This window comes from Acinetobacter sp. TUM15071 (assembly GCF_008980925.1).
GTDB lineage: Bacteria > Pseudomonadota > Gammaproteobacteria > Pseudomonadales > Moraxellaceae > Acinetobacter > Acinetobacter dispersus.
In genome coordinates, this window is sequence record NZ_BKGB01000003.1 from 57,672 (window position 1) to 114,272 (window position 56,601).

At 39.1% G+C, this 56,601-nt stretch carries 65 protein-coding genes (1 of these 65 cut by a window edge); 18 read left to right on the forward strand and 47 right to left on the reverse strand.

The window, feature by feature from the left end:
- Positions 1–67 precede the first annotated feature (67 nt).
- Positions 68–397, reverse strand: coding sequence for a hypothetical protein (locus GBI66_RS03685; protein WP_151715205.1), 330 nt, complete (start codon positions 395–397; stop codon positions 68–70).
- Between the two features lie 111 nt (positions 398–508).
- Positions 509–868, reverse strand: a complete 360-nt coding sequence (locus GBI66_RS03690) for a hypothetical protein (RefSeq protein ID WP_004806721.1) — start codon at positions 866–868, stop codon at positions 509–511.
- A 226-nt stretch (positions 869–1,094) separates the two neighbouring features.
- Here GBI66_RS03690 and GBI66_RS03695 point away from each other — a divergent pair, with 226 nt between their 5' ends.
- The 3 genes from GBI66_RS03695 (at position 1,095) to GBI66_RS03705 (ending at position 2,682) form a co-directional block, all read left to right on the forward strand.
- A complete protein-coding gene (locus GBI66_RS03695; protein WP_004653777.1) occupies positions 1,095–1,328 on the forward strand; it encodes a hypothetical protein in 234 nt (77 codons plus the stop codon).
- Between the two features lie 406 nt (positions 1,329–1,734).
- Positions 1,735–2,112 (forward strand): DUF2750 domain-containing protein, encoded by a 378-nt coding sequence (locus GBI66_RS03700; RefSeq protein WP_004806719.1) that lies wholly within the window; start codon positions 1,735–1,737, stop codon positions 2,110–2,112.
- 138 nt (positions 2,113–2,250) lie between these two features.
- Positions 2,251–2,682 carry a CBS domain-containing protein gene (locus GBI66_RS03705; RefSeq protein ID WP_004806717.1) on the forward strand — a complete coding sequence of 144 codons (432 nt, stop codon included), beginning with the start codon at positions 2,251–2,253 and terminating at the stop codon, positions 2,680–2,682.
- A 64-nt stretch (positions 2,683–2,746) separates the two neighbouring features.
- Here GBI66_RS03705 and GBI66_RS03710 read toward each other — a convergent pair whose 3' ends face one another.
- Positions 2,747–3,961: an aspartate aminotransferase family protein gene (locus tag GBI66_RS03710; protein WP_151715206.1), complete on the reverse strand. Its 1,215-nt coding sequence runs from the start codon at positions 3,959–3,961 to the stop codon at positions 2,747–2,749.
- Between the two features lie 163 nt (positions 3,962–4,124).
- Here GBI66_RS03710 and grxD point away from each other — a divergent pair, with 163 nt between their 5' ends.
- A complete protein-coding gene (gene grxD, locus GBI66_RS03715; protein ID WP_004639270.1) occupies positions 4,125–4,466 on the forward strand; it encodes a Grx4 family monothiol glutaredoxin in 342 nt (113 codons plus the stop codon).
- Between the two features lie 51 nt (positions 4,467–4,517).
- Here grxD and GBI66_RS03720 read toward each other — a convergent pair whose 3' ends face one another.
- Positions 4,518–4,841: a hypothetical protein gene (locus tag GBI66_RS03720; protein WP_005204097.1), complete on the reverse strand. Its 324-nt coding sequence runs from the start codon at positions 4,839–4,841 to the stop codon at positions 4,518–4,520.
- A 79-nt stretch (positions 4,842–4,920) separates the two neighbouring features.
- Between GBI66_RS03720 and GBI66_RS03725 the strand changes: the two genes are divergently transcribed.
- Complete coding sequence (locus tag GBI66_RS03725) at positions 4,921–5,349, forward strand: HD domain-containing protein (RefSeq protein WP_151715207.1); 429 nt, start codon at positions 4,921–4,923, stop codon at positions 5,347–5,349.
- 55 nt (positions 5,350–5,404) lie between these two features.
- Positions 5,405–6,325, forward strand: a complete 921-nt coding sequence (locus tag GBI66_RS03730; RefSeq protein WP_004806707.1) for a LysR family transcriptional regulator — start codon at positions 5,405–5,407, stop codon at positions 6,323–6,325.
- Between the two features lie 26 nt (positions 6,326–6,351).
- Here the strand turns inward: GBI66_RS03730 and map are convergent, their stop codons facing one another.
- A complete protein-coding gene (map, locus tag GBI66_RS03735) occupies positions 6,352–7,146 on the reverse strand; it encodes a type I methionyl aminopeptidase (protein ID WP_005313487.1) in 795 nt (264 codons plus the stop codon).
- A 360-nt stretch (positions 7,147–7,506) separates the two neighbouring features.
- Between map and brnQ the strand changes: the two genes are divergently transcribed.
- A complete protein-coding gene (gene brnQ, locus GBI66_RS03740) occupies positions 7,507–8,808 on the forward strand; it encodes a branched-chain amino acid transport system II carrier protein (protein WP_005204102.1) in 1,302 nt (433 codons plus the stop codon).
- A 413-nt stretch (positions 8,809–9,221) separates the two neighbouring features.
- Positions 9,222–9,482 (forward strand): hypothetical protein, encoded by a 261-nt coding sequence (locus tag GBI66_RS03745; RefSeq protein WP_004806700.1) that lies wholly within the window; start codon positions 9,222–9,224, stop codon positions 9,480–9,482.
- Between the two features lie 12 nt (positions 9,483–9,494).
- Here the strand turns inward: GBI66_RS03745 and GBI66_RS03750 are convergent, their stop codons facing one another.
- Positions 9,495–9,950, reverse strand: a complete 456-nt coding sequence (locus GBI66_RS03750; RefSeq protein ID WP_151715208.1) for a hypothetical protein — start codon at positions 9,948–9,950, stop codon at positions 9,495–9,497.
- Positions 9,951–10,085: 135 nt separating this feature from the next.
- Between GBI66_RS03750 and GBI66_RS03755 the strand changes: the two genes are divergently transcribed.
- Both GBI66_RS03755 and GBI66_RS03760 read left to right on the forward strand, forming a co-directional pair.
- On the forward strand, positions 10,086–10,943 hold the full coding sequence (locus GBI66_RS03755; RefSeq protein WP_151715209.1) for an alpha/beta fold hydrolase: 858 nt from the start codon (positions 10,086–10,088) through the stop codon (positions 10,941–10,943).
- 702 nt (positions 10,944–11,645) lie between these two features.
- Positions 11,646–12,110, forward strand: a complete 465-nt coding sequence (locus GBI66_RS03760; protein WP_004653790.1) for a MarR family winged helix-turn-helix transcriptional regulator — start codon at positions 11,646–11,648, stop codon at positions 12,108–12,110.
- A 66-nt stretch (positions 12,111–12,176) separates the two neighbouring features.
- Here GBI66_RS03760 and GBI66_RS03765 read toward each other — a convergent pair whose 3' ends face one another.
- From GBI66_RS03765 to GBI66_RS03790, 6 genes are all read right to left on the reverse strand, one after another.
- Entirely contained in the window at positions 12,177–12,839 is a 663-nt protein-coding gene (locus GBI66_RS03765) for an SOS response-associated peptidase (RefSeq protein ID WP_151715210.1), read from the reverse strand.
- A gap of 76 nt (positions 12,840–12,915) precedes the next feature.
- Entirely contained in the window at positions 12,916–13,536 is a 621-nt protein-coding gene (locus GBI66_RS03770) for a 2OG-Fe(II) oxygenase (RefSeq protein ID WP_005313478.1), read from the reverse strand.
- 83 nt (positions 13,537–13,619) lie between these two features.
- Positions 13,620–14,111: a hypothetical protein gene (locus GBI66_RS03775; RefSeq protein ID WP_005188050.1), complete on the reverse strand. Its 492-nt coding sequence runs from the start codon at positions 14,109–14,111 to the stop codon at positions 13,620–13,622.
- A gap of 69 nt (positions 14,112–14,180) precedes the next feature.
- On the reverse strand, positions 14,181–16,343 hold the full coding sequence (locus GBI66_RS03780; RefSeq protein ID WP_151715211.1) for a malate synthase G: 2,163 nt from the start codon (positions 16,341–16,343) through the stop codon (positions 14,181–14,183).
- A 288-nt stretch (positions 16,344–16,631) separates the two neighbouring features.
- Complete coding sequence (gene zapE / locus GBI66_RS03785) at positions 16,632–17,777, reverse strand: cell division protein ZapE (RefSeq protein WP_005313475.1); 1,146 nt, start codon at positions 17,775–17,777, stop codon at positions 16,632–16,634.
- A gap of 118 nt (positions 17,778–17,895) precedes the next feature.
- Complete coding sequence (locus tag GBI66_RS03790; RefSeq protein ID WP_004806683.1) at positions 17,896–18,915, reverse strand: AraC family transcriptional regulator; 1,020 nt, start codon at positions 18,913–18,915, stop codon at positions 17,896–17,898.
- Positions 18,916–19,070: 155 nt separating this feature from the next.
- On the opposite strand from GBI66_RS03790, the gene GBI66_RS03795 reads away from it, so the two are divergent.
- Complete coding sequence (locus GBI66_RS03795; RefSeq protein ID WP_151715212.1) at positions 19,071–20,585, forward strand: NAD(P)/FAD-dependent oxidoreductase; 1,515 nt, start codon at positions 19,071–19,073, stop codon at positions 20,583–20,585.
- A 201-nt stretch (positions 20,586–20,786) separates the two neighbouring features.
- Positions 20,787–22,013: a multidrug effflux MFS transporter gene (locus tag GBI66_RS03800; protein WP_151715213.1), complete on the forward strand. Its 1,227-nt coding sequence runs from the start codon at positions 20,787–20,789 to the stop codon at positions 22,011–22,013.
- Positions 22,014–22,041: 28 nt separating this feature from the next.
- Here the strand turns inward: GBI66_RS03800 and GBI66_RS03805 are convergent, their stop codons facing one another.
- Complete coding sequence (locus tag GBI66_RS03805; RefSeq protein ID WP_151715214.1) at positions 22,042–22,611, reverse strand: TetR/AcrR family transcriptional regulator; 570 nt, start codon at positions 22,609–22,611, stop codon at positions 22,042–22,044.
- A 240-nt stretch (positions 22,612–22,851) separates the two neighbouring features.
- Here GBI66_RS03805 and GBI66_RS03810 point away from each other — a divergent pair, with 240 nt between their 5' ends.
- On the forward strand, positions 22,852–23,769 hold the full coding sequence (locus GBI66_RS03810; protein WP_151715215.1) for a lysine exporter LysO family protein: 918 nt from the start codon (positions 22,852–22,854) through the stop codon (positions 23,767–23,769).
- A gap of 12 nt (positions 23,770–23,781) precedes the next feature.
- Here the strand turns inward: GBI66_RS03810 and pyrF are convergent, their stop codons facing one another.
- Together pyrF and GBI66_RS03820 are read right to left on the reverse strand one after the other, a co-directional pair.
- Positions 23,782–24,462, reverse strand: a complete 681-nt coding sequence (gene pyrF / locus GBI66_RS03815) for an orotidine-5'-phosphate decarboxylase (protein ID WP_151715216.1) — start codon at positions 24,460–24,462, stop codon at positions 23,782–23,784.
- A 113-nt stretch (positions 24,463–24,575) separates the two neighbouring features.
- Positions 24,576–25,124: a helix-turn-helix domain-containing protein gene (locus tag GBI66_RS03820; protein ID WP_005188020.1), complete on the reverse strand. Its 549-nt coding sequence runs from the start codon at positions 25,122–25,124 to the stop codon at positions 24,576–24,578.
- 89 nt (positions 25,125–25,213) lie between these two features.
- Between GBI66_RS03820 and GBI66_RS03825 the strand changes: the two genes are divergently transcribed.
- Together GBI66_RS03825 and GBI66_RS03830 are read left to right on the forward strand one after the other, a co-directional pair.
- Positions 25,214–25,870, forward strand: coding sequence for an AzlC family ABC transporter permease (locus tag GBI66_RS03825; RefSeq protein WP_151715334.1), 657 nt, complete (start codon positions 25,214–25,216; stop codon positions 25,868–25,870).
- Positions 25,867–26,193, forward strand: a complete 327-nt coding sequence (locus GBI66_RS03830; RefSeq protein WP_005188015.1) for an AzlD domain-containing protein — start codon at positions 25,867–25,869, stop codon at positions 26,191–26,193. Before GBI66_RS03825 ends, GBI66_RS03830 begins: the two co-directional genes overlap by 4 nt.
- 83 nt (positions 26,194–26,276) lie before the next feature.
- On the opposite strand, the gene GBI66_RS03835 is transcribed toward GBI66_RS03830, so the two are convergent.
- From GBI66_RS03835 to GBI66_RS03975, 29 genes are all read right to left on the reverse strand, one after another.
- Entirely contained in the window at positions 26,277–26,642 is a 366-nt protein-coding gene (locus GBI66_RS03835) for a lipopolysaccharide assembly protein LapA domain-containing protein (RefSeq protein WP_004806665.1), read from the reverse strand.
- A gap of 14 nt (positions 26,643–26,656) precedes the next feature.
- Entirely contained in the window at positions 26,657–26,959 is a 303-nt protein-coding gene (locus tag GBI66_RS03840; RefSeq protein ID WP_005153429.1) for an integration host factor subunit beta, read from the reverse strand.
- Positions 26,960–27,115: 156 nt separating this feature from the next.
- Positions 27,116–28,798: a 30S ribosomal protein S1 gene (gene rpsA, locus GBI66_RS03845; RefSeq protein ID WP_005053831.1), complete on the reverse strand. Its 1,683-nt coding sequence runs from the start codon at positions 28,796–28,798 to the stop codon at positions 27,116–27,118.
- A gap of 115 nt (positions 28,799–28,913) precedes the next feature.
- Complete coding sequence (gene cmk / locus GBI66_RS03850) at positions 28,914–29,594, reverse strand: (d)CMP kinase (RefSeq protein WP_151715217.1); 681 nt, start codon at positions 29,592–29,594, stop codon at positions 28,914–28,916.
- Positions 29,595–29,603: 9 nt separating this feature from the next.
- Positions 29,604–30,044 (reverse strand): SRPBCC family protein, encoded by a 441-nt coding sequence (locus GBI66_RS03855; RefSeq protein ID WP_005188009.1) that lies wholly within the window; start codon positions 30,042–30,044, stop codon positions 29,604–29,606.
- A 66-nt stretch (positions 30,045–30,110) separates the two neighbouring features.
- The gene (tadA, locus tag GBI66_RS03860) at positions 30,111–30,620 is read right to left on the reverse strand and encodes a tRNA adenosine(34) deaminase TadA (RefSeq protein WP_151715218.1); all 510 of its coding nucleotides are present in this window, start codon (positions 30,618–30,620) and stop codon (positions 30,111–30,113) included.
- Between the two features lie 5 nt (positions 30,621–30,625).
- A complete protein-coding gene (locus tag GBI66_RS03865) occupies positions 30,626–31,750 on the reverse strand; it encodes an enoyl-CoA hydratase/isomerase family protein (protein ID WP_171067238.1) in 1,125 nt (374 codons plus the stop codon).
- Positions 31,747–32,460: a uracil-DNA glycosylase gene (ung, locus tag GBI66_RS03870; RefSeq protein WP_151715219.1), complete on the reverse strand. Its 714-nt coding sequence runs from the start codon at positions 32,458–32,460 to the stop codon at positions 31,747–31,749. Before ung ends, GBI66_RS03865 begins: the two co-directional genes overlap by 4 nt.
- Before the next feature lie 44 nt (positions 32,461–32,504).
- Positions 32,505–33,101, reverse strand: coding sequence for a 6-carboxytetrahydropterin synthase (locus tag GBI66_RS03875; RefSeq protein WP_151715220.1), 597 nt, complete (start codon positions 33,099–33,101; stop codon positions 32,505–32,507).
- A gap of 107 nt (positions 33,102–33,208) precedes the next feature.
- A complete protein-coding gene (gene gspK / locus GBI66_RS03880; protein ID WP_171494261.1) occupies positions 33,209–34,243 on the reverse strand; it encodes a type II secretion system minor pseudopilin GspK in 1,035 nt (344 codons plus the stop codon).
- Positions 34,200–34,910, reverse strand: a complete 711-nt coding sequence (gene gspJ, locus GBI66_RS03885; RefSeq protein WP_151715222.1) for a type II secretion system minor pseudopilin GspJ — start codon at positions 34,908–34,910, stop codon at positions 34,200–34,202. Before gspJ ends, gspK begins: the two co-directional genes overlap by 44 nt.
- Positions 34,907–35,581, reverse strand: a complete 675-nt coding sequence (gspI, locus tag GBI66_RS19855) for a type II secretion system minor pseudopilin GspI (RefSeq protein ID WP_171494262.1) — start codon at positions 35,579–35,581, stop codon at positions 34,907–34,909. Before gspI ends, gspJ begins: the two co-directional genes overlap by 4 nt.
- Positions 35,571–36,119, reverse strand: coding sequence for a Tfp pilus assembly protein FimT/FimU (locus tag GBI66_RS03895; RefSeq protein ID WP_151715223.1), 549 nt, complete (start codon positions 36,117–36,119; stop codon positions 35,571–35,573). The genes gspI and GBI66_RS03895 overlap by 11 nt, the downstream gene beginning before the upstream one ends.
- Positions 36,120–36,130: 11 nt before the next feature.
- Positions 36,131–36,739: a TetR/AcrR family transcriptional regulator gene (locus GBI66_RS03900; RefSeq protein WP_032857741.1), complete on the reverse strand. Its 609-nt coding sequence runs from the start codon at positions 36,737–36,739 to the stop codon at positions 36,131–36,133.
- Positions 36,740–36,779: 40 nt separating this feature from the next.
- Positions 36,780–37,553 carry a TatD family hydrolase gene (locus tag GBI66_RS03905; protein ID WP_005187980.1) on the reverse strand — a complete coding sequence of 258 codons (774 nt, stop codon included), beginning with the start codon at positions 37,551–37,553 and terminating at the stop codon, positions 36,780–36,782.
- A gap of 24 nt (positions 37,554–37,577) precedes the next feature.
- Positions 37,578–37,922 carry a PilZ domain-containing protein gene (locus GBI66_RS03910; protein ID WP_005187977.1) on the reverse strand — a complete coding sequence of 115 codons (345 nt, stop codon included), beginning with the start codon at positions 37,920–37,922 and terminating at the stop codon, positions 37,578–37,580.
- Positions 37,923–38,525: 603 nt separating this feature from the next.
- Positions 38,526–39,035 (reverse strand): hypothetical protein, encoded by a 510-nt coding sequence (locus GBI66_RS03915; RefSeq protein ID WP_151715224.1) that lies wholly within the window; start codon positions 39,033–39,035, stop codon positions 38,526–38,528.
- Between the two features lie 161 nt (positions 39,036–39,196).
- The gene (locus tag GBI66_RS03920) at positions 39,197–39,502 is read right to left on the reverse strand and encodes a hypothetical protein (protein WP_005187971.1); all 306 of its coding nucleotides are present in this window, start codon (positions 39,500–39,502) and stop codon (positions 39,197–39,199) included.
- 188 nt (positions 39,503–39,690) lie between these two features.
- Positions 39,691–40,674, reverse strand: a complete 984-nt coding sequence (locus GBI66_RS03925; protein WP_005187969.1) for a DNA polymerase III, delta' subunit — start codon at positions 40,672–40,674, stop codon at positions 39,691–39,693.
- 4 nt (positions 40,675–40,678) lie between these two features.
- Positions 40,679–41,440 (reverse strand): 3-deoxy-manno-octulosonate cytidylyltransferase, encoded by a 762-nt coding sequence (kdsB, locus tag GBI66_RS03930; protein ID WP_151715225.1) that lies wholly within the window; start codon positions 41,438–41,440, stop codon positions 40,679–40,681.
- Positions 41,441–41,449: 9 nt separating this feature from the next.
- Positions 41,450–42,457, reverse strand: coding sequence for a tetraacyldisaccharide 4'-kinase (gene lpxK / locus GBI66_RS03935; RefSeq protein WP_151715226.1), 1,008 nt, complete (start codon positions 42,455–42,457; stop codon positions 41,450–41,452).
- 2 nt (positions 42,458–42,459) lie between these two features.
- Positions 42,460–44,187, reverse strand: coding sequence for a lipid A export permease/ATP-binding protein MsbA (gene msbA, locus GBI66_RS03940; RefSeq protein WP_151715227.1), 1,728 nt, complete (start codon positions 44,185–44,187; stop codon positions 42,460–42,462).
- The gene (locus tag GBI66_RS03945) at positions 44,184–44,612 is read right to left on the reverse strand and encodes a biopolymer transporter ExbD (RefSeq protein ID WP_004806616.1); all 429 of its coding nucleotides are present in this window, start codon (positions 44,610–44,612) and stop codon (positions 44,184–44,186) included. The genes msbA and GBI66_RS03945 overlap by 4 nt, the downstream gene beginning before the upstream one ends.
- A gap of 14 nt (positions 44,613–44,626) precedes the next feature.
- Positions 44,627–45,256: a MotA/TolQ/ExbB proton channel family protein gene (locus tag GBI66_RS03950; protein ID WP_151715228.1), complete on the reverse strand. Its 630-nt coding sequence runs from the start codon at positions 45,254–45,256 to the stop codon at positions 44,627–44,629.
- Between the two features lie 47 nt (positions 45,257–45,303).
- A complete protein-coding gene (locus tag GBI66_RS03955) occupies positions 45,304–46,191 on the reverse strand; it encodes a ParB/RepB/Spo0J family partition protein (RefSeq protein WP_005187946.1) in 888 nt (295 codons plus the stop codon).
- Positions 46,188–46,970, reverse strand: coding sequence for a ParA family protein (locus GBI66_RS03960; protein ID WP_151715229.1), 783 nt, complete (start codon positions 46,968–46,970; stop codon positions 46,188–46,190). Before GBI66_RS03960 ends, GBI66_RS03955 begins: the two co-directional genes overlap by 4 nt.
- An 18-nt stretch (positions 46,971–46,988) precedes the next feature.
- On the reverse strand, positions 46,989–47,624 hold the full coding sequence (gene rsmG / locus GBI66_RS03965; protein WP_005212683.1) for a 16S rRNA (guanine(527)-N(7))-methyltransferase RsmG: 636 nt from the start codon (positions 47,622–47,624) through the stop codon (positions 46,989–46,991).
- 174 nt (positions 47,625–47,798) lie between these two features.
- Positions 47,799–48,488, reverse strand: coding sequence for an N-acetylmuramate alpha-1-phosphate uridylyltransferase MurU (murU, locus tag GBI66_RS03970; protein WP_151715230.1), 690 nt, complete (start codon positions 48,486–48,488; stop codon positions 47,799–47,801).
- Positions 48,488–49,501, reverse strand: coding sequence for an aminoglycoside phosphotransferase family protein (locus tag GBI66_RS03975; RefSeq protein ID WP_151715231.1), 1,014 nt, complete (start codon positions 49,499–49,501; stop codon positions 48,488–48,490). The genes murU and GBI66_RS03975 overlap by 1 nt, the downstream gene beginning before the upstream one ends.
- A 118-nt stretch (positions 49,502–49,619) precedes the next feature.
- On the opposite strand from GBI66_RS03975, the gene GBI66_RS03980 reads away from it, so the two are divergent.
- Both GBI66_RS03980 and GBI66_RS03985 read left to right on the forward strand, forming a co-directional pair.
- Positions 49,620–52,091, forward strand: a complete 2,472-nt coding sequence (locus tag GBI66_RS03980; RefSeq protein WP_151715232.1) for an LPS-assembly protein LptD — start codon at positions 49,620–49,622, stop codon at positions 52,089–52,091.
- On the forward strand, positions 52,091–53,404 hold the full coding sequence (locus tag GBI66_RS03985) for a peptidylprolyl isomerase (RefSeq protein WP_151715233.1): 1,314 nt from the start codon (positions 52,091–52,093) through the stop codon (positions 53,402–53,404). Before GBI66_RS03980 ends, GBI66_RS03985 begins: the two co-directional genes overlap by 1 nt.
- Positions 53,405–53,504: 100 nt before the next feature.
- On the opposite strand, the gene fba is transcribed toward GBI66_RS03985, so the two are convergent.
- The 3 genes from fba to GBI66_RS04000 form a co-directional block, all read right to left on the reverse strand.
- On the reverse strand, positions 53,505–54,542 hold the full coding sequence (gene fba, locus GBI66_RS03990; RefSeq protein WP_005153496.1) for a class II fructose-bisphosphate aldolase: 1,038 nt from the start codon (positions 54,540–54,542) through the stop codon (positions 53,505–53,507).
- A 212-nt stretch (positions 54,543–54,754) separates the two neighbouring features.
- Positions 54,755–55,906 carry an ATP-dependent RNA helicase RhlB gene (rhlB, locus tag GBI66_RS03995; RefSeq protein ID WP_005187925.1) on the reverse strand — a complete coding sequence of 384 codons (1,152 nt, stop codon included), beginning with the start codon at positions 55,904–55,906 and terminating at the stop codon, positions 54,755–54,757.
- Between the two features lie 109 nt (positions 55,907–56,015).
- Positions 56,016–56,228 carry a cold-shock protein gene (locus GBI66_RS04000; protein ID WP_004653893.1) on the reverse strand — a complete coding sequence of 71 codons (213 nt, stop codon included), beginning with the start codon at positions 56,226–56,228 and terminating at the stop codon, positions 56,016–56,018.
- 356 nt (positions 56,229–56,584) lie between these two features.
- On the opposite strand from GBI66_RS04000, the gene GBI66_RS04005 reads away from it, so the two are divergent.
- Positions 56,585–56,601, forward strand: partial view of a sulfurtransferase TusA family protein gene (locus tag GBI66_RS04005; RefSeq protein ID WP_151715234.1) — the beginning only. Its footprint extends 223 nt past the window's final position; 17 of the gene's 240 nt are visible here — the first part of the coding sequence; the start codon lies at positions 56,585–56,587; the stop codon falls past the right edge of the window.

Below are 56,601 nucleotides of genomic sequence, written 5' to 3' on the forward strand. Positions count from 1 at the left end.
AAATTGATTTCTTTTTTCCGACAGAGGCAAACCATTCATTTATAAATAAAAATGAATCGTTTAAAACTCACTCATCTTCTTTTGCCATTGCCGGGTATTGTTTAATACGATTCGATTCAAATTGGTAAGCATTTAAAAGCTTTAGATAATCTACACGTCGAATTTTAGCCTGCTCCAAAGTATCTTCGGCCAAATGCTGTGTTCTTGGATGGCTGGCCTGTTGTGCATACTGAACAACTTTTTGGTACTGCGCTGTGTTAATTGGACGTTGTAATGCGTTATACGCAAGTATAAAAATAGACAAAATAATAATACCGACCAAAACATTGTAAAATTGGTCCAACTTAAATCCTAATTTGGATTGCATAACCTTCTGTTTAAAAATTATAGACAACATAATCTACCTCGAATTAGAGGTAGTGTAAGTCTCTGATTCGCTAAGGACAAGCACAACGTTCAATAAGTCACAATTCCACAACTTATTGAACGCACACTACTTTAGCAATGATTAACTGACTAATGTACGAACAAAGGAAAAGTACAAAATAAATGCAATGATGACTAAGGTAATAAAAATGGCAAACATACCTACACCACTTTCAGCATCTGCAGGATGCAAGTCATCATCATCGGCAATATTTTTCAACTCTCCATCGTAGATCCTATAAAACTGATCTTTTTGTTCAGGACTTAAATGACTGGCAAAGTCATACACGCGTTTACGTTGTGCTAAGCAGTAATCACCCAAGTGAATTTCTTGATGGAAAATGGCTTCATCAAGTAATTGACGATGATGATGAGCTAACGCAATAATTTGACTTTCTAATGGTGGGACATCCACAGTTACGCCATCAATGACATTGGACATGTTCTTCTCCTTTTCTATTATTCTCACTTTGATTTTACTTAAAATTATTTGCGACAAATGTTTAATCGTGTAAGATTTTATTTACGTAATGACACCGAATATATTTGACAATTCAATCAATTTTGTCATAATAATTTAACAAATCTAAGTTAAAGTAGCTTAAATTCAAAGTAGAGTAACTTTGAATAGAATTTGCGGTAATCATAATTAAAATAAGGAGTTATATATGATTCAACAATTTACACACCATGAACTAGAGCATGTATATGCAAATGCGGTAAATACAATTCAATCGCAAAAAAACTTCCAAGATGCAGTGAAAGAGCTTGAAGAAGTAGCTAAAGCAGGTCACGGTAAAGCGGCATTATTTTTAGCAGAGTTGTATTATCAAGGCTTCCGAGTAGAACGTGACTCCTTGAAAGCACAGTATTGGCAGAAGATGGCAACCCTACAAGCATAATGAAACGTCACTTAGGTGGCGTTTTTTAATACCTGCATAAAACGAATCAACATAGTTCTTTCATATTCCTAACTTGCACTGCACCAAAGCTTTAGTCGCTTTGTCTTGCTCAGGTGGCGTTTTTTAATACCTGCTTAAAACTAATAACATCGTTCTTTCATATTCCTGACTTGCACTGCACCAATGCTTTAGTCGCTTTGTCTTGCTCAGGTGGCGTTTTTTAATTCCTGCATAAAACGAATCAACATGGTTCTTTCATAGTCCTAACTTGCGCTGCACCAAAGCTTTAGTCGCCTGAATGAGATACCTACAATATTTGCTTACGATTTAGATCAATTGTTTAAACATAACTGCCATCTATCTTTCTTATAATAAAACATAAGTTTAAGAATATTAGTTTAATAACATGTATCGTTTTAGCCATTTCCAACCAGTCTCACGTGAGTTGATGTTTAAAATTTCAATTCTAAAAACAATGATGTATTGTGGCGTTCTTTGGGGTTTATACCATCAGGGTTGGGCAATCAAATCGGATCAAGATGGTCACGTATTCCCCTTTTGGCTGAACGGCGTACAAGCTCATCGCTATGCTAAAGCACACTGGAAAAACTACACACCACGTAAGATTACGCCGAAAGATTTCCATGAATCCTTGCTTCCAACTTTAACCCGTTTACAAGTTGAACCTGCTTTATTTAACTCTTCGCATCGTAAATTTAAACTTTCAACTCAGCAAATGCAGCATTTCTTCTTTATGCCACATCAATCAGCAGTGACGGTTTAATTATTCTTTCTACTCCAGTGATGACTTTTTAGACACTCATGAAGAAAAGTTATCATTGGAATGAAATTAGGGCTTTGCATTTAAAAAAAATACCGTTAAGTTAAATGAAAATGACAATACAACACAGGTGGATAAACAATGACAATCGTTGCTCAAGTCATCAAGAATAAAGCAGTACAATCAATTTTTACCATTTCACCGAATGCGACTGTACTTGAAGCAATTAAAATTATGGCAGAAAAAGGTGTTGGTGCTTTAGTTGTCGCTGAAAACGAAACCGTAGTAGGTATTTTTTCTGAACGTGACTATACCCGTAAAATTGCCTTGATGGAGCGTTCATCAAACAATACGCCTGTGTCGGACATTATGACGTCAAAAGTAATTTCTGTAGGTTTAAACCATACGGTCGAAGAATGCCTTAACCTCATGACTGACCGTCATTTACGTCATTTACCTGTGCTTGATCAAGAAAAGTTAGTTGGCTTTATCTCTATCGGAGACTTAGTTAAAGCTGCGATGGACGATCAACGTATTCTGATTGAGCAGCTTCAACAATATATTTCTGGCTGATATCCCATACAAATAAAAAAAAGGGCAAATGAATTGCCCTTTTTTATTATTCAATCTACAACGATTATGCTTTTAGAAAGTTCTGAATCACAGAAACAAGACGTTGTAATAACTCATCTGCTTGCGCTTGTGTCATGTTTAATGGCGGTAATAAACGTACCACTGAACCTGCCGTTACATTGATAATCAGCTTATATTCATCACGTGCAATCGTAACCAGTTCAGCACAGTCTTTTGGTAGCTGAATCCCAATCATCATGCCAAAGCCACGCACTTGAACATTGTAATCTACCAATTGCGCTCTGAGTTGATCAACAATATAGGCACCCACTGTAGCAGCATTCTCAACTGCATTTTCTTTTTCCAGGGTATCAAGCACGGTATATACCACACGTGAACCTAACACTGTTCCACCATAAGTTGAACCATGACTGCCTGCACCCAGTAAGCCCACAGCTTTACCTTGTGTCATGACTGCACCAATTGGGAAGCCATTCCCTAAACCTTTAGCTGTAGTCATGACGTCAGGAATAATGCTGGTATGTTGATAAGCAAAGTATTTGCCTGTACGACCATTCCCTGTTTGAATCTCATCTAGCATCATCAACCAATTATGTTGATTACATAGCGCACGTACATCTTCTAAGTAACTAAACCCTTGTGGTGCGGTATTCACGCCACCTTCACCTTGGATAGGCTCGATCAGGATAGCAACAATATCTGGATGGTTGATGGCTGCTTCTTGAATTGCTTCCACATCACCAAACGGCACACGAATAAAACCTTCAACCAAGGGCGCAAAACCTTCCTGAACCTTTTTATTGCCAGTTGCAGATAAGGTTGCCAAGGTACGGCCGTGGAAAGATTGTTCGGCGACTAAAATTTTAGGGTATGCAATGCCTTGTTGAGCACCAAATTTACGTGCAATTTTGATCGCACCTTCATTTGATTCAGCACCACTATTTGAAAAGAAGATTTCTTCCATCCCTGAAACTTCTGCCAGTTTCTGTGCTGCAGCTGTTTGCCAAGGAATTTCATATAGGTTACTGGTATGCACCAAAGTCGCAGCTTGTTCAGCAATCGCTTCTGCAATAACAGGGTGTGCATGTCCTAAACCGCACACAGCAATCCCCGTTAACGCATCTAAATATTCTGTACCCTCTGCCGTATATAGATACGCCCCTCGTCCTCGTACAAAGCTGATCGCTTGGCGACCATAGGTTGCCATAAGATGTGATGGTTGATCAGGTTGCACAGGAGCAAGAGTGATATTAGTCATAACAAACTCAATCTATCAGTAGTTGTGGTGAAAAAAGTTATATAAGCAAAAACTTGCGTAGATTGAAAGCCTAAAGTCACATTTATATAAGAAAAATCTTTCGCAATCCTCCGCCACGCTTTTTTTTAGGTATAATGCAAGGAGATTAGTTGAGGATCTATCTATGACGGAACAAGCGCGTGATACAGTAGCGTTAATTCGTGATCAAATTGCGAAACACCCTGTTTTACTTTACATGAAAGGCACTCCACAATTCCCGCAATGTGGTTTTTCTGCTCGTGCAGTAGAAGCACTTAGCCAAATTGGTCGTCCATTTGCCTATGTAAATATCTTGGAAAATCAAGATATTCGTGCAACTTTACCTCAAATTGCGAACTGGCCTACTTTTCCACAATTATGGATCAATGGCGAGCTTATTGGTGGTAGCGATATCATGCTTGAAATGTTCCAAAATGGTGAGTTAAAACCATTAGTTGAACAGTACAGCCCAGCACCTGAAGCATAAGCTGTTAAGCAAAAAGCCAATCAAATGATTGGCTTTTTTATTGGAAGGATTTTAATGTTGACTAAATCCAACATAACGAAATAGCCCCTCTACACCTAAATCTGCTTTATAAATGTGCATGTCGGCATAGTGAGCTTGAGTAACACTAGCAAAAATATTCATATTTGGATCTTCATGAATTTCATCCACTGACTGCGGTAAAACTTCTTCAAAACGATCAGCAATAAATTCAAAACCTAAATCCATTGCCATAAATAGCGTATGTTCACAAGGTTGAATATACTGCTCCTGATCCCAGTCGAGGACAGCATGCTGACAAAAAGGACATACAATGTTTTGGGTCGCATCGACAATATTGATAAGTTGATATGACATAATACTTAAGCGCAAAAAATTTCAGCCAGTTTAAAAGAATATGACGCGCTAATCTATCTTGAAGCGGAGGATTTAGCTGATGGCGACATTAGAACAAGCAATTGCATTTGCCGCACAACAACATGAGGGCCAAGTTGATAAAGCCAATGCACCTTATATTTTACACCCACTCAGAGTGATGCTGAATGTACCCAGTATGGATCATAAAATTATTGCTGTTCTGCATGATGTCTTAGAAGATACCGAAACAAGCATTGCAGATTTACAAGCTTTAGGATTCCAGACACACATTATCGAAGCAATCGTTGCACTTACTAAACTAGATGGTGAGTATCGAATCGAAGCCGCTCAGCGCACTGTACAAAACCCTTTGGCACGTGTTGTGAAATTGGCTGATATCACTGACAATATGGACTTATCTCGAATTCCATCACCAACCGCAAAGGATTTTGAGCGAATGGAACAATATCAGCAGGTTCGGGCTATATTATTAGCCCACAATGTTTAATAATCACTTTTATATTCATTTAACTTGATCACAATAAGCTGGAGTTTATAGCGTAATGCTAACGGATTTAGATGATTTTTATTGCTTCGCGCTGGTTGTAGAACATGGTGGCTTTAGTGCTGCTGAACGTGCAACAGACATTCCTAAATCTAAACTCAGCCGTAGGGTTTACAATCTCGAAGAACAATTAGGCGTGCGTCTGATTCAACGTAGTTCACGTCATTTTGCCGTGACTGATATTGGAATGGATGTTTACCGACATGCACAAGTGATGATGAATGCAGCCCAAGCAGCGCATGATGTGGTCAATCATTTGAGTAGTCAGCCACGTGGTGTCATCAAAGTCAGTGTACCAGTCGATATTGCTCAAAATCAGATGGCGAAAATTCTACCGGCCTTTTTGAAGAAATATCCTGAAGTTCGGGTACAGATGATGATCAGCAACCGCCGTATTGATGTCATCAATGAAGGTGTCGATCTGGCGCTGCGTGTTCGCTCTAAATTAGATGATGATCCGAACCTAGTATTACGTCAATTTGAAGCAATTGAACAACGTCTTTTTGCCAGCCAAGCCTATCTAAATGAGTTTGGTAATCTTACTACGCCTGAACAACTGGCTGAACATCGTATTATCAGCATGGCAGAAGATCATCTCGATCAACAGTTCTTGTTGACAGGCCCTGATCATCAGCAGAAAAAGATCAAAGTAAACCCCGTGATTATGGGTTCAAATTTACTGATGCTGGCGGAATTAGCCACTCAAAACTGTGGGATCGCCCTGCTTCCCGATAGTATTGCCCAAGACTTTGTAAAAACAGGGCAACTTGTGACTGTCTTACCCGAATGGACGGCACCACACGGTATTTTCCACGCAGTTTATCCATCGAGACGCGGTCTATTGCCCGCTGTTCGTGTTTTTATTGATTATTTGGTTGAACAACTTACCCAATGCTCAACTAAAAAAAAGCGCGATTAGAAATCGCGCTTTTTTTATCGGACAACTTAAACGGCTGGATAATGTCCTGTGCCATTCGGCCATGGCGTTAATAGCTCAAAGCCATCATCCGTTACAGCAACCATGTGCTCCCACTGAGCAGACAATGATTTATCTTGTGTCACCACAGTCCAACCATCATTCAGCTCTCGGACATGGCGTTTTCCAGCATTCACCATCGGCTCAATGGTAAACACCATGCCTTTTTTTAGGACCAAACCTTGACCTTTCTGACCGTAGTGCAAGATGTTCGGCTGTTCATGGTAAATACGGCCGATACCATGTCCGCAGTATTCACGCACAATGCTATAACCTTCACGCTGTGCAACAGATTGGATGGCATAGCCAATATCACCTAAAGTTGCCCCAGGTTTCACTGTATGAATACCCGCTAACATCGCTTCATAAGTGGTTTCAACCAGTTTTTTTGCTTCAGGCTTTGGCTCACCAACAAAATACATTCGGCTGGTATCGCCAAAATAACCATCTTTGATCACAGCAACATCGATATTTAAAATATCACCCTCTTGCAAAATCTTTTTCGCTGAAGGAATGGCGTGACACACTTCTTCATTGACAGAAATACAGGTCGTTTTAGTAAAACCGTGATAGCCAACATTGGCTGGAATCACCTGCAACGTATTCACAATATAATCATTACAGATATCATCTAAATATTCAGTTGAAACGCCAGGCTTGATATAAGGCCCGATCATTTCTAACACTTGTGCCGCTAAACGCCCAGAGATACGTAATTTCTCCAGATCTTGTTCAGTTTTAATGGTCACAGTAGAAGCTCTCATTCGAGATTTTCCTTATTCATCAATCAGATTAAAATCACATGCAGAAAAATTAATATGGGGACTGCATAAAGTATTTCAATATTTGTACGCCTTCCTATTGAAATCTTCAATCTATTTAAGACTAAAAGAGCATTTTATTTTTGATATTTAAATTCAGTTAGGCCAATAGGAAAGAATCTATACCCTTCTGCATTTTTCGAGTTTTGGAAAGCTTTTCAACACATTAGCTTTACCATTACTAATTATATGATTTTCATCATTTCTTTTTAGTCAAAAATCAACCAAATTTCACATAAATTAGTTTCAAAAGAACGAATTTTTGTTCTAAACTTCGCACTTTTATTTTATGCCTCCCTCTTTATGAATCAACTTCGTACAGGAGATATCATTGCTTTAGGTTTTATGACCTTCGCGTTATTTATTGGCGCAGGCAATATTATCTTTCCTCCAATCGTTGCTCAGCAGGCTGGTGAACATGTCTGGCTTGCGGCCTTCGGTTTCTTAATTACCGCAGTTGGTTTGCCTGTCATTACGATTATGGCCTTATCTCGCATGAAAGGTTCAATCGAAATCATCAGCTCTCCACTTGGACGCTTCTTTAGCTTACTGCTCACCATTGTTTGCTATTTGTCTGTAGGTCCACTGTTTGCAACACCACGTACTGCAACAGTTTCTTATGAAATTGGCTTCGCACCGTATTTTGGTACATCAGGTAGCAGCCTTCTTATTTATAGTATTGTGTATTTTGCATTTGTGACTGCAGTTTCACTGTATCCAAATAAACTACTCGATACGGTTGGTCATGTACTGGCTCCTTTAAAAATCATTGCCTTGGCAATCTTAGGTATCGCCGCATTTGCGATTCCAACAGGTATGATTTCAGCTCCAGTCAACAACTATATCGCAAGTCCTGTTTCTGAAGGTTTCGTTAGTGGTTATTTGACCATGGATACCTTAGGCGCACTGGTATTTGGTATCGTAATTATTCAAGCGATCCAATCACGTGGTGTAACAGATACAAAACTGATTACCAAATATGCCATTATCGCAAGTTTGATTGCGGGTGTTGGACTCACGCTTGTGTATGTCAGCTTGTTTAAACTTGGCTTAGGCAGTCATGAAGTCGCGCCTAATGCAGCCAATGGTGCAATCATTCTGCATGCTTATGTACAACACGCGTTTGGTGATTACGGATCGTATTTCTTAACCATCTTAATTTTCCTTGCATGTATGGTAACCGCAATTGGTCTTACATGTGCTTGCGCTGAATATTTTACCGAATTGACAGGTTTATCTTATAAGTTACTTGTTTTTATCCTGACTGGCTTTTCTTTGTTGATTTCTAATCTAGGTCTAACAAAGCTGATTGCAATCTCAGTTCCTGTACTCAGTGCAATTTATCCGCCAGCGATTGTCGTGATCATGCTCAGCTTCTTCTGGAAACGTTGGAACAATCCGTCGATCGTGGTTGGATCTGTGACTGCTGTTGCTTTCCTTTTTGGTATTTTTGAAGCAATTAAAGCGGCTGGTTTTACTGCGCAATTACCGACTTTTATTCAGCACTTACCATTGAACGAACAAAATCTCGCATGGTTACTCCCATCGCTGATCGTTCTTGTTTTTGCAATTGTAGTCGATCGCGTATCGGCATCTAAAGATTAAAATGATTTGTCGTTAAAATGATGTTTTACCCAAACATGATTTTAGCTATACAAGAAATGTTCTTTTATCCAACGCTCATTTTTTGTTTACGACAAATCTTTCTTTTCTTAACTTAAAGCTGACGCTGTCAAATATGCCTCAATGTCTTTATTTGTGATCTAAAACAACTATTTCAATTCAATTAGTTGATTGGCAAATTTTTCAAAATGTAAAAATAATGGCTAATATTTAACTAAAAAATAGTATAAATCAATATAAAAAATACTTAAAAGTTATATAAATCAATACATTTAGAAATTTATTTTCAAAATAGTCACTATCCCTATTGAAATGCTCAGAAAATAGCAGTACAACTTAAAAAACAATTCAGACAAAAACACATGGTTTTGTCGTCACAACAAGGAGGGATGGAGATGTTATCAATACATTTCAGCAAGCAAGTCTTCATTAACACTCTGAAGGCAAATGATTCAATCGTATATGCAACTACAACGCTTGCCTTAATGGTTACGTTGTTATTTCAAGGCACAATTAAAGGTAATTTAAAACCCGAATATTTTGCATATGCATTGATTGTATCTCTGGCCTTTTGTATGTGGGCGATCGTCGATCGAAAGTTTCGACAGTTAAGCGCAGTGCGCCAAAAAAATTCTTTAGGAAAAATGGATGAGTGATCATCCATTTTTTTAATGTAAAAATTGAACAATTGTTCCCAATACTAAAATCCCAGTTGCACCCAACTCTACAATAATTAAACTCAACATCATCAACGTCATACACCATGCTGGTAAAGTCCATTTCCCCACTTGATGTGGTTGTTTGAATTGATTGGTTGTATCTCTTAAGAATCCATGCAAAATATAAATTAAAATCGACATCGCAAAGAAAAATAGATTTGCAACAACACAAAATAATGCGATTGAATCAGATAGAACTGTAAAAAAACTTAATGCTGCTAAAATTAGACTGGCTGCCGCGTAAAGTAGGCTGCTGCGATGTGCAATATCCACATAATAATGTGCTCTTGCCTGCGCTGTTTGTCTGATCTGATAATATTTCCAAACTCCAGTCAGCATGCCCACCCATAGAAAAATCCCACTAAATACAATAGCAAGCTGTGTTGCAGTATTTAAAGCGTACATAACATCCCCGAAATTAAAATATTCCTTTTGTGTGCATATATTACATAAAATTTGACTTTTAAGTCATTTTTTAAACGAGTTTCTTTTTGGAACTTGTGTAAAGTAATACTATGCACACATAAGAGTATCTTTCTAATGAAGAGTTATGAATCTTTTTGGATGAGTTGCAAAGATGACTATCGACTTGCTGCACAATTTTATCCTGCACAAGATCATACCAAACCCTACCCGATCTTGATTTGTCCAGCGACAGGAATTACTAAAAATTTCTATCATGCTTTCGCAGAATGGCTTAACCAACAAGGTTATAGCGTTTTAAGTTTTGATTTTCGCGGTATTGGTGAATCTTTACATGGCCCGCTCAAGAATTCTACGGCCAGTATAAATGACTGGGGAATTTATGATATTCCAGCCGCAATTGAGACCTTATTAGATCGAACTCAAGCTGAAAAAGTGATTATTGTTGGGCATAGTGCCGGTGGGCAATTACTTGGGATTACTTCAAACTATAACAAGGTTGCTAAGGTTTTGGCGATCGCTGGCTCTACAGGTCATGTCAAAGGCTTGAAAGGTAAAACTAAAATCCTTGCGCCCGTTATGTTTAACGTTATTTTCCCAGTTTCCAGCTTCTTGAAAGGTTATGGCGCAACTCAATTTATTGGGATGGGAGAAAACCTCCCTAAAAATGTTGCAAAACAATGGGCTGAGTTTTGCAGTAAACCTGGTTATGTCATGAATGCAATTGGTAAAAGTATCTTCGAAGATTATCATCAAGAAATTCAATGCCCGATTACTTCCTTTTGGGCAACTGATGATGAAATTGCCACTCAAGCCAATGTCAAAGATCTACTGCGCTTATACCCCAATGCACCAACCAAATTGATTGAACTGAATCCACAACAACATGGCTATAAACAAATTGGACATATGTCGATGTTTAAAAAGTCACATCAAAAGCTATGGCCCCTGATGGAAAGTGAACTTAAGCTTTAAGAAAAACATCAGTCATCACAATTTTGCACTTTACGCATCTAAACCTGTAATCCTGTTTAGGTGCGTCTTTTTATCTATTTAACCCTCCGAAGCTCAATTGTTATCCCCTTCATATCTCATTTTGATTTCCTACTATTCGTCCTACACACCAAATTTATGTCTAAATTGCCCCATCAAAATCTATTCAAAGCTACAAATTTTAAAATTTCATTGAAAAAATGTGATAAAGAATGTATTTATTCAACTTTTTTAAAAATTTTTATGTGCTATATTTTAACCAACTGATTAATTCAAATAGTTGTATTAGCTATTTTTTAAGCGTTATTTATTTTATAAATATATTGATTTCGTATATTTATGACATTTTAGACAGAAAATATTATAAAAATGTCACGTCAAAAATCGTATTTTTTTTCTACAATACGATTATTCTACAAATAAGCAGTAATGCAAGGCTGTAGGACAACCTTGAAGGAAAGACGACTGGATAGTACATCATTAATAGCTGATTTATGTGAATTTTATGATGACTTATTCGTTGAGAATAAAGATAATTTCACCGTTATCTTTGAACAGATTTGTTAAAAAATGGAATGCTAAAAAAATCAGAGGATCGATTTTTTTAACAGGCAAGTTATAGACATTTCATGGAATCTAGGAGCGACTAGGAGTGGCTCCTTGTGCAAGTATAGGAAATAAGTGATGCCAAAAAAATATGCGCGTTTTTTACCTACAGCCGATTCATTTAACCTGGAAGACTTTCCTTTTTACTGGATTTCTCAAGTAAATGCTCAGTACGTTCAAAATATCGATAACGTGCTCAAAAAATATGGTTTAGACAATTCTCGTCGCCGTATTCTCATTGCCTTGCATGTCAAACCTCATGCCAGTGTGTCAGAGCTTTCCGACATGGTCATTTCCAAAATGTCGACCACAACCAAGATTGTTTATCGCCTCAAAGATGAAGGTTATATCGATACGTATTCATGCAAGGAAGATGGTCGTATCACTCGCGTCTATCTAACAGACAAAGGTCAGGAAATGATTACCAAAATCAATGATCTTACCTCAGTTATCCTTGAACAATCATTTGATGGCTTAACGCCATTGCAAATTGAAAAGACAATGGAAATTCTACGCCATATGTTTAAAAATCTTGCGCGCTAAGCAACTGATCCCAAAAAGGCTTCCAATAGGAAGCCTTTTTTAATCTCATCAACTCAAATATTAAGCTCAATCAAACATATTCAGTTGCGGTGTTATTTTTACAATCTTTGCTTTAGGTACATGGGAACACTCAAACTCTTCTACAGGAAAACTCTGCATAAACTCATAGAGCTGATGTGGCTGTTTTAAGCTTAACCATTCATCTAAACGCTCATGCGGAATAACCACCACTGACCGCTTTACATCTCCCGGCTCATGGAAGTCTTTCATCATCGGATGGTCTATCGCGTCCATCGTAAGCATGGTTGCCGAACGGATCACCTGATCGCCCAACTTTCTGATCTCATATAAAGCCGCGATAAAGAAAGCCTTTCCATCTTTACGGCGTACACCCCATCTTTGAGGCTTATTATCAATGTATTTACTTTCATAGAACTCGGAAACGGGAATAACACCAAATTTGCACTTGGAAGCCGCCTCCAAGAAACTAGGTTTCTGAAAAATGGTTTCGTGTCGAGCATTATAAGTATGCTTGGAAATATTGGTATCTTCCGACCATTTTGGTACCAAACCAAACAATACTTCCCGCCACTCCAGCCCTTGCTCTGATTTAAATAGTAAAGGCGTTATATAACTTGGGTAAACCTCTTCCCCATATTCAAATGGAATCAAAGGTAAACCAAGCTGTTGAGCTTGTTCGGCTGTTAATGGTTTATAGTTGGCACACATAATTGGTTAAGTATTTATCCTTAAAAACAAAGTTAAAAAAAGGAGGTATCAAGCCTCCTCTTTTTAATTGCATAAATTAGCCAAATAACTTTTTCATTTTTGCACTTAAACCGTGGATAAAGCGGTGCTTGGCATTGGCTTTATCGCTGGTTAAAAAGTTAATTTGAATTGACTGACGCTGTCCTTCAAAAGGTACATAACCATGCCAACCATTATCAGTCACTTTAAATGCAACCAATGTACCAGGACCCGCATCAATTTCTTCGACGTAGTCATCCATGTTCTTTTCATCATTCAATATACGTAGACGACCTGTAGGTGCATCCCAAGACTCATTTAGATAAATCAGAATAGTCAGAAGTTTAGTTTTCGAGTCTGAATGAATGCGACCATCTTTTTGGCGTGAATAACCACGCAAGGTGATCATCATCGGATGTTCCATCACATCTACATCAAATTTTTCAGTCAAAATCTGGCGAAATTCTTTAGTATCTAATGATTTTAAGAAACGATCAAAATTAGGCTTAATTTCAACATCTTCAATGTTGTAGCTACCACCCTGTTCAATCTTTGGGAAATCCTGAATAACAGCTTTCACTTCGCTGTCTATGATCGAATTTTCTACGACAAAGTAAGGATACGGCGAAGTAGAAACTTGCGCTTGTTTTAAAGCATCTAATTTTAAAATTTGTGACATCGTTATGATTCGGCTAAATGATCAAACTGCGAGAATTATAACAAAAATTTCATCAAGATGATGTTTTATCCTGTTTTGAAAGCCTAATTGTCTATACGGCTAATCGCTTTAAGTGCGACACAAAAACGCCAATACATCATCACCTGCATAAAAATTGAAATAATAAGCATGACCCATTTTTGATAAGGAGCAATCAACGCTGGAATTTGAGTGGAATCAATAAATCGTGCAGTCACAATAAAGGCAAAAATAATACAAAGAATTAACAGGAAATAGGCCAAGATGAACCTTATGCCAATTGGTAAACAGAGACAGATTAAACGACTAAGAAATTGTTTACCTTGATTTCCACCATTTGCCTTAAAACAAAAATTGACACCGATAATGAATATTATGATATTTAGCAGTGCATCGATCGTATTTTGAACAACATCAACAATAGGGCTCAAACGCATAGCAAACATAATGATGAACATAAATACACTACTGATTAAATAATAGTTTTTATAATTCTGTTCGCTTAAACGGTCATTTTTTAAATCTTCAATTAATTTTTTTGTGTTCCAAAAATACATTTTTCCCCCTATTTATAAAAAAAGAGGTACCTATCGAATAGGTACCTCTTTTCAGTCTAACAAGTGAACTTAATCACCTGTATAACCTTTTAATTTTAAACGTGCAGCATGTAACAATGGCTCTGTATAACCTGATGGTTGCTCTGCACCTTTGAAGATCAAGTCAGAAGCGGCTTGGAATGCAATTCCATCAAAGTTTGGTGCCATTGGTGTATACAATGGATCATTGGCATTTTGCTGATCAACAATCACAGCCATACGCTTAAGCACTTCTTCAACTTGTGCACGCGTTACGATACCGTGACGTAACCAGTTTGCAACGTGTTGAGATGAAATACGTAAAGTAGCGCGGTCTTCCATCAAACCAACGTTATTGATGTCTGGTACTTTTGAACAACCAACACCAAGGTCTACCCAACGAACCACATAACCCAAGATACCTTGACAGTTATTTTCAAGTTCGTTGTTTAACTCTTCCGCAGTCCAATTAGTTTCAGGTGCAAACGGTGGTGTTAACAAGTCATCTAATGACAACATGTTTTCAGCAGCCAACTCATCTTGACGTGCTTTTACATTAATCTGATGATAGTGCAATGCATGCAGCACAGCACCCGTTGGAGATGGAACCCATGCACAAGATGCACCTGCATTTGGATGTGCAGTCTTCGTCGCCAACATGTCTTTCATGCTGTCTGGTTTTGGCCACATGCCTTTACCAATTTGTGCTTTACCTTGTAAACCACATGCTAAACCAATTGCCACGTTACGGTTTTCGTAAGCAGCAATCCATTTTTGTGTTTTAACTGCTTCTTTACGAACAACTGGCGCAGCTTCCATAGAAGTATGGATTTCATCACCTGTACGATCCATAAAGCCTGTGTTGATGAAGATGGTGCGATCTTTCGCAGCAGCAATACAGTTCTTCAAGTTTACAGAGGTACGACGCTCTTCATCCATGATACCGATTTTGAGTGATTTTGCAGGCAAACCAATTGCTTGTTCAGCACGCTCAAATAATTCAACCGCAAATGCAACCTCTTCTGGACCATGCATTTTTGGCTTAACGATATACATTGAACCTTTACGAGAGTTTTGGTTTTCGTTTTGACCACGAATATCCGCAACTGTCAGTAATGGAGTCACTAGAGCATCCATGATGCCTTCAAACACTTCTTGACCATCAACAAGAATGGCAGGGTTTGTCATAAGGTGGCCTACATTACGAAGCAACATTAATGAACGACCATGTAATTTAGTCGTGCCACCAATCAGGTTCTGAACAATACGGTCTTTGTTTAAGGTACGAGTAATGGTCTTGCCATTTTTCTCGATTGACTCTTGTAAGTCACCTTTCATTAGGCCTAACCAGTTACGATAGCCTTCAACCTTCTCTTCAGCATCAACTGCAGCAACTGAATCTTCCAAATCCTGAATGGTTGTTACCGCAGCTTCAAGTGTTAAATCTTTCACACCAGCAGCATCTGTCTTGCCCACTGGGCTGTTCACATCGATTTCAATAATCACATGCAAACCATTATTTAATAAAACAATCTCAGTTGGGCTTGCAGCTTCGCCATTAAAACCAACAAATTGTGATTCATGTGCCAAAGAAGTGGTTGAACCATCTTTTAAGGTTACAGCTAAACTGTTATTCACCACTGCATATTGAGTTGCATCTGCATGCGAACCTTGAGCCAATGGGAAAGTTTGGTTTAAGAAATCTTTTGCAAAAGCAATAACTTTATCGCCACGAACTGGGTTATAGCCTTTGCCTTTCTCTGCACCGCCTTCTTCAGAAATAACGTCCGTGCCATACAGCGCGTCATATAAAGAACCCCAACGTGCATTCGCAGCATTCAAGCTATAACGTGCATTACGTACAGGTACAACCAATTGTGGGCCTGCCAATAAAGCAATTTCTTCATCCACATTTTCAGTTGTTACTTGGAAGTCAGCAACTTCTGGAACCAAGTAGCCAATTTCAGTTAAGAATGCTTTATAAGCATTTAATTCAAATTTATTATTGCGGTGCCATTCATCAATCTTTGCTTGAAGATCATCACGCTTAGCCAATAATGCTTTGTTCTTTGGGCTAAGGTCTACAACGACTTGCTCGAAGTTTTTCCAGTAGGTTTCACTATCTAAACCAGTGCCTGGTAAAGCTTCATTTTCGATGAAATCGTAAAGTTCTTTAGCAATCGCTAGCTTGCCTTTTTGAATACGTGCAGTCATTGTCTTTCCTGATGGTGCTAACTTTTTATAACAAGAATTCTAGTATACTGATTTATACTAGCCTGAATAGTAATATCACATTCCTAAATAGTAAGCATTTTCCCCATTAGAAGTATTGACAAACACAAATTTTTATACTTATCAAAATATCAAATAATGAGTTTTTACTATCGTTATGCGACACACTCCCTTTTTCAAACTTATCTAGTTATAGCAAAATTTGACCAAGAATAAAGCCTTATCCATGTAAGTTTATAAAAAAAGGCATTCCGAAGAATGCCTTTTCATTTATGAAGTCTGTGCGACCTGAATCTGTCGATGCTCCGAATGTAGATAATCATCCGATTGCATTTCTAATAAACGTGAACGCGTCCGTTCAATCTCAAAGGCCAATTTCTCACCTTCATACAGATCAATAATTGAATCTTCAGAGGTAAGAATCAGTTTTACACCACGGTCATAGAACTCATCGACCAAGTAAATAAAGCGGCGTGTTCCTTCTGATAAGAAATCAGTCAAATGCGGAACATTGCTGACCAGCACGGTATTGTAGATATTCGCGATTTCAATAAAGTCTGCTGGGCTACGTGGTTTAAAGCATAACTCTGAAAATTCACACCACAATACATCTTCTGTATGACCTAAAGTCTCTACCACACGATTATTAATCATGATTGGAGAATTAGATTGCGCCTGTGTCTGGGTCAAAGCTTTAAAACGACCAGATAACCACGCTTGAGCATCATCGGTTAATGGATATTTGAACAATTGCGCCTGCTTCAATACACGCAAACGATAATCCACCCCAGCGTCAACATTCAGAACACTACAGTTCTTCTTCACCAGCTCAATCGTCGGTATGAAACGATCACGATGAATTCCATTTTTGTATAGACCATCTGGTGCAATGTTTGACGTTGCAACCAATGTTATTCCACGCTCAAACAGCTTTTGGAACAGATCACTTAAGATCATGGCATCGGTTACATTCGATACGAAAAATTCGTCAAAACAAATGACAACGGCATTCTTATAAATTTGATCAGCGACCAAATCTAAAGGGTTTCGTTGGCCAGAAAGTTTATTCAACTCTTTATGTACATGTTGCATAAAATGATGGAAATGCATACGTGTTTTACGGCGGAATGGTACAGATTCATAGAACTGATCCATTAGCCACGTTTTTCCACGACCTACACCACCCCACATATAAACGCCTTTAGGATAAGTCTGACGACGGAAACGTCGAAATGCTTTCTTTGAAGCCTTATAGCGAGTGTGTAACTCTTTCCATACTCGATCTAACTCTTGCACAGCCTGAGCTTGTGCTTCATCTGGCATGAATTGTCCTGACTCAATTGCTTGAGCATAACGCTCGGCAGGTGATGTTGGGATAAATGCAGTGCTATGTGAGTCTGGTTTAGAATTTGACATAAGGTGTTATTGCAATTTTAATTGGTGAAAATTATATCGAACATTCCGTTCAATGACATTAGATTTTAGGCTTAATTATCATAGAGTTTAAACATCATAATGTACCATTTTTAATCATTTAATGATTTCGATTATATTGACGAGGGCTCAATCCAAACCATCTTTTAAAGGCATGATTAAATGCAGCAGGCTCAGAATAACCCAACATTTCGGCTACCTGTTCGATTGAATATGAACTATTTTCAATAAACTTTATTGCCTTCTGTTTGATTAATCTTTCGCGAATTTCTTTATAGCTGGTCTGCATTTGCTGCAATTGATGCCGCAAAGTACGCTCTGGAATATCCAATGCACAAGCCGTTTCCGCCATACTTGGAATCACCCCATTTTGCATTTCCAGATAATCCTCAACATACTCAACCACAGTCAATTTGAGACTGGCAGTTTTTTCTAAATGTTGAATATCCTGTAGGCATTTTTCTTCATAAATGCGATACGTCAAAATATCGGCAGACGGAATTTTTGTGTTTAAAATTTGTGTATTTTCTAAAATAAAAGCAGCTTGCGCACATCCAAATTTGACATCTTGCCCATAGTAATCTTGATATGCTGCAAGCAGTGTTAAGTCTTTAGGCCGATGAAATGGCAGTTCAATTTGAATTTGAGGGACTTCAAGTCCCATCATCTTAAAGATATCTTGTAAAAACTTATAAGTGCCCGATATTTCGCATTGCGCTCTCAATTGACCTAAATGCATACTTAAATCAATCGGTCGATACAGTAAATAGATCAAGTCATCTTCGATCTTTAGCTGCAATGAACCAAAAAGATGAGTCAGTTGCTGATACTGAACCCCATTTAATAGGGCCTTATGCAAAGTATCACTAGTAACCAATAGCATCAGGAAAGGCCCATAACCCGCTAACGCATAATGCTGTCCGATAAATAAACCTTGTTCAGGTGAAATATCCTGACTAATATGCTGCAAAATATCCCATTCAATCTCATCTGGAATAATTGAACTAGGATCTAAAGCATCGGCCTGTATTCCCATATTGGCTAAACGTGCATCCACGTCGATCCCGACATGACGCATGCCCTGAATCAAATACATCAATCCGAGGATAGATCTCTTCATAAATCCGAATGCAGTTCTCAAAACTTTAATGTTTTACTATAAAACGTTGTGCAAATGAATTGCCGAAATGATCAAGTTTTACGTCTATACAATCATATTTAATCTCGTCAAAACCGTTAAACTTGCACAAAATTTAGCTGTGTAGGACGTAGACTATGCGTGATGTAACCAAAAATGCGATTCAAAAAACAAAAGTTGCAATTATTGGTGCGGGCTTTGGTGGCTTAGCGATGGCTATTCGACTATTACAAAGTCAAATCAATGATTTTGTAATTTTAGAAAAAACCAACGATGTTGGCGGTACATGGCGAGAAAACCAATATCCTGGCGCAGCGTGTGACGTTCAATCACATATGTATTCCCTTTCATTTGCACCCAAAACAGACTGGTCAAAACGCTATGCTGAGGCAGATGAAATTTTTGATTATATTCAAAATATTACTGAACAATACCAACTTCGAGATTATTGCAAATTCAATCACGAAGTGACCAATGCCGAGTTTGACGAAAAGCGCAATGTGTGGATGCTAGATTTTAAAGACCAGACAACTCTTGAGGCTCAATTTGTCATCTTTGCGTCTGGTCCCTTACACGTGCCACAAATTCCCCATATCAAAGGCATTGAGAAATTTAAAGGTAAAGTGTTCCATTCTTCGCAATGGGATCACAATTACGATCTAAGCGGCAAAGCAGTTGTTTCAATCGGTACTGGTGGTAGCGCGATTCAATATATTCCTGAAATTGCAGCAGAAGTAAAACAGCTTTATGTGTTCCAGCGCACCGCAGCTTGGGTCATTCCACGTGATGAGCGTAAATATTCTCAGCTAAGTAAGCGCTTATTTAAGGCATCGAATATTTATCGCCAGATTCACCGTACCCGCCTCTATTGGACCAATGAATCGCGTGTTGTACCAATCGTGCAGCCACAGATTATGAAATATGGTCAAAAACTTGCTGAAGCCTTTATCCGCTATCAAGTCAAAGACAAAGCGCTTGCGAAAAAATTGACACCAGATTTTGTCATGGGTTGTAAACGTATTCTTATTTCAAATAAGTACTTCCCGACCTTCAACCGTAAAAATGTTGAATTAGTGACAGATGCTATTCAGGAAATTACAGCGAACGGTATCATCACCAAAGATGGTAAAGAACGTCAAATTGATTGCTTGATTTATGGTACTGGCTTTATTACTGATCCACGCATTTACTTAAAGCATTTCAATTGCGTTGGCCGTAACGGCATAGAACTTAAGCAAGCATGGAAAGATGGTGCTGAAAGCTATTATGGTGTGAGCACCAAGAACTTCCCGAATTTGTTCCAGTTACTTGGACCAAATACGATTCTTGGCCATAATTCAGTGATTTTCATGATCGAGTCTCAGGTCAACTATATTCTACAATTGATTCAAACCGTTGATAAAACAGGTACACAAGCAGTTGAGATCAAGCACGAAGTTCAAGACCAGTTCAATCAACGTGTTCAAGATCAGCTCAAAGGTACAGTTTGGCAAGCAGGTGGCTGTAGCAGCTGGTATCAAGCCGCTGACGGTAAAAACTTCTCGTTATGGCCAACCTATACATGGAGATATTGGCTAGAGACACGTAAAGTCAATGTTGCTGATTATAATTTTATCAGCGCAGCGGTTAATTCAAAAAACCATGCTGCTTAAGCAGAAATAGCTGAATTTTTCCAAATATCAAAAACACCTTTAAAAGCTTAAAGGTGTTTTTTTATTTCAACGCTTTATGGACCTGATTTAAATCCCTCTGTTCTCCTCTATACAAGTCCTAAATAATCATGCTAATATTTTAACTACCTACCGTTAGGTAGTTAAAATAAATATTGTTCCCCTCGAAAGAGTACACAAAACATGAACGCTGCTCCTCCCGTCACAAAGATCAGTTGGTCTTTGTTACTATTGCTCTCCCTTTTTACCGCCTTGGATGCATTGGCGATTGATATTTATTTGCCGGCATTTCCACTACTTGCAGAAAGTTTTTCGACAACGCCAGGTCATATACAACTCACCCTGTCGGTATTTCTGATTGGACTCGCCATTGGTCAAGGTATCTATGGTCCATTGCTTGATCGCTTTGGTCGCCGTAATCCATTACTGATCGGAATTGCTGTTTTTATCTTAGGATCAATATTGGCAGCCATCGCACCAACGATTGAGTGGTTACTGGCTGCACGTTTCTTACAAGCAATAGGTGCATCAGCAGGTCTCGTGGTTCCAAGAGCAATTATTTCTGATGTATGCGATGCTAAAACCAGTGCCAAAAATTTCTCTATTTTGATGCAAGTCATGATGATTGTACCGATTCTTGCCCCCTTACTGGGTAGCTTGATCCTACGTATCGGCTCTTGGCACTTAATTTTCTATACATTGGCAGTGCTTGGTTCCATCCTGTGGCTATGGGGAAATCAAGCCATTCCAGAGACATTGAAACCTCAATATCGACAAGCATTACAATTCACTGCAATCAAAAACAGCTATCAAACACTTTGTCTGAATAAAAGCTTCATCAGTTATACGCTTGCTGGTGGGTTTATCTTAGGTGCTTTCTTTGTTTACCTTAGCCAATCGCCTTTTATTTTTATTCAGCACTACCATATTCACAACGAAAGTTTTAGTACCTTATTTGCAGCGAATGCGATTGGCTTAATTATTCTAGGGCAAACTTCAATCCTGTTACTCAAACGTTGGTCAGCTCAACAATTGCTTGTCATTGGTATGTGTTTATTCAGCGGTTCTAGTTTTATTTTGATGCTCAGCCTATATTTTTATGACTTAAATTTATGGCAATACATTGCGCTTTTAGGATTAAGCATCTGGTCAACTGGATTCATTTTTGGCAATTTAACGGCATTAACCATGCAGCAAAGCCCACAACATTTAACGGGTGCTGCATCCTCATTAATGGGCTTACTACAATATGCTTTCGCGGCACTAATCGGTTTTGTTGTGAGCCTAATAGAAATCAATATCAGCCTACTTCCAAGCAGCTTGTTTATTTGTGGTGCTATCGCTCTGGGCTTATGTCTTTATGCTGCGCTAGAACAGCGCGAATCATTTGCTAGAGTAGAAACAGAATAAAGAAATTACACTTGATCAGTGTCTGAACTTAGGCGCTGATCAGAATATTTAATGCTTTTAAGATAGCATCCAATCTGAGGTGAAACTTCTCTCGCCCACCATAGATCAATTCACTTTGTAAGGCATCGACAAAGCTCATGCACACACGAGCCAGAGCGACACTATCCAGTTGATGCTTATTTTCCATTAAAATTGAGCCTTGAATGGCGTGTGAAAATACATTTTCCAGTTCCGCCATAAAAACATGCATCGGTTCAATTACCTGATCATATAAGTGCACAGGCGGACTAATTAATGCATTCATCCAAAATTGAACACCGTATGATGCATCAAAACGCTGTTCGATACTTTCAAAGTAATGCAGTAATTGCTGCTGGATTTTTTCTCCGCCTTGCAACACAACCTTGGCATGTCCCAATTCTTCATCAATCATGATTGGAATCAGACTGAGATACAATTCGTCCTTATTCTTAAAATGTGCATAAATCGAAGGTTTTTTTATCCCAACATCAGTCGCAATCTCGTTTAACGATGTTGCTGCAAAGCCCTGTTTTGCAAAACGTTCTAATGCCACTTTTTGAATCTTAGCTGCTGTCACAAATCATCCACCTCTTTTACTGCTAAAAGTATATTTCAGCCAACAGGATATTCATAGCTGTATAAGATACTGTATTTATATGCCATCTATCTAAGTGACAACATAATCATCTACCCAGCAGCCCCCAAGTTTATTGGTATGCGTTTATCTCCAAAACTTTCTATATCAAATGATATATAAATCTATTCAAGTATCGGATTTCCCTGCATAATAAATCAGCACTTTCAACTTTCAGATTGTATGACCTCTCTTGTTTTAATCTTACAAATTTTTGCCTGCCTCAGTTTAGGCTATTTTTTAGCTCCCCATCTTTCACAACCACTAAAACAATTCGTATTTAAAATTCTGCCTTATTTTTCTTATATCTTACTCATCAGCGTGGCTTTTGAACTCACTCAAGCGCTCAACCATATTGAGAATCCAACTGCCATTCTTCCGCCTGCATTACTGATTGCCTTTACTACATCAGTGGGTTCATTCTTCATTTGTTTAATGGTGTATAAACTGATTGATCGCCAAAGTGTACAAGGCAAAATTTCATTACACCTATTTTTAAATGCCTTAAAGAATATCGGCAAAGCATTTTTAGCTCTAGCAGTCGGGATTGTTTTAGGTATGCTAGTGAACGCCTCAGAATTTCAAATGACCTTTAATAGTTGGTACTTGTTACTGGTTTTTATCTTTTTAATTGGGGTCGAATTGGCTTTTACCAAATTTGATCGTAGCTGGTTGAGCTGGAAAATTTTGCTGGTTCCCGTGGCAGCATTTGTTGGTTCATGCTTGGCAGCCCTGTTAACTTATTTCATTTTATCCAATGATTATGGCTTCAATGAAGTCATGGCCTTAGCCCAAGGTTATGGCTGGTATTCGATGTCAGGGATTTTATTTACTGAACTACACTCAGCCAAACTGGGTGGGATTGCTTTATTAACAGATTTGTTTAGAGAAATTTTTGCGATTTTATTGATGTATTGTTTAGGTTGGCGTTTTCCACGCTCTGCTATTTCAAGTGCCGGTGCAACGTCAATGGATGTGACTCTTGCAATGGTCAAACAATCATGTGGCACACATTATGTCCCACATGCCATGATGAGTGGATTGATCTTATCACTTCTCGCACCACTCTTAATCAGCTTATTTCTAAGTATGAAGTTTTAACATCGTACTTTATTAGATTGAAGCCAAGATTGATTTCAACATCTCAGTTGGATTCTCAGCCTTGGTAATTGGGCGACCGATGACTAAATGCGTTGATCCATCTTGCATAGCTTGTTTTGGCGTTACGATACGTTTTTGGTCATCCGCATTTGAACCTTCGGGGCGAATCCCTGGCGTGACCAATGCAAACTCTTGTCCTAACATTTCACGAAGGATCTTGGCTTCTTGTGCTGAACACACGACACCATCTAATCCGCTGTCTTGAGTAAGTTTTGCTAAACGCTTTACATGTTCAACAGGTTCTATATCCAAACCTAGATCACGTAAGTCTTCACGGCCCATTGAGGTCAGAACCGTTACTGCGATCAATTGAGTTGAATAATTACCCGCTTTAAGTCGCTCTACACAGGTTTCCATCATTTTACGACCACCCGATGCATGCACATTCACCATCCATACACCGAGATCTGCAGCAGCACACACTGCTTGAGCAGTCGTATTCGGAATATCGTGAAATTTTAAATCAAGAAAAACCTCAAAACCTCTGTCCTGAAAGTTTTTAACGATTGATGGACCTTCATGAGTAAAAAGCTCTTTGCCTACTTTGACACGACAAAGTGACGGATCAAGCTGATCTACAATTGTTAAGGCGTCATATTGGCTTTTTGCGTCTAGGGCAACAATAATACTCACGAATCTAGTTCCATCACATAAAAATCGGCTAATTATAAAGTGATTAGTAGAATGAACAAAGCAAGAAAGTCATCATAATACAAAAAAGCTTTTCCAAAATGATGAAATGATCTTTATCTTTGCTCCGATATCAAGATCGCTCTGGTATCTACTTCCAGAGCTTCAAAGATATGTGCTTGATCTGCGGGATAACAAATATAATCCCCTTCATTCAATAAAATAGGTTCTGCAACCAACCCGACTTTTGCTCGCCCTTTCATAATAATAATATGTTCGACACTACCAATTGGATGTGGCTGACTGCAACGTGGTTCACCCGGTTGTGTCGTTAATATATATACATCCCGTCTAGCGCCGGTTGGACAATTGGCTAATAAAATTGCCTGATAATGTGCGATTTCAGAACTGACCGATGGTCCTTCACCAAAACGAATTACTTGAGTTTGTGCAATATTTGATTCCATCAATTTCGCAAATGGAATATCTAAAGCAACACATAAGGCCCATAAAGTTTCCAGACTTGGATTACCTTGAGCTGCTTCCAGTTGAGACAGCGTCGATTTCGCGATACCCGCTCGACGGGCAACTTCTGCTAAAGATAACCCAGACTTCTGTCTTTCTCTTTGCAATCCTTTTGCGACGATTTCAATTGGCAAACTCATATAACACCATAAAAAACGAATGTTCGTTTTGACGAACGATATAAAATTAATCTATTATATCGTACGTTCGTTTGATATAGAAACCAATGATGCAAGATAAAGAACAATTTAATCTAATCAAAGCCATCGTACTGATTTCAGTTGCAACAGGAATTGTGGGCATTTCCTTGGGTTCAGTTGCTGCAAGCTTCGATGTACCGATGTGGATTCCTTTGCTGCTATCACTCACAGTACTCGCTGGCGCTGCAGAATTTACATTTATTGGTATGGTTGCAACGGGTACCAATCCTATTTTTGCAGCATTGACTGGTATATTGATCAACCTACGCCATCTACCATTTGGTTTATCCGTTGCAACATTTATTGAAAAGAATGCTTATCGATTTATTGCCTGCCATATTATGAATGATGAAAGCGTCATGTTTGGATTGAGCCAACAAGAAGATCAAGCCAAGCAAAAAGCATATTGGATGTGTGGATTAGGGATTGCTATTCTCTGGCCAATTGGTGTTTTTATAGGTTATCTATTAAGTAAAAACATTCCTGATATCTACGTATTTGGTATTGATGCTGCATTTCCTGCCATTCTTTTCGCATTAATCTTGCCTATGCTTAAGAATAAAACCACACGACACCGTGTATTTTTAGGCAGCTCATTATCTCTGGCATCAATTCCCTTACTGCCAACAGGCTTACCCGTACTTATTTCCATGTTAGGTCTACTATTAAAAGGCAAGTCAAAATGAAATATAGTGAAAGTTATATCTTCGTTGGAATTGTTGTGCTTGCGCTTGGTACCTATTTGATTCGCTACTCAGGTTTTTATTTAGCCAATCGGATGACATTCAAAGAGCATCATAAACAACTACTGGCTGATTCTGCTTGTGTCCTACTGTTTACCCTAGCAGTGTTTAATACACTTTTTACTGAAACCCATTTTAGTGGCATCAGTAAAATCATTGGCGTTTTCGTTGCAATCATTTTTGCGTGGAAAAAATATTCACTCATCGTTGTTATTCTCGTGGCCATGCTCATTACTGCTACTTTAAGATATTTAGGCTTTCCATAAAAAATGGCCCTTTAAATCCAATAAAGGGCCATTTAATTGGGTTCTAAAATCTTCAGACTTTACAACCCTATAAATATTCTTAATTACAGTGGCGTACGAGTTTGACTCTCAGGATTAATATCCAACACTGTTTTTTCATGTCTTACACTTGCAGCAGCGTCTGCGGCAGCTTGTTGTGCCAACTGAATTTGCTCTTTGCGTAGATAGTCAATGTCTTTACGAAGTCGTTTAATTTCCCAGCTAGTTTGGAAAACTCGGAAAACTTGAACACCGAGTAATAAACCAACCACAATACCTAATGCTAAAGTCAATAAAAGGAGAAGACCTAAACGCATTGCTGGAACTTGGGTAAATAATAAATCTACTTGTAGTTCAGCTGGATTTTGAAGAACCAGAGCGAGTGAATAACCAAAAATGGCAACAAGTAATGCAATTAATACATAACGCATAAACACCTCAATTGTTATTCACCAGATTCGTTTACTGCATCACGAAGTGCTTTACCAGGTTTAAAGTGTGGAACTGCTTTCGCCGCAACATCAACAGATCGACCTGTTTTAGGGTTACGTCCTAAACGTGGCTCACGGTGATGTAAAGCAAAACTTCCAAAACCACGGATTTCAATACGATCACCACTTGAAAGTGCTTCGATCATTTGATCAATCATAATCTTAACTGCATCTTCAACCAAAGGCTCAGCTAAGTGTGGGTTTTTAAGTGCAATCCGTTCAATTAAATCAGATTTATTAAGTGCTTCAGTAGTCATTGATGACCTCTTTAATTATTGCTACTTTTCAATGTTTTTAATAATAACCTGTTTAAATACAAAACGGTAGCGCAGTATATAATTACTACGCTACCGTTTGCAGTATTTTTGTATAAAAAGTACGTCTCTGTTACAAGAAACGTACCTTTCAACAAATTACTTCATTTGAGCTTTAATTAAGTCACCAATAGTCTTAGGACCATTGCTGTCTGCTGGTTGAGTTGCAGCAGCTTGACGAACAGTGTTCACCGCTTCTTTCTCTTCAGCTTCGTCTTTCGCTTTGATAGACAAGTTGATAGAGCGAGATTTACGATCAACATTGATGATCTTCGCTTCAACTTCTTGACCAACTTCTAAGAATTTAGTTGCATCTTCAACGCGATCACGGTTGATTTCAGAAGCTTTAAGAGTCGCTTCGATGTCATCAGCTAATTTAACTGTAGCACCTTTAGCATCAACAGCAGTCACAGTACCTTTAACTAAAGCACCACGTTCATTCGCAGCCAAGAAGTCATTGAATGGATCGCTGTTTAATTGCTTGATACCAAGGCTGATACGGTTACCTTCAGCGTCAACAGATAAGATAACTGCTTCAACTGTGTCACCTTTCTTGTAACGACGGATAGCTTCTTCGCCTTGTTCGTTCCAAGAAATGTCAGATAAATGTACTAGACCGTCGATTCCACCAGATAAACCGATGAAGATACCGAAATCAGTGATTGATTTGATCGTACCAGAAACTTTTTCGCCTTTTTCATTTGCTTTAGCAAACTCTTCCCATGGGTTAGCACGAGTTTGTTTGATACCCAATGAAATACGACGACGTTCTTCGTCAACTTCAAGAACCATAACATCAACTTCATCACCAATCTGAACAACTTTAGATGGGTGGATGTTTTTGTTCGTGTGGTCCATTTCTGAAACGTGTACTAAGCCTTCAACGCCTTCAGCGATTTCAGCAAAACAACCGTAGTCAGTTAAGTTAGTAACACGTGCTTTAACGATAGAACCTTTAGGATAACGGTTCATGATCGCTAACCATGGATCTTCGCCTAATTGCTTAAGACCTAAAGATACGCGGTTACGCTCGCGGTCAAACTTAAGTACTTTAACTGTAACTTCTTGACCAACTTCAACAACTTCTGAAGGATGCTTGATACGCTTCCAAGCCATATCTGTGATATGTAGAAGACCATCAATACCACCAAGATCAACGAACGCGCCGTAATCTGTAAGGTTCTTGATTGTACCAGTAACTGTTTGACCTTCTTCAAGTTGAGCAAGCAATGCTTCACGGTCAGCTGAAGATTCAGCTTCCATAACTGCACGACGAGATACAACAACGTTGTTACGTTTAGCATCAAGTTTGATTACTTTGAACTCTAACTCTTTACCTTCAAGGTGAGTCGTGTCACGGATAGGACGAGTGTCAACTAAAGAACCTGGTAAGAATGCACGTACAGGACCGATGTCAACAGTGAAACCGCCTTTAACCTTACCAGAGATAACACCAGTAACGATTTCGCCGTCTTCAAAGATTTTCTCAAGTTTAGTCCAAGTTTCAGCACGTTTCGCTTTTTCACGTGATAAAACTGTTTGACCCATACCGTTGTCAAGCGCTTCAACAACTACGTCAACAGTATCGCCAACTTGAACTTCAAGTTCACGTTGTTCATTTAAAAATTCAGCACGGTCAACTACGCCTTCAGATTTAAGGCCAGTGTCAACAGTAACCCAGTCAGAATCGATACTAACAACAGTACCTTGGATGACTGCACCCTTTTCAACGTTGAGGTTTAATTCACTTTCTTCAAAGAGGGCTGCAAAAGATTCGGTCATGATATACCTGATAAAGTCCGCGGTCTTGGATCAGACAAGGCCGGTTTAGTTAAGTTGTTACATTGTCCAAAAAATCTGATCAAGCAATGCTTCAACTGATAAAAAAATTGTGTATCTATTTTATACGGCTATTGATATAGTCAACCATCAACTGAAACACTTCATTGATGCCTATTGTAGAACTATCAATGACATAAGCATCCTCAGCGGGCTTAAGTGGAGCAACTGTACGCTCCATATCTCTTTTATCTCTAGCCTGTATGTTAGATAAAATGTCGCTTATTTTAGCATCAAGACCCATGCCCTGCAACTGTTTTACGCGTCGTTCAGCACGAGACTCGGCCGAAGCCGTTAAATAAATCTTGGCTTGAGCTTCTGGAAAGATCGAAGTTGCCATGTCGCGCCCATCTGCCACTAAGCCTGGCGCTTGTATAAATGCACGCTGACGCGCAAATAATGCCTTTCTTAATTCAGGAACAGTTGCAACTTTAGACGCATACTCTCCCACTTGTTCAGTGCGAATTGTATTGGTGACATCAACACCTTCCAGAAGAATCTTTGTCACAGCTTCTGAGGACTGAAACTCGATATCCAAATGTGTAGCGCATTCAACACATTCATCTAAATGTGCATCAATCTGATCCAGTAGACCACGTTGGAACAATGACAATCCAAGTAAACGATATAACGCACCAGAATCTAATAAATTAAAACCATAATGTGCGGCAATTTTTGCAGCCAATGTTCCTTTACCTGAACCACTTGGACCATCAATCGTAATTATATGAACTGTCATTCCCATCTCTTATGTAGCAACTGATTTGGCTAATTTTGAAAAACCTAGTGTAATCGCTGCTTTGAGTTGTGCAAGAACTAATTTGCTTACTAAAGGTGCTTTTGCTGTAAATTCAATCTTATACGTCACCAAAGTAATAAAAGGAGTGATTTCTTTAAAATCAATTTGCCCCAAGTGATGTTTCACCAAAGGGTTGTTGATTAATTTATACTCAATACGTTTATTTTCTTCCAATAAAGTAATTTCTTCTTGAAGTGGTTTGATTGGACCAAAGCCCATACGACGAACTGAGCCGATACCATCAGGACGTTTTGGATCAGCAGAATCTTTGACACGTACAACCTGTAAAGGTGCAAATGCCTTGTTATAGGTGGCATGTTTTGACAGCAAGTCAAAAACTTCAGAAATCGGTGCGTTAAATTCTTTTTGTACGGTGATTGCATTACGCATAAGTTCGCCTTTTGATGTGACCCAAAATCATCGGAGGCTTAGTTTGCCACAACTCATATGGCATTTTTAATCATTTAAGGACGTTTTTGACGAACGGATTTTCTTCTTTTCATTTCTTCTTTGTTTGAAAAAATTACTCAACTGCAATGAACATTGCGCTTGCAGGCAGCCTTGTTCAAAGACAAATTTATGATTGTAATAACCACTTTCAAGCAGTTGTCTAGCACTCACCAATGAACCTGCTTTGGGTTCAGTCGTAGCAAAAACCACACGCTGTATCCGTGCATGAATTAATGCACCCACACACATAGTACAAGGTTCAAGCGTTACATAAAGTGTTGTATCATCGGGCAAGCGATAGTTATTCAAAGACTGACAGGCAGCACGTAAAGCTTGTATTTCTGCATGCGCGGTTGGATCTGACAATTTAATTGGCGCATTATATCCAGCACCGATTACCTGTCCATTGCTGACCAGAATTGCCCCGACGGGTATTTCCCCCTGCGCTGCTGCTAATGCAGCCTGCTCATAGGCAAGCTGCATCCAATATTCATCATTAAAATTTTCAGAACTCATAACAATCAGGCAATTACACCGTATTGCTTTAATAAAGCATTCCAGCTCTCAATATTGGTCACAGGAGCACAGTCACCTAATATACTTTTTAAGCTTAATTGCTCAGTTGCTTTCCATTCTGGCGACAAGTCTTTATCAACCAAACGAGCACGAACACCTTCAACAAAGTCAGGATGACGAATCTTCCAATCAGAAATCTGTGCTTCTAATGCAAACACCTCATCCCATGCATGACCTTGTTTACCCCATTGCCATAACAGCCATGTGATCGCAGCTGTGCTTGGAGAGCCTTTTTGCAAGTTTTCACTAGCTTGACGCAACCAATCACTACTTGCATCACTCAAACCAATAATGGATTGATAATCATATTCAAAGCTTTGTCCACGACATACGCTATGAATTACATCAATTGAGTTTTGTAATGGACCAGAAGCAACTGGGCGATGCAAACTATTTAAAGTGTCATCAATGGCTCTGAATGCACCTGCTGGATAATGGTTCCAATCGACATTCAAGACTTTTTGAAGCACATTATCACGCTGCGCTTCACAAATATGTGTTGCCCAACCAATGCTAAATGCACCCGCTGCCGTCATGATGGAACCCGTCAAGCCAGTAAACAAACCAATTTGACCACGATCAGCCAAGAAACGGCTTGCCCCCACATCAGGGTATAAACCGATATTGATTTCTGGCATTGCCAAACGTGAATATGGTGTGACTAGACGGAATGGCGCAGCCATAAATAGACCAAGCCCACCACCCATGACATAACCTTCACCCCAAACGACGATTGGTTTGGCATAATTATGCAACAGTAAATCAAGCGCATATTCTTGCTGGAAGAACAAGTTCGCTGCATCAACTTCCTGATTAATCACCAACTGGCGTAATTTACGTACATCTCCACCTGCACAAAATGCTTTTGGTGTTGTCGAATCAAACCAAATTGCTTTAACAGTTTCATCTACGTGAAAATCTTCAAAAACTTGAAGTAGAGCACTTACGATTGGCTCATCTAAAGCATGCAAAGATTTAGGTCGATTAAGACGAATGATTCGCCAACCATTTTTTGCATGTTCAATAACTAAATCTGGATGATAGCTATTTAAATCAGGAGAAGTCATTATGCGTCCAATTGCCAGTCTATAGGCTCAATGCCATGTTGTTTCAAATATTGATTGGTTTTAGAAAATACTTTACAGCCGAAAAAACCACCACGATTCGCAGCAAGTGGTGATGGATGTGCTGCCGTTAGCACAAGGTGTTTATTACGATCAATGCGTTGACCTTTACGTTGAGCATAAGCTCCCCATAAAATAAAGACGATATGTTCACGCTGTTGATTTAATACATCAATGACTGCATCAGTGAAGTCTTCCCATCCCTGTTTCTGATGTGAAGTCGGTTGTGCAGCTTCTACCGTCAGTACGCTGTTAAGTAACAGCACACCTTGCTCCGCCCATTTGCTCAAATCACCATGACGTGAAACAGGCACGGCTAAATCCGTATGTAACTCATGAAAAATATTACGTAAAGACGGCGGTAATGCAACCCCTCTTTGTACCGAAAAACTCAAACCATTGGCTTGATTCGGACCATGATATGGGTCTTGTCCTAAAATCACGACTTTAACAGCGCTTTGCGGCGTTGTATTCATCGCATTAAAAATCTGTTTACTTGGTGGATAAATCGTTTTCTGTGCAAGTTTTTCTTGTTGTAAAAACTCACGTAAGTTATCCATTTTTTGACTAAGTAAAAACTCTGACAATGAGATTTTCCAAGACTCGTCCAACTGAACTTTACTTAATTTGTCCTGTTGCTGTTCAGTAAATTGCATCCATATTCCTTGAAAAGAAGTTCACTCACTTGGGTGAAAAGCACTCAAATATTAACTTGTAATTCTACGTTTGGATTTTGGAACTTAATTCCTTTTTTCAGGTTTTCATACATCTGAACATCACTCCATTCAGCCTGTACTTGCTCTGAAAACACGATTTGATCTAGGCTCAACGCACCCATTTGCTCATTATCTATATCTTCTTGAAAGCTTTGAGCGTAACCCGTGTCTGTCTCATGTACGATCACAGAATAAACTTCAACATCACCCTCACCATTTTGAGTGGTTGTTGAGTTTAATACCTGCTGAGCAAGGTAAAAGAAAATACGCGAAAACTGTTCTGCCGATGGTGACACTGGCAAAGCGATCCAACGCGCACTAAATGTTTTACATGCATCAATATAGGCAGGATCATCTTTCTGCCAAAAACAAATTGCATGATCAAAACTATCATACAACTCTTTGATCACGCCTTTGAGTAAGCCAAAATCATAAACCATTTGTCCGTGATCGAGCTTTGACGCTTTTAATAATAATTCAACTTTATAACTATGCCCATGAATCGAACGCTTACAGCGATCCGATGTACAGTTACGTACAATATGAGCATTTTCAAATTTAAACAATTTACGAATTAACATGCACCAAGCTAATCTTTATCTGCAAACGGATTTTATTATAAAGCAAAAAAACGTGCATTGGGATTGATTTTAAATCTTGTCACCATTTGATAAACCAATATCAAAACTTAGTAAAAAGGCGCAAGACTTCTTGAATATACAAAGACTTGCTTATCTTTTCGAACCAAAGCGCTTGTAAATTGTCGTTTCCGTTCGCTTAAAACAACTTCAGTTTGTGCAGTGAAATAATTAGACTTACTATCCAAAAAAGCAGCAGCATCTGTTTTATTTTGCTCATCTATGCCAGAAAAAGCATTTAATTTCCACAAATCATCAACATTATTGAAATAGGTCAAATTCGCTTGCTTGGTTTTAAGCTCTTGTTCAACTGATTTAACATCAACTTTCGAATCAATACTGGCAAGCAATAATGCTGGTGCCGTATTCATATTTACTTTGGTTTGTTCTGGCAACGCTGTGACATAGGGCTTGATCAAGTCGTAGTTTTTTCCTTCAAAGCCTCTGACTAGCTTTAACTCTTCCACACTATGAAACTTGGTGTTCGGGGCCAAATATGCAGGATCTAATCCTTGGTAATAATTACTCTCAGCCCCCATTGCCCCAGTCGTTTCATCATCGACATCCTGCCAATCAATTACCGCTTGACTCAATTCTGCTGGCAAGCCAACACGTTGTAGCAACTTCTCAAACCAACGTCGAGCAGCGTCATCCACTTGACTTCCATCTGCTTTAACCAAATTATTAAGGTTAAACTTGCCTGACTCATCCATTAACCGTCCAGAAACAGAGCCATCTTCAACAGGAAATGGAGGCATAGGCTTGGCCCAATTTTCTTGCAGATGATCAATACTGCTTCCATTATCACTATCTTGAATCAAGAGTTCTGAGAAGAAGGCCTCAGCACTTTTTGCATACAGTAAAGATTGATCTTGACGCATCAGATACCCTGTATTTTCAGAGGTATTGGTTTGTCGTTTAGCAATGGTCGCAGCAAGAATCGTTGCCAAAGCAACCATCACAAGAATAGTTAATAATGCAATGCCACGCTGAGCAACTCCATAACGTTGAGCTTTTCTAATCACTGAATATGCCTCTTGCTCATTGTGTTGGAAGTTGAGTAGGATTAGATGAATTTGATCCATCTTTATTATTTGGTGGATTTGTACCTCCACCCGTGGCATTTGAATTTCCTATCGCCTGCAAATACGCCTGCGTATTCAACAAGCTATAAATCCATTCATAGTCTGTACCTGCAACGGTCAGCTGTATCTTGATACCCAGCGGCAATTTTTTAAGCTCAGCAATATTGTTTGGATCACTATTTTCTGGCCATTGCGTCAATTCTTGTGGGTTCAAAACCAGTACTTTAAATTGATTTACATTTTCCAGTAAGGTACTTGAAACAGGCTGTACACGATTCGGAATATTGAGATTTGAATATTTCAGTCGATATACTTTCTTCTGCGCAGAATCATAACGATACTCTATACGTTCATAGGGTGACAGCCCTTGCTTTAATGGATCCGAAACACCTGCCTTACTAAATACAAAACTTCGATCATTTAATAGCAAAGCTGCTTGCAGTTGTCGCCCATCATTCGCTGTAAGTGGAATAATTTGCAGACTATCTCTTAGCACCTGCTGATAGGCATCCTGCAAGGCAAATAGGTGTAACTCATGCTCCGCATTACGGTCTTTTACTTTTAATAAATAATCAAAAACCTTCCAACCCAACATAGAAAGTACCGCAAAAATTGCAATCGCGACCAGCAATTCAACAAGGGTAAATCCTGAGCGTGTATATTTCATTGTGTTCTAGCCTTGGCTGGATAGTTAAAGAACACAAGATTGGTAATACCCGCCTCAACCTTACCTTGCTCATTATTAAATAAGCTGACTTGCAATTCGATACGTTGTATCTTGGGGCTAATGGTGGATTGGGCTTTTTTGTCAATTTGCCAGGTTTCACCTTGAGAGGTAACTTGCTTTGACTGCGTTCCTTCTAACCATTCCTGATTAATTTCCATCATTGCGACTTCATTCATTCCCACAAATTGTGCTTTGGTCCGCAAGATCGCATTGGATGTTGACTGTGTGTACTGCATTGCAACTTTAGTTAAGGCAATTGCTGCAACCGCAAAAATCGCCAAGGCCACCATCACTTCGAGTAGAGTAAATCCTGAGACACGATTAAATCGAGCAAGGCTCGATCGTGTCGCAAGGCGAGAAGCTATGCTTCGAGTTGCAGGATTAGTGAAACAACGTTTCACCCCGAGAAGCCCAGCTTCGCAAGAAGACAAAGAGCTATGCTCGAAGTGAGCAGGTCTTTGCCGAGCACCGCTCGGCCCTGCTGCAAGACCGAAAGCTATGCTTGAGGTGTGGGGTTTCAAATCTGCTGCAAAGCGAGAAGCTCTGCTTCGAGTGCAAAGGTTAACTTTGCAAGAACGCAAAGAAAGATCTTCTGAGTATTTAATTTTCATCTATTTTACCCAAGTGATCTAAGGCAAACTCGTGACCAATCGGTTGCTGCTCATAATAAAACTGGATCCGGACAGGTTTCACCTCGCCATTCCCAAACCAAATCAGCTGAGGCGCTCGGCCCCCCAACAAATCTTCATTTTTTGCTTTGTTATAATTTTCAACATCTAAGCTTTGAATACTAAAGGAGACACGATCTGGTAATTGACGTGTTTTAAACTCTTTATAAAGTTGCCAAGTACGATCGGCCTGCTGAATTTGTTCACGACTTTGATCATGATATTCAAATAAATTATAACTAAATGACGCAACATCAGTAGCGTTTTGAGTATTTAAAGCGAATACCTTGGCTTGATCGGTCGCTTCTTTATTAATTTTTTTGAGATCCAGAATAAACATTTCTCTGGCTTGCATCGCTCGGCGCTGATCAACTCCACCAATATTCAAGACCACCAATGATGCCATAATCGTCATAATGACAATCACCACCATGACCTCAATAAGCGTAAAACCTGTTTGTAATCTCTGTGGTGATTTCATTATATTTTCGACTATGGAACAGGTTGTTCAAGTAGCTTTGGCAATGCTAAAGCTTGCTCTATATAAGCGACACGCAATGTATCTCTCGACCCCAAATACCGCTGATAGAAACTTGAATTCAGGATAACCGCTGCCCCATAGGTCAACGACCAAACTGATGCAAGATAATCACGTGTTGTCATCGTACTATTGATATCCAGCAAATAACTTTCAGTCATTCGGATAATAATACGCAAACGCTGTCTTCTTACTTTATACAACTCACTGAACAGTAGTTGAATACCCTGTCCAGTAGTCGAGAGGCGTTCTTCAATTTGGTGAAATAACGCTGTACGCTCAGGATGATGTAAATGATGCAGCATAAAGAAAGCCAAATGCTCTGGAAAAGCCTTCTCGGTATCTTGAATCATCTCGAGTAACATTCGCTCATTGCGAATGATGAGTAACATATACAGCTCATCTTTACTCTGAAAATGCTTGTATAACGTACCCTTGGCAAGATCCAGCTCTGCTGCCAAAGCATCAAGCGTCATGCCAGCTTCACCATTTTCTAATAGGAGTTGCTCCGCGATTTGAAAAATTAATACTTCTCGTGCTCTAAACTGAGCTTGACGATCCATTTTCACGTAATAACTCTCTTTCCTAGTACAACTAAACCGTTTATTTCAAATTTAAGAGATTCTCAAAATTTTGCGTTGTAATCATGCCAATCTCTTCAACCGATTTATCATATACATCACTTAGCGCTTTTGCTACAAAAGGAACGTATTTCGGTTCGTTGGTTTTACCACGATATGGTACTGGTGCTAAATATGGGCTATCCGTTTCGATGAGCAAGCGATCAAGCGGTACCTGCTTGGCCACATCACGCAAATCCTGCGCATTTTTGAAAGAGACAATACCTGAGAAGGAAATATAATAGCCGCAATCTAGTACAGCCTTTGCGGTTTCCCAGTCTTCGGTAAAACAATGCAAGATGCCATGTGTAGATTGTTCCGCTCGAATGATATCTACAGTATCGTGTTTTGCTGCTCGCGTATGAACCACTACAGGCTTTTTAACGATTTTCGATGCCTCAATATGACGTGCAAAGCATCGCTTCTGTTCATCTACAAAATCAGTACTGTGATAATAATCCAGACCGGTTTCACCCAAAGCCCACACTTTGTCTGACTGAGCAAGGTTAACGAGATAATCCGTTGTAGCACGCGCCATGATCTGCTCATCTTCGCATGGATGCACCCCTACAGAATAACCAACATCCTCATGTCGGGCTGCAATTTCTGCCAATTTAATATGATCTTCTAGATCAACTGAAATTCCCATGAATTTAGAAACACCTGCAAGTCGAGCTTGTTCAAGTGCTTGATCCAAATCCCCTTGATAAGGACTCAGATCTAACATGGTTAAATGGCAATGCGTATCAACAAACACTCTTTCTTCCTATTCTATTTACAACTACATCGTATAACTTGGACGATCCAAGCCTTTCATACCCGCTAATAACTTTTCAGCTTCATTTTTATAATACACACCTTTTTCACCAACAAGTTGGATTGCAAATCCTTGTGGCTTAAAATGTGTCTGCTTATGCGAAATCCAGATCACTTTACCTGTTAACGGAATTTTTTGTGATTGTTCAGGTAAGGTAGCCAATACAAAAACTTCCTGCCCCATTTTAACGGCTTGTTTCGTCGGTACGAACAAGCCACCGCCTACAACAAAAGGCATAAAACTAGATTGTAATGTTGCTTTGTCTGGAATATTGACCTGTATAATTCCGCCCATCATTTGTGGTTGCATAACATTCCCCTGTTAAATACTTAATCGATTAAAACACTAATAATTTTATACCATTGATAAATCTAAAAAATATCATTCATTTTGATAAAATTTATAGAATTTCCATTGGTGACCGTTCAATAAAGATCTATACGTTATTTATGACCTGATTATAGAAAACAATCAAGCAAACAACAAACGCTGTTTCAGTAAAAGCCTTGTAAAACAAACCAAATGGCTACAATTAGCGTAAATAATGCATTGTATAAGTCGTTATTTAAAATCTTATGACAGCACTATGAATGATTAGGATAATAGAAAGGCCCGCAATATAGACGGATATGGGTTTTAATGCATCTTTTGCTCGAATTAAGCAAAAAACAAACCCAAATCACGTAAGTTAAAATCTCAGTGCAATTTAGATAAACCAATAAGAAGATCGATCAGCCTAAAAACGACTTGATCTGAATAGAGATGAATGCTTTAGCAGCTAGGTAAGGCTAATAAATGAAACTTTACTTAGTCTGCTCCAATCGCAAAAGCTATAGAACTCGATAACAACATTCCAATTAGATTGCGAATGAAAGAGATATAGCAAAACTGGCTTGCTATATCTCTTTTAAACTATTTTGCCGCCTTTACAATTTCTGCCTTATCAAATGAGAACCAGCATTCGCCTTGGGTCGCCCACTTTGATTCTGTTGTACCTAATACACCAGTGACGACAATTCGATCGCCGACTTTTAAATTACTGATTTTGTCTGTATTTACTTTCAAATCATCTCGGGTAAGTCCTTGCCCTTTGCACTTACCATTCGTTGGATCTTTAAAAATAATCGCAATCTGATTTTGAGAGATAATTTCACCCGTTTTAGTAATACGAGTAATAATTCCGGGTACTTCAAGGCGTTGTGAATCCCATTTTCGTTTTGCAGTGATTTCATTTTGCTGCCAGTCTTTCCATATTTCAGATAAGGTTGCCTTCTTTGCTGGCCCTAAACCGCGAAAATCACCACTCAAAATATCTCCAGTTTTATTCAGTATCCCATCCGTTGCAGACATGGCCGAGTCTAAAGTCTGACAGCCACTCAATGAAAGAAAGCTTAAAGCGACTAAAAGTGTTTTTATTTGCATATCAAAATTCCCTAAGGTACATAGCAAATCGCTATGTGAAAAAATAACATATTTAATAATAGATGTGAATTTTTAACATTCGCCAGAATGGAGTTTTTTGCCATAAAAAAACCGCCCTTAAGAGCGGTTTTCTATCTAATCAGATTTCAGATCTAGACATTTCATTTTTCAGTGCATTTATAATCAAAGTTTAACTTACTAATCATTTGATCTGTATTTCGTGTAATCACTGAAATATTGTTGACCCCAGCCTCAATATAAAACTTACCACTAAACTGATTTCCAGCAGAACTTTGAGGATGATTAAAGGAGTAGCTATAAACACACTCGTATGCCTGTGCCCCCAAATTTGAAGCATTAATTTCAAAAGATGAGCCATTAATATTGGATACAAATTTTGGTTCAGCTTTTGTAATGCTTGGTATCATGGTAAGTGATAAAGCAATCGCGATAAATGTTGTTTTCATCTCTATATTCCTTATTTTTTAATATTATTGTGAAGTAACTCACATTTTATATGCTTTTAATAAGGTTTAAAGAGCCCCGAACAATTTATATACAAAAATTACATAAACTCAATAAAAACAAGTATCTATTAAGATATTAATAAAACTTATTTAATAAAATCTAAATTAATTCTGTTTTTTAAAATGACTTAAGCAACATTCATAAGTTGAATGAATAACTCATCGAGAACCAATTGTGTTTGCACATTTTGTTCCACCATTAATTTCTTTTGCTGTAAATCTGAATAAAGTGTAAACAGCGCTTCCAAACTATAAAACTCTGCCAATGCGTTAAAATCTAAATCATCATTTTTTAACGATTGATTCAATTTTAAGTTCACAATATCCGCTAAAAGATATTCAAACATGGTGATAAATTCAGAAAAATTCAGTTCTTTAGACCACTTATTTGAATAATTTAAAGGCATATTTTTTTCAGCAACCAACTTAAGCCAATCACTCAAAAATAAAGCTCGTTTTTGCAGCCACACACTCTTTTCAATCTCAATGGCTGTCAGTGGCATATCATTGGCAAGATTTAATAATAGTTTGACCTGTTCCGTTGCAAGCTCTGGGATCTGTTGTTGTACAAATGCTTGTGCATCCTGAACTGTCATTCGGTCTAAGGCAAAATGCTGTAATCGACTCCGAATCGTTGCAGGAAGTTTTAAGTAATGATCTGCAAGCAAGATCAAGACAACTTTTTCACCCGGTTCTTCTAAAGTTTTTAACAATGCGTTTGCAGATGCAGTATTTAACGCTTCAGCAGGTTCAATCATTACAACGCGCCAGCCTTCACCAGTCTGCTGAACAAAAGGCAAAAGTTCTCGGATTTTTTCAATTTTAATTTTGGCATTTTGTTTTTTATTATCTTCATCCGTGGTGATATGCACATAATTTGGATGCGTATCTGACCGTAACCACTGACAACTTGAACACTCACCACACGCCTGTTGAGGCTGTTTATTCAAACACAATACCCAAGCGACGAACCGTTCCGCGAATTCTTTCTTGGCACAGCCCTTCTTTCCGTAAAATAATAGACCATGCCCAAGTTCTGGAAATCGGGTACTTAACAATTCCCAAGTTTGTGCATGCCATGGGTAAATCACTGTTGATTGAGTATCGACCATAATATTATTCAAATAAACTCACAGACATTGCATTTAATCGATCTAAATCCGCTTGCGTATCAACCCCAGGAGGCAAGTTTGCTTCTGCCACAGCGATGGCAATACGATGACCATTTTCTAGCACACGAAGTTGCTCTAAGCTTTCCAACTTCTCAAGCTGGCCCTGTTCCCAAGTAACATACTCTTGTAACAATTTGACACGATAAGCGTATAAGCCTAAATGACGGAAAGCTTGATTATGCAGTTGCTGTTCAGCCTGTTTAGCACAATCTCGATCATAGGGAATGGTTGCACGGCTAAAATACAATGCCTCATTGCGATTACTCATCACGACTTTAACGATACTATCGCGTTGAAACTCTTCAAGCTGATGAATGGGTTCACATAAGGTAGACATCGCACATTGTGGATGATCAATCAGGAGCTGACTCACCTGCTGTACAAGCTGTGCAGGAAGTAATGGTTCATCACCTTGGACATTCACAATAATATCGTCTGCTGACCAGCCTTTGATACGTGCGACTTCACTTAGGCGATCTGTACCCGATGGATGATTTGGGTTTGTTAAAACCACATCAACACCTTCAGCACGACAGACTTCCGCAATACGCTCATCATCCGTAGCAACACAAAGGTCATCGAAACCAGCAACTTTTTTCGCTTGATCGACCACACGGAGAATCATTGGGCGACCATGAATGAGGAGTAATGGTTTTGCAGGTAGACGAGAACTCGCAAAACGAGCTGGAATGACGATATGTTTCATGGTCGCTCTCTAAGAAAATTGAATACCGAGGTGCTGTAATTGTTGTTTTAACAGGTCATAACAATCTGCTGACAAAACAGCTTCAACGGGTACTACCCAAATTGGGGTAGTAAACTCAGGATGTTGCTTTAATAAAGTTTTAAACTTTACGGCATCTTTTTCCGTGGTAATAATGGCATCATGATTTTCAAATATTAAATCATCAATTTCATAATCATGATGGTCTGGAAATTCATGTGCCTGATATTGCTGTACAGTCAAAGATGCTAATGTTTGATAAAAGCGCTGAGGAAAACCAATTCCAACAACAGCATTGAAATATTGATTGGGATCAAACCAATTCGTATCTGTATTTACATTTAGAAGATAAGGTTGACCAACCGCTAAATGCATATTTCTTTGTGCTTGCGCAATTTTAGTATGCTCAATCACCGTACTTTCGCTTAAACGTGACTTAGGCTCGCGTAGATAACCTTCTGGCAATAATTTCTCATTTCCTAAACCACGATTTTGATCCAATACAATCCATTCTATCTGACGTGCCAAAGCCCAATGCTGCAAACCATCATCGCTAATGATTAGATCAAGCTGCTCATTTTCCAATAACAACTCGATAGACGCTTGACGATTGGGACCCACAGCCATTGGCACATGGGTAGATTGAACAATCAGACAAGGTTCATCACCAGCAGCATCAGGCTCAGATCTTTGAGTGACCAAAAGTGGGAATGGACCTTCACCACCATAACCTCGGCTAATTACACCTACTCGTACATGATGTTGTTGTAAATATTTGACCAATTGAATCAGCAATGGGGTTTTGCCACTGCCACCTACAGTAATATTTCCAATCACCATAACAGGTACAGGCGCTTTATATACAGGTTTAATCCCATGTTGATAAAGCGCTTTATTCGCACAAAACCCGAATCGGTATAACCATGACAATGGGCGCAACACCACCAACCACGAAGCTTGTTCATTCCAAGCATCCTGAAGACGCTGCGCCATCGACATACTTAGTTTTCCTCGAAATTACGTTGATGCAATTGGTAATACATTCCATGTTTTGCTAAAAGCTCAGCATGTGTACCTTGCTCAATAATCTGACCTTTATCCATTACTACGATCAAATCTGCATTTTCAACCGTAGATAAACGGTGTGCAATGACGATCGTTGTACGGTCTTGCATTGCTTTATCAAATGCTTGTTGAATGAAGTATTCCGATTCATTATCAAGCGCACTTGTTGCTTCATCTAAAATCAGGATTGGAGAGTCTTTTAAGATTGCTCTTGCAATTGCGATACGTTGACGCTGACCACCAGAGAGATTCAAACCTTGTGCACCAAGAATAGTGTCATAACCTTGTGGCAAGTTCATGATAAAGTCATGTGCATAAGCAGCTTTAGCCGCGGCAATCACTTGATCATCACTTGAGTCTTGTAACTGACCATAGGCAATGTTATCTCGTACCGAACGATTGAATAACACAACTTGCTGATTCACTGTCGCAATCTGTGAGCGTAAATAAGCCAGCTCAATATCTTGGACTGGAATGCCATCAAAATAGATTTGACCTTCGCTCAACTCTTGAAAACGTGGCAACATATTCACTAATGACGTCTTGCCTGCACCCGAACGGCCAACTAAAGCAACAGTTTGACCGGCTTTAATATCTAAAGAGAAATCTTTGATTGCATGCGTACCATCTTCATAGCGTAGGTTTGCATGATCGAATTGGATATTTCCCTTTAACACAGGTCTAAGTTGACCATTATTCACTTCTTCAGGCGTATCCAACAATTCAAATACTGAATGGGCCGCGGCTAAACCACGTTGTAACTTTTCATTGATATCAGTCAAGTTCTTTACAGGCTTTGAAATTAAGCCTGCAGCAGTAATGAATGAAATGAACTCACCCGCAGAGGTATCACCGAAAACCTGTGGACGTAACGCAAGCCAAAGAATAATCGCCATTGCCATCGACAATAGCAGTTGAATGATCGGGCTATTAATATTTTGCACCACCACCATTTTCAAACCGCGACGTAAATTCTCTTCAGACGATTTATAAAAACGTTTCTGTTCGAATTCTTCGCCAGTAAAGCTTTTTACCACCGAGTTTGCAGTAATGGTTTCTTGTACCACATGGTTTACATCACCCATGGTATTTTGTACTTGGATCGACAATTTACGCATTTTCTTAGATGCGATTCTGACCAATATCCCAATAAAAGGCATGAAAACCACAATACACAGGGTTAATCGCCAGTTGGTATAGAGTAGATAACTCAATAAACCAACAACGATCAAGCCATCCTTAATCAAGGTCTGTAGAGATTCAGATGAAGCCGCAGTTAACTGCTCAACGTTGTACATCAACTTTGCACTGATATGACCCGCACTGTTATCCAGATAATATTGCGCTGGCAATCTTAACAGTTTTGCATACACTTCCTGACGAATGCTAAACACCAAGCTACGTGAAATAACCGCGGAAAAGTAACCACCGAGAAAGAGGCCAACACCACGGAAAAACATCAATAGAACAATCAGTGCTGGAAACCAATCCAGATTGCTACGGCTACCTTCTTGAATAGCGTCAATGATGTATTTCAATAGCTTTGCGACGGAAACCTCTGTCGCTGCGTTGATTCCAAAACCAAGTAAGACTAATAAGGCAACGCCCCAATAAGATTTTAAATACGATATTAAACGGACATAAACCTTAAAATCCTGATTCACTCAGTAAAACCTCTCGTTGGAACTTTGGTGCTGATATTGACGTTAACAAAACCGAGTTGACCTGCGACATCCATCACTCGAATCACATCCTGATGTGCAGCTTTGGCATCAGCAGCAATAATAAACATAAAATCACGACGATCTTGTGCAACTTGCTTAATCGCTGTGCTTAAATCCGCGATATCTTTGCTTGATAACGCTTGACCATTCACAGAATAATGCCCAGTGGAGTCTACCATGATTTCAATTTTGTGATCGAATTGTTTAGGTGGAACACCTTGCGCATCGGGCAAAGTCAGGTTAATACGACTTTGTTGACTAAAAGTCGTTGATAATAATAAAAACACCAAAATAAATAACATACAGTCAATCATTGGCGTCAAATTGATATGAATATCTTCAACTTGAGAACGTTTAAACTTCATGATGCCACCTCGGCTTAGCTTGCACGACGGTGTTCTTGTACATGAGCCGCTTTTTTATAGAAAAGTGCAGCATGGAACAAGGTAGACTGTTGCTCTAATTCAGCAATATATTCATGTACAACACGCTGGAAATAACGGTATGCAATCATAGCAGGAATTGCAATGAGCATCCCGACAGCTGTTGTAATTAAGGCCTTAGAAATACCTGGCATCATCATACTGGCATTACCAGCAGAACCAACATCAATTACCAAAAATGACTCAATAATCCCCAGAACAGTACCAAGCAAACCCAGTAAAGGTGCGATTGCACTCAAAGTTCCAAGGAAGTTAATATTTTTTTCGAGATAACTGATTTCTTGAGACGCGGTTGCTTCCATTTGAGCGCGGGCAAATTGCTCACCTTGTTCTCGCTGATCAAAACCAGATTTAAGAATACGTCCTAATGGGCTTTTTTGAGCATCCTCTTGTTCTAATCGTGTAATGACTGCATCCACATCAGAACCAGTCACAAGCAAGGCTTGTGGTAACACTTGAGACCGTTTTAAACGAATGTATCGTTCAATTGTAATGGCAACCGTAAAAATTGATGAAAGAATAAGGGGCAGCATTAACCAGCCGCCCGCTTTCACAAGTTCCCACATATTATTCCCCAATAATATCTAAAATATAAAAGGATACACCCTCAATATTAGTTAGGTAAGCAAATATTGAGGATTCCATCCAACTCATCCAATGAGTGGTAATGAATGACCATTTTCCCTTTACCTTTTTGGTTATGGTCAATTTTAACATTCGCTCCGAAACGCTCAGATAATTTCTGAGTCAACTGTTCAATATCTGGAGATATTTGAGCTTTTTCCTTTTCAGGTTTTGGTTCACTCCACTCACGAACCAACTGTTCAGTTTGACGTACCGACAAACCTTTTTCAATTACGATTTGCGCAACTGCAATTTGATCTTTTGCTTTTAGCGTCAGAATCGCACGGGCATGTCCCATGTCAATCTGACCTTGCTGTATTAACTCTTTAATCGGATCAGCCAAGCTCAACAAGCGCAACAGATTACTCACCGTGGTACGTGCCTTACCCACAGTATCCGCAATTTCTTGATGACTTAAACCAAATTCATCATGGAAGCGCTGCAAAGCGACTGCTTGATCGATCGGATTGAGATCTTGACGTTGAATATTTTCAATCAACGCCAAAGCAATTGCGACTTGGTCATTTAAGTCACGTACAATCGCTGGAATTTCAGCCAAACCAGCTAATTGGGCAGCACGCCAACGACGTTCACCCGCAATAATCTCGTAAGGATGTTGCTCATCATCCACAGGACGGATCACAATCGGCTGCATCACACCATGCTTTTCAATCGATGCTGCCAGCTCTTGTAAATCTTGTTCTTGGATAAAACTACGTGGTTGGTATTCACCACGTTTCAGTAAATTGACATCAATTTGCTTGAGTTGACCATGATCCAAGGCTTGTGCTTCAAGTTGCAATTTCTCTTTTTGAATTGAACCTAATAGCGCATCTAAACCACGACCTTTAGCCAATCCGCGTTTTTTGATGCTCATACAGCACTTCCTTTTTTCACTTTACTTTTCTTCAACATTTCTGCGGCTAAATTCAAATATGCAATTGCACCTTTTGAACTCTTTTCAAAATAGATTACAGGTAAACCATGAGCGGGTGCCTCTGCCAAACGAATATTTCGAGGAACCACCGTTTCATATAATTTTTTACCAAAATATTGCTCTAACTCTGCTGATACATCACGTGTTAACGCATTACGAGCGTCATACATGGTACGTAATACCCCAACAATTTCCAAGTTTGGATTAAGGGCTTTTTGTATACGATCAATGGTCTGTGTCAGATCGGCCAATCCTTCCAAAGCATAGTATTCACATTGCATTGGAATAATCACACCATTCACGGCAGCCAAAGCATTGACGGTAATTAAGCTGAGGCTTGGTGCACAATCAACAATGATATAATCAAATGCAGCATCGACTTCTTGTAAAGCATTCTTCAGAATGAACTCACGACCGTCTTGTTCAGCAATCGCAAGTTCAACCCCAGCAAGCTCACGGTTTGCACCTAAAACTTTATAACCAACTTCTGCTTTTTGAATAGCCGTTTCAATTGGCACTTCACCCAATAACACATCTGTGACTGAATAAAGTAAATCATTCTTTTGAATACCAGACCCCATGGTGGCATTCCCTTGTGAGTCCATATCGACCAACAAGACACGTTTTTTCAAGATCGCCAAAGAGGCAGCAAGATTGACTGCTGTCGTGGTTTTTCCCACACCACCTTTTTGGTTTGCAATCGCAATAATTTGAGCCATGACTACCCTTAATATTTTTTATTGAATACGTTGAAGTAAAAGTAAATGACGCTGTTCATCCAATCTTGGCACACGCAGTTCAATGATCTTACATGAATACTGATCTTTCATCTGCTCAACTTCATCCTCTGGGATTAAGCCTTTCATTGCAGCAATGATACTTTGTTGATGCATATAAGGTTGTGCTGCATCTACAAAATCGGTCAATGAAGCAAATGCTCGACTTGTAATGACATCGAACTGACCAAGTTCTCCAATGCTGTCTTCATTTTCAACACGTGTTTGAACTGCAATTACATTCTTCAGCTTTAAGTCGGCAATAAATTGCTTTAAGAAACGAATCTTTTTCCCATTCGAATCTAATAGTACACAAGAACGTTCTGGTTGGCATAATGCAATGATCATGCCCGGCATACCACCGCCTGTGCCCACATCTAATAAACGACCTTGGGGCAAATCATTTAAGATACTTAAACTATCTAATAAATGTTTAACCAACATTTCTTTCGGCTCGCGGATCGCCGTTAAATTGTATGCCTTATTCCATAGCACTAGCGCATCTTGATATTTCAATAAGAGTGTTAGGGCTTCTTCACTTAGGTTAAGACCTAAAGCTTGGCTACCTTGCTTTAATTCTTGAAAAAAAGGATGCATAACAGTGCGACATCTCGATAAACTTGCTGTGCAGTATACCGATTTCTGATACAAGGCACAGCAGGACTTGTTGAACGATTATGCAGTTAATCATTTACAAGCATGATAAACTGCACAATCCTTTAAGTTTTTGTCTTTTCTTATGCAAATCACAGATAGACAAAGCATTTTTTATTATGCGAATGCGCCCTGCTTGATTTGTTGATCAAGCTGCTCCAAACGCTCAGGCGTACCAACATCGACCCAAATTCCTTGCAACTTTTCAGCTGAAACCTGCTGCTGCTGCATGGCTTGTTTCAATAATGGCGCTAAAGGTCGTTTGCCATTTTCCAAACCGGCAAACATCTGCGGTGCAAAAACAGCTACACCACTATAAGTTAAAGCTTCACCCAGTTGCTCTTGCTCAAAAGTGTAAGCTAAATCATGCGCTAGGATAAAGTCACCTTTTAAGTGCTGCGGTGGATTTTCAACCAACACTAAATGTGCCTGCTTATCTTCTAACTGAACATTTAACAATGAAGAAAAATCCATTGTGGTCCAGACATCACCATTGACCAAGATAAAAGGTTCATCACCCAACAATGGCAAGGCATTAATAATACCACCTGCTGTTTCCAAGCCTTCGCCTTCGTGTGACCATAAGATGGTTACACCAAATTGAGAGCCATCACCTAAAGCAGCAGCAAGTTTCTCACCCAACCAAGCCGTATTAATGACAATCTCGCTAATGCCTATTTTTTGCAACTTCTCAATATGCCAAACAATCAGTGGCTTCCCACCGACTTCCAGTAAAGGTTTTGGCGTATGCAATGTTAATGGTCGCATACGATTACCAAGACCTGCAGCAAGAATCATTGCTTTCATTATGCTGCAACCTCGTAATCACCATATTTTTCAATAAACTTCGGCATCACGATGTCACGAATGAACTGCATAAAGTCATTGAGCTCATCATAACCTTGGCTTTCTTCAAGCAAATACCACATCACACGCGGTAAATCTTTTAAATAGCCTGATTTGCCATCACGTTCAAATAAACGCACGAAGATACCCAAAATTTTCAAATGACGTTGGATCGCCATTAGATCTGCATCTCGCTTAAACTGCTCAAAACTACGATTTTCTTTCGCTGCTGCTGGCAATAAGTTATAGAACACTTCAAACCATTCGTAGACGCGCTCAGCATTCCACTGCACATAGGCATCACGCGTGATTGAAATAAGATCGTAAGTATCAGCACCGATCACTGCATCTTGGAAATCAATTACACCAAGCTCTTGTTCATTTTCGATTTTCATCAAATTACGACTGTGAAAATCACGATGTACAATTACTTGCGGTTGATTAGTCGCCTCGATCGCAAGGAAATCAAAAGCCTGCTCAATCGTTTCCAACTGCTGCTCTGTCGGCTGAATCTTCAATGATGGCAACATCCAGTCTGTCAACAGACGCATTTCCGTCATCAACTTCTCATAAGAATACGCTGGCAATTGTGTATCACCGTTGATCTGCTGTAATTCAATCAACTGCTTAAAACTTTGTGCATAGTATTGATCAACTGTTTGATCATTTAATAAGGTTGATAAAACAACATCACCAAAATCTTCTAACAGCAACAATCCTAAAGTTAAGTCTTTCGCAACGATATGCGGTACACGCACACCATTTTTATCAAAGAACTCATCAATGCTAACAAATGGAATACAATCTTCTTTTTCAGGAGGCGCATCCATGAGCATATATGTTTTGTTTTGTAACTTAATTCGCGCATAGCGGCGAAAGCTTGCATCTCCTGCCAAAAAGTTGATCTCAAATTGATCAGATTGGAGGGTGGCTTGAAGCCAAGTTTGTATCAATTGTTCACGTTGTGTATTCATTTGCAATAAAATCTAAAACTAGCTGAGATTTTGAAAGCTTAAGTGTAGCCACTTATCAACTTTTTCTCTATGATGCGACAATAATTAATTGTGAATTAGCGTATTGGTTAATGAGACAATGAAACATCAGTTTAAATTTAATCCTTTAGCAACAGCTATTTTGACACTCTTGTGTGGCGGCTCGATCCAATCAGGTTTCGCGGCTCCGGCTGATGCTGTCTCTACGCTTGACAATAAACAGCTTAAAGCAGCGATCCCGAATCAGGGACAGCAAAATCAAGAAAGTTATCCTGGGGAAAGTTTTTTCCAGCAATATTATGTAGACAAATCTGCACCTGAAGCACAGTTACGTGATAATCGTTATTTAAGTTCTTCATTTTGCCAAGGAACTTGGGTCACTCCGATTAATCCTGAAGCAAAAGCGGGTGATGCAAATACAACCACTTCGGTACTCACCGCAGATTACGGGCATTACAACCCAACGGGCGATTCTGTTCTGCAAGGCAATGTTGTGATTGACCAAGAAGGTCGAACTATCCGTGCTGACCAAGTCACAATCGACTCGACACAAACTTATGCCAATGCCGAAGGTCGTGTGCAACTTGCTCAATCTGGCCTGCTCTCTCAAAGTGATGCAATTAACTATAATTTAAAGACACAAACAGGTGATTTAAATAATAGTTTCTATATCTCAGAGCAGCAGCATGCACATGGTCACGCTAGCCAGATTAAACGTGCGAATGAAAATTTAGTTATTTTTAAAGATGCAAGCTACACCGCTTGCCCACCTGAACAAAAACCAGCATGGAAAATTCAGGCCAAAGAAATTGAACTCAACCAAGATACAGGCCGCGGTGTAACGCGTAATACCAAACTCTACATCAAAGATGTACCTGTACTGGCTATACCTTACTTCAATTTCCCGATTGATGACCGGCGTACCACAGGTCTACTCAGTCCAAATTTTGGTTACAGCAATGATGGTGGTGCGCAATTAATCACCCCTATTTATCTTAACCTTGCGCCTAATTATGACCTTACGCTTACACCAAGTTATATGAGTAAACGTGGTCCAAAGTTAGATGCAGACTTCCGCTATATGACTGAAAACTTTGGTGCGGGTCGTATTTGGGGTGGCTATATTGCAAGTGACAACCAGTATGGTGATGAAGCGCGTGATGACCTTCATTTTATTCACAATTGGCGAATTAGCGACCAGTGGTCAACCAATTTAGAATACAACTACGCCTCTGATAAAGATTACTTTGCAGACTTTAATAATAATCCAAACACACGAACGGATCTGAATTTACGCCGTGCTTGGGAACTCAATTATCAAAATGGAATTCCCGGTCTTAGAGCACAGTTAAAAGTTGAAGACTTCCAAACACTGGATAAAACTGTTAAAGATGTCGACAAGCCATATGCTCGTCTTCCACAATTTTTATTAAATTACGTTACAGGTGATGCACAAGGTCTACAGTACGAGTTTAATAACGATACGGCTTACTTTAAAAAGTCTGTAAATGATGGTTCAGCACTCGAATCGAGTGGTACCCGTATCTATAACCAGTTTGCGGTTCGCTACAACTACTTGACCCCATCTTGGTTCTATGTGGTTCCAGAAGTTTCTGTACGCAGTATTAATACGTTCTATGATCAAGACTCAAAAGAAGGTCGCGGACTTTCTGCTTCTGATGATTTAGAAAAATCAGTCGTTGTGCCTCAATTCACACTTGCGACTGGTTTAACATTTGAGAAAGAAGGCAAATACTTACAAAGTATTTCTCCTCGTGCCTTTTATGCATATTCACCTTATAAGAATCAAGACGATCATCCAAACTTTGATTCAACCACCGCATCAATCAACTATGATCAACTCTTCAACCCATATCGTTTTTATGGGCATGACCGCTTAGATGACAACAACTTCTTATCACTCGGCGTAACTTATAGTTTATTAGATACTGAAGGTTTAGAGCGAATTAAGGCAAGTGTAGGTCAAAGTTATTATTTTAGTGACCGTCGTGTAAGTTTAAATGAAAAGCTTGACGAATTTGATACTCAAAATCGTACAGGTCCGATCATTAGTCTATCAAGTCAGCTTAACCAAAACGTGACCATCACCTCAAACTCCGCGTGGATGTCGAATGGCGATAATGCACAAAGAGATTTTCAGGCTTATTACACAGGTGATAAAGGTAATCTCTATAACTTAGGCTATTTTTACCGTAAAGATATCCCTGATCGTCAGGATTCTTACGATCAAGTTGTTGCATCCTTTATACAACCTGTAAAAGACAATTGGCGTATTATGGGCCATGCTCAATACGACATCGACAATCAAGTTATGCGTGAATATTTACTTGGCGTAAATTATGAGTCTTGTTGTTGGGCTGTTTCGGTATATGGCCGTTCTTACTATAACGATCTGGATGATCCAAATGCTCCAGACGTTCGTAAAAAGAACGCAGTTATGGCTGAATTCACCCTAAAAGGTCTTGGTGCTTTAAACAACAAGCTTGCCTCTCTCCTCGAAAACAGAGTTTTAGGTTTCAACAAAATTAATCAATCTTGGACACAACGTTAATGAAGATAAAACCTTTTCAACATATCTTTAAAGCGACTGTTCTCGCTGCCCTAATTTCTTCATCAATGCAAAGCTTTGCACAACCTACGGATGAGGTTGTTGCAGTTGTGGATAGTAGTGTTATTCTAAAAAGTGATTTAGAACAAGGGATTGCCGAAACAGAACATCAGTTAAAAGCACAAAATAAAACTGTTCCACCACAGCAGTATTTACAAATGCAGGTGCTTGATCAACTGATCATTCGCCAAGCTCAATTGGAACAAGTTAAACGTTATGGTATTAAACCAGACGAAAAAAGTTTAAATGCTGCGGTGTTAAAAGTGGCAAACCAATCAGGTGCCAACAGCTTAGAAGCATTTCAACAAAAATTAGATGCAATTGCACCAGGAACTTACGAGAATTTGCGTAATCGTGTTGCAGAAGATTTAGCGATTGGTCGCTTGCGTCAACAACAGGTCATGTCGCGTATCAAAATCAGTGATCATGATGTTGAAAACTTTTTAAAATCACCAGAAGGCCAAGCTGCACTAGGTACGCAAGTCCATGTGATTCACATGCGTATCGCGGGTGAAAACACAAACGATGTACAGCAAATTGCTCAACAAGTGAAACAAGCACTTTCAACCAGCGATGATGCCAAAGCAATTAGCTCAAAATTATCAACTGCAGCAGTAAAAGTTGATGGCGCAGATATGGGTTTCCGCTCATTATCAGAGATTCCAACTGAACTTTCTGCACGTATTGCACCACTGCAAGTTGGACAAACCACTGAACTAATCAATGTTCGTGATGGTGTGCATGTATTAAAGTTGCTTGAACGTAAACAGAATGAGCAAAAAGCATTAGTTCCACAATATCAAACTCGCCACATTTTGATTCAATCATCAGAAGTGGTTAGCTTGGATCGTGCAAAACAAATGATCGATAGCCTCTATAATCGCGCTAAAGCTGGCGATGATTTTGCAACATTAGCAGCAACTTACTCAAATGACACAGGTTCAGCACGTGATGGCGGCAGCTTAGGTTGGGTCAGCCCAGGTGTGATGGTACCTGAATTTGAAAAAGTAATGAAAGAAACGCCTGTTGGACAAATCAGTAAACCGTTCCAAAGCCAATTTGGTTGGCACATCCTACAAGTTCTAGGTACACGTGAACAGGATATGACCAAAGAAGTACAAGAACGTATGGCACGTCAAATTTTAGGTGAACGTCAATTTGATACTGAAGTTGATAGTTGGATGCGTGAACTTCGCGCCAATGCTTATGTCGAAATTAAAGATGCAAGCCTAGATTCAAAGGCACAACAAAAATAAGTAAATTAAAAATGCCAGCGATTGCTGGCATTTTTATTCTCTAGGATATAAATAAAAAAATAGCGGCTATTGCCGCTATTTTTTCTGCATTACAAATTAATTACTTGTAACGATCAACCATTTTCTCTAAAGAAATTGGGCGAATCTTATCTGCATTACCTGCTGTACCGAATGCTTCGTAGCGCGCAACACAAATTTCTTTCATTGCTACCACTGTTTCACCAAAGAATTTACGTGGGTCAAATTCACTTGGTTTTTCAGCCATCATGCGACGCATTGCGCCAGTAGAAGCTAAACGTAAGTCGGTATCAATATTAATCTTACGTACACCATGCTTAATCGCCTCTACAAGCTGATCAACAGGCACACCATAAGTTTCTTTAATATCACCGCCATACTGGTTAATCACCGCCAACCACTCTTGTGGTACAGAGCTTGAACCATGCATTACAAGATGTGTATTTGGTAACGCAGCATGAATTTCTTTAATGCGGTCAATTGCCAAGATATCGCCTGTGGGTGGACGTGTAAACTTGTACGCGCCATGTGAAGTACCAACAGCAATCGCCAAAGCATCGACATTGGTATCAGCAACAAATTGAGTTGCTTCTTCAACTGATGTTAACAATTGAGAGTGGTCAAGCACACCTTCTGCACCCACACCATCTTCTTCACCAGCCATACCAGTTTCAAGGCTACCTAAGCAACCAATTTCACCTTCAACTGAAACACCACATGCATGCGCAATAGACACCACTCGACGGGTTACATCAACATTGTAGTCATATGATGTTGGTGTTTTACCATCTTCACCCAATGAACCATCCATCATAACTGAGCTAAAGCCCAACTGGATAGAACGCTGACAAATATCAGGGCTAGTACCATGATCTTGATGCATTACCACTGGAATATGCGGCCATTCTTCAATCGCAGCCAAAATAAGATGACGTAAGAAAGGTGCACCTGCATATTTACGCGCACCCGCCGAAGCTTGCACGATAACAGGTGAATTGGTTGCATCCGCAGCGAGCATGATTGCACGCATTTGTTCTAAGTTGTTTACGTTAAACGCTGGTACGCCGTAGTTATGTTCTGCAGCGTGATCCAAGAGCTGGCGCATTGAGATTAGAGCCATAATATCCTCCCAGGTAATGCGGCATATTCTACATGTTGATCTATTTCAATTCAGCAACTAATCACAGTAATTCTAAAAAAATCTTTAATCTTTTGTGTAATTTGAGTAGTAATTCCAACTAAATAATCAAAAAGGCCAAATCACAAAGTAATTTGACCTTTTCCAAAACAAATATCTAAGCCCTACATAGCTCAAATAGAGTCATTTAAGACTTAGCAATAACCCTCTAAACGAGTTAATGGCAATTTTTTACCAATCGCTTTTTCAATTTCTGGCAAATAGAACGCATCATCTTCCGACAAGAAACTAATACTCACGCCTTGTGCACCTGCACGTCCTGTACGGCCAATACGATGCACATAATCATCCGACTGCTCTGGCAAGGTAAAGTTAATCACATGTGAAACGCCATCCACATGAATACCACGACCAGCAACATCTGTTGCAATCATAATATTGTTCTTACCTTGCTTGAATTGGTCCAACATTTTTAAACGCTTATCTTGTGCAATTTCACCCGATAGCATGCCAACTTTATAACCATCACGTTTCAAATGATCATACAAGCGACGAACCTGATCTCGACGATTCGCAAAGATCATCACCTTATCAATTGGCTCTTCACGTAAGATTTCTTGTAACAGCTTATATTTGTCTTCTTTCGCTACGACGTATACACGCTGCTCTACATCACTATTCGTTTTTTGCTCTGGCTCAATTTCTACCGTAACAGGTTCAAATAGCCACTGGCGTGCAAGATTTAAAACATCATAGCTAAATGTCGCAGAGAACATCAAAGTTTGACGTTGTTCTTTAAATGGCGAAAAGCGAACAATTCGTTTAACCGATGGAATAAAGCCCATATCAAGCAAACGGTCGGCTTCATCAATCACTAAGAATTCAATTTTGTCTAACCAAACTTCTTTCTGTTCAACAAAATCAATCAAACGCCCTGGTGTTGCAACAATAATATCGACGAAGTTCCGATCTAACATTTTCTTTTGCTTTTCAAAATCTACACCACCTAACAATGTAACAAGGTGCAAGTTTGAAAATTTCGTGAGTGCCTGAGCATCACTTTCAATCTGTAACGCCAACTCGCGTGTTGGTGCTAAAATTAACGCACGTGGCTCACCACGAAAACGTTGCTCTTGAACTGGATTATTTAATAGATCATTGATCACACTAATCAAAAAGGCAGCTGTTTTCCCAGTACCCGTTTGCGCTCGACCAATGGCATCATGCCCTGCTAATGTATATTTTAAAACCTTTTGCTGAATTGGGGTCATTTGTGTAAAACCCAAAGCATCAATCGCTTTCTTCAACTGCGGATGTAAATTTAAGGTTTCAAAACCAGATGTCATATATGCACTCGAACCATCAATGAGCAAAATAAAGTCGCTATTATAAACTATAAAAAACAAAAACGCCCCAATCTTATTGGGGCGTTTTTTATTGCGTTAAGGCAACAAATTAGTCTAAAGGCTGAACGTTTTCAGCCTGGAAACCTTTTTGTCCTTGAACAACACTGAATTCTACGCGTTGGCCGTCACGTAAAGAACGGTGGCCATCACCCATAATTGCGCGGAAATGAACAAATACGTCATCACCACCATTACGCTGAATAAAACCAAAGCCTTTAGTGTCGTTAAACCACTTTACTACGCCTTGTTCACGAGCTGTCATAAGTCAATCCTCAGATATTGAAAGATAAGGACCTTCCGGTGTTGCAAACAGCAGAGCCAACAAGGTTTTAAAATATTTATAATTTTAAAGCTTGTAATCATTCTGTAAAACTATCAACAATTTCCGGTTACATCCATTTGTTATAGAGTTTAATATAATAAAATTTAATTAAACACTTTCTAAAACGCATCGAGCTTATCATGGGTTTATCACAATTAATAGAAGTTTTTTTAGTTATTTCCGATATTTCTATCTGTTTTTTTCAATAATTTAGCTGTTTTTTTAATGGAATTTTTCTCTCAAAAATTACGCAAAAATTTGTTAAGATAAATTTGAAAAAATCGATTTAGATGAATATGAGCAACACACACAA

What these genes read in the sequence shown, in the direction of transcription:
- GBI66_RS03685 (WP_151715205.1), bottom strand. Translation starts at nt 397, where the DNA reads ATGTTGTCTATAATTTTTAAACAGAAGGTTATGCAATCCAAATTAGGA.
- GBI66_RS03690 (WP_004806721.1), bottom strand. Translation starts at nt 868, where the DNA reads ATGTCCAATGTCATTGATGGCGTAACTGTGGATGTCCCACCATTAGAA.
- GBI66_RS03695 (WP_004653777.1), top strand. Translation starts at nt 1,095, where the DNA reads ATGATTCAACAATTTACACACCATGAACTAGAGCATGTATATGCAAAT.
- GBI66_RS03700 (WP_004806719.1), top strand. Translation starts at nt 1,735, where the DNA reads ATGTATCGTTTTAGCCATTTCCAACCAGTCTCACGTGAGTTGATGTTT.
- GBI66_RS03705 (WP_004806717.1), top strand. Translation starts at nt 2,251, where the DNA reads ATGACAATCGTTGCTCAAGTCATCAAGAATAAAGCAGTACAATCAATT.
- GBI66_RS03710 (WP_151715206.1), bottom strand. Translation starts at nt 3,961, where the DNA reads ATGACTAATATCACTCTTGCTCCTGTGCAACCTGATCAACCATCACAT.
- grxD (WP_004639270.1), top strand. Translation starts at nt 4,125, where the DNA reads ATGACGGAACAAGCGCGTGATACAGTAGCGTTAATTCGTGATCAAATT.
- GBI66_RS03720 (WP_005204097.1), bottom strand. Translation starts at nt 4,841, where the DNA reads ATGTCATATCAACTTATCAATATTGTCGATGCGACCCAAAACATTGTA.
- GBI66_RS03725 (WP_151715207.1), top strand. Translation starts at nt 4,921, where the DNA reads ATGGCGACATTAGAACAAGCAATTGCATTTGCCGCACAACAACATGAG.
- GBI66_RS03730 (WP_004806707.1), top strand. Translation starts at nt 5,405, where the DNA reads ATGCTAACGGATTTAGATGATTTTTATTGCTTCGCGCTGGTTGTAGAA.
- map (WP_005313487.1), bottom strand. Translation starts at nt 7,146, where the DNA reads ATGAGAGCTTCTACTGTGACCATTAAAACTGAACAAGATCTGGAGAAA.
- brnQ (WP_005204102.1), top strand. Translation starts at nt 7,507, where the DNA reads ATGAATCAACTTCGTACAGGAGATATCATTGCTTTAGGTTTTATGACC.
- GBI66_RS03745 (WP_004806700.1), top strand. Translation starts at nt 9,222, where the DNA reads ATGTTATCAATACATTTCAGCAAGCAAGTCTTCATTAACACTCTGAAG.
- GBI66_RS03750 (WP_151715208.1), bottom strand. Translation starts at nt 9,950, where the DNA reads ATGTACGCTTTAAATACTGCAACACAGCTTGCTATTGTATTTAGTGGG.
- GBI66_RS03755 (WP_151715209.1), top strand. Translation starts at nt 10,086, where the DNA reads ATGAAGAGTTATGAATCTTTTTGGATGAGTTGCAAAGATGACTATCGA.
- GBI66_RS03760 (WP_004653790.1), top strand. Translation starts at nt 11,646, where the DNA reads ATGCCAAAAAAATATGCGCGTTTTTTACCTACAGCCGATTCATTTAAC.
- GBI66_RS03765 (WP_151715210.1), bottom strand. Translation starts at nt 12,839, where the DNA reads ATGTGTGCCAACTATAAACCATTAACAGCCGAACAAGCTCAACAGCTT.
- GBI66_RS03770 (WP_005313478.1), bottom strand. Translation starts at nt 13,536, where the DNA reads ATGTCACAAATTTTAAAATTAGATGCTTTAAAACAAGCGCAAGTTTCT.
- GBI66_RS03775 (WP_005188050.1), bottom strand. Translation starts at nt 14,111, where the DNA reads ATGTATTTTTGGAACACAAAAAAATTAATTGAAGATTTAAAAAATGAC.
- GBI66_RS03780 (WP_151715211.1), bottom strand. Translation starts at nt 16,343, where the DNA reads ATGACTGCACGTATTCAAAAAGGCAAGCTAGCGATTGCTAAAGAACTT.
- zapE (WP_005313475.1), bottom strand. Translation starts at nt 17,777, where the DNA reads ATGTCAAATTCTAAACCAGACTCACATAGCACTGCATTTATCCCAACA.
- GBI66_RS03790 (WP_004806683.1), bottom strand. Translation starts at nt 18,915, where the DNA reads ATGAAGAGATCTATCCTCGGATTGATGTATTTGATTCAGGGCATGCGT.
- GBI66_RS03795 (WP_151715212.1), top strand. Translation starts at nt 19,071, where the DNA reads ATGCGTGATGTAACCAAAAATGCGATTCAAAAAACAAAAGTTGCAATT.
- GBI66_RS03800 (WP_151715213.1), top strand. Translation starts at nt 20,787, where the DNA reads ATGAACGCTGCTCCTCCCGTCACAAAGATCAGTTGGTCTTTGTTACTA.
- GBI66_RS03810 (WP_151715215.1), top strand. Translation starts at nt 22,852, where the DNA reads ATGACCTCTCTTGTTTTAATCTTACAAATTTTTGCCTGCCTCAGTTTA.
- GBI66_RS03820 (WP_005188020.1), bottom strand. Translation starts at nt 25,124, where the DNA reads ATGAGTTTGCCAATTGAAATCGTCGCAAAAGGATTGCAAAGAGAAAGA.
- GBI66_RS03825 (WP_151715334.1), top strand. Translation starts at nt 25,214, where the DNA reads ATGCAAGATAAAGAACAATTTAATCTAATCAAAGCCATCGTACTGATT.
- GBI66_RS03830 (WP_005188015.1), top strand. Translation starts at nt 25,867, where the DNA reads ATGAAATATAGTGAAAGTTATATCTTCGTTGGAATTGTTGTGCTTGCG.
- GBI66_RS03835 (WP_004806665.1), bottom strand. Translation starts at nt 26,642, where the DNA reads ATGCGTTATGTATTAATTGCATTACTTGTTGCCATTTTTGGTTATTCA.
- GBI66_RS03840 (WP_005153429.1), bottom strand. Translation starts at nt 26,959, where the DNA reads ATGACTACTGAAGCACTTAATAAATCTGATTTAATTGAACGGATTGCA.
- rpsA (WP_005053831.1), bottom strand. Translation starts at nt 28,798, where the DNA reads ATGACCGAATCTTTTGCAGCCCTCTTTGAAGAAAGTGAATTAAACCTC.
- cmk (WP_151715217.1), bottom strand. Translation starts at nt 29,594, where the DNA reads ATGACAGTTCATATAATTACGATTGATGGTCCAAGTGGTTCAGGTAAA.
- GBI66_RS03855 (WP_005188009.1), bottom strand. Translation starts at nt 30,044, where the DNA reads ATGCGTAATGCAATCACCGTACAAAAAGAATTTAACGCACCGATTTCT.
- tadA (WP_151715218.1), bottom strand. Translation starts at nt 30,620, where the DNA reads ATGAGTTCTGAAAATTTTAATGATGAATATTGGATGCAGCTTGCCTAT.
- ung (WP_151715219.1), bottom strand. Translation starts at nt 32,460, where the DNA reads ATGCAATTTACTGAACAGCAACAGGACAAATTAAGTAAAGTTCAGTTG.
- GBI66_RS03875 (WP_151715220.1), bottom strand. Translation starts at nt 33,101, where the DNA reads ATGTTAATTCGTAAATTGTTTAAATTTGAAAATGCTCATATTGTACGT.
- gspK (WP_171494261.1), bottom strand. Translation starts at nt 34,243, where the DNA reads ATGGATCAAATTCATCTAATCCTACTCAACTTCCAACACAATGAGCAA.
- gspJ (WP_151715222.1), bottom strand. Translation starts at nt 34,910, where the DNA reads ATGAAATATACACGCTCAGGATTTACCCTTGTTGAATTGCTGGTCGCG.
- gspI (WP_171494262.1), bottom strand. Translation starts at nt 35,581, where the DNA reads ATGAAAATTAAATACTCAGAAGATCTTTCTTTGCGTTCTTGCAAAGTT.
- GBI66_RS03895 (WP_151715223.1), bottom strand. Translation starts at nt 36,119, where the DNA reads ATGAAATCACCACAGAGATTACAAACAGGTTTTACGCTTATTGAGGTC.
- GBI66_RS03900 (WP_032857741.1), bottom strand. Translation starts at nt 36,739, where the DNA reads ATGGATCGTCAAGCTCAGTTTAGAGCACGAGAAGTATTAATTTTTCAA.
- GBI66_RS03910 (WP_005187977.1), bottom strand. Translation starts at nt 37,922, where the DNA reads ATGCAACCACAAATGATGGGCGGAATTATACAGGTCAATATTCCAGAC.
- GBI66_RS03915 (WP_151715224.1), bottom strand. Translation starts at nt 39,035, where the DNA reads ATGCAAATAAAAACACTTTTAGTCGCTTTAAGCTTTCTTTCATTGAGT.
- GBI66_RS03920 (WP_005187971.1), bottom strand. Translation starts at nt 39,502, where the DNA reads ATGAAAACAACATTTATCGCGATTGCTTTATCACTTACCATGATACCA.
- GBI66_RS03925 (WP_005187969.1), bottom strand. Translation starts at nt 40,674, where the DNA reads ATGGTCGATACTCAATCAACAGTGATTTACCCATGGCATGCACAAACT.
- kdsB (WP_151715225.1), bottom strand. Translation starts at nt 41,440, where the DNA reads ATGAAACATATCGTCATTCCAGCTCGTTTTGCGAGTTCTCGTCTACCT.
- lpxK (WP_151715226.1), bottom strand. Translation starts at nt 42,457, where the DNA reads ATGTCGATGGCGCAGCGTCTTCAGGATGCTTGGAATGAACAAGCTTCG.
- GBI66_RS03945 (WP_004806616.1), bottom strand. Translation starts at nt 44,612, where the DNA reads ATGAAGTTTAAACGTTCTCAAGTTGAAGATATTCATATCAATTTGACG.
- GBI66_RS03950 (WP_151715228.1), bottom strand. Translation starts at nt 45,256, where the DNA reads ATGTGGGAACTTGTGAAAGCGGGCGGCTGGTTAATGCTGCCCCTTATT.
- GBI66_RS03955 (WP_005187946.1), bottom strand. Translation starts at nt 46,191, where the DNA reads ATGAGCATCAAAAAACGCGGATTGGCTAAAGGTCGTGGTTTAGATGCG.
- GBI66_RS03960 (WP_151715229.1), bottom strand. Translation starts at nt 46,970, where the DNA reads ATGGCTCAAATTATTGCGATTGCAAACCAAAAAGGTGGTGTGGGAAAA.
- rsmG (WP_005212683.1), bottom strand. Translation starts at nt 47,624, where the DNA reads ATGCATCCTTTTTTTCAAGAATTAAAGCAAGGTAGCCAAGCTTTAGGT.
- murU (WP_151715230.1), bottom strand. Translation starts at nt 48,488, where the DNA reads ATGAAAGCAATGATTCTTGCTGCAGGTCTTGGTAATCGTATGCGACCA.
- GBI66_RS03975 (WP_151715231.1), bottom strand. Translation starts at nt 49,501, where the DNA reads ATGAATACACAACGTGAACAATTGATACAAACTTGGCTTCAAGCCACC.
- GBI66_RS03980 (WP_151715232.1), top strand. Translation starts at nt 49,620, where the DNA reads ATGAAACATCAGTTTAAATTTAATCCTTTAGCAACAGCTATTTTGACA.
- GBI66_RS03985 (WP_151715233.1), top strand. Translation starts at nt 52,091, where the DNA reads ATGAAGATAAAACCTTTTCAACATATCTTTAAAGCGACTGTTCTCGCT.
- fba (WP_005153496.1), bottom strand. Translation starts at nt 54,542, where the DNA reads ATGGCTCTAATCTCAATGCGCCAGCTCTTGGATCACGCTGCAGAACAT.
- rhlB (WP_005187925.1), bottom strand. Translation starts at nt 55,906, where the DNA reads ATGACATCTGGTTTTGAAACCTTAAATTTACATCCGCAGTTGAAGAAA.
- GBI66_RS04000 (WP_004653893.1), bottom strand. Translation starts at nt 56,228, where the DNA reads ATGACAGCTCGTGAACAAGGCGTAGTAAAGTGGTTTAACGACACTAAA.